Origin of the sequence: Arthrobacter silvisoli, assembly GCF_003369445.1 — a bacterium.
In the GTDB taxonomy this organism is placed as follows: Bacteria; Actinomycetota; Actinomycetes; order Actinomycetales; family Micrococcaceae; genus Arthrobacter; species Arthrobacter silvisoli.
The window spans coordinates 1-53,508 of sequence record NZ_QRCU01000072.1 but is presented as its reverse complement, the minus strand read 5'-3'; the positions used below and the strand labels follow the sequence as shown (position 1 = coordinate 53,508).

The window sequence follows — 53,508 nt, the reverse complement described above, 5'->3', positions numbered from 1 at the left end:
GCCTTGATCCACTCGGGCTTGCGTTCGACCGGAACCGCTTTGTTGCGCTGCTCAACACGCAGCAACTTACGGCCTTCAGGTGCCAGGGTCACTGGATAGCTCCTTCGGGGCTGAGGACGAGTGCTTCTTCGTGCTTGCGGAATTCTTCGACGAAGCGGTCGACGATGTCCGCCGGGTTGATGGTGCGGCCCGTCTCCAGGGACATGGTGGTGACCCCGGCGTCTGTGATGCCGCAGGCGATGATCTGCGCATAGGGTGCGAGGTCATTGCTGCAGTTGATGGCGACGCCGTGCATGGTCACGCCGTCGAGGACCCGGATGCCGATCGCGGCGATCTTCCGGTCCGGGCCCTTGTCGTCGGCCTTGATCCAGACCCCGGCGCGGCCCTTGATGCGTTCGGCCTTGATGCCGTAGTCCGCCATCACGGCGATCATGGTGGCTTCCAAGCGTTCAACGTAGTCGCGGATGCCGGCACGGTTCTTCAGTTTGATGATCGGATACGCGATCAACTGGCCAGGACCGTGCCAGGTGAGTTTGCCGCCGCGGTCGACGGGAACCACGGGGGTTCCGTCGAAGGGACGCTCGTGGTCTTCCGTCAGCTTGCCTGCCGTGTAGACGGCGGCGTGCTCCAGGAGCAAGACGGTATTGGGTCCCTCGCCGGCAACAACTTTGTTGTGGATTTCGCGCTGCACGTCCCAGCCGTGCATGTAATCAACGAAATCGGGGGCAAGACCCAGTTGTGAGAACTCAAGAGTCATGCGTTCAAGCTTAGACCCCGCGCGTGCCAGGCCATGATTTTGTGGCCAAGCTCTCAGTCATCACCGGTGATTTGGCTGCCTGTGGATAACTTCTGCGGGGTTTCCGGGTTTCAGGTAATTCTTGAAGCATGGAAATTCCCGATGCTCCGCTGATTCCCGGCCACGAGGCGGTCCGTGAGCTGGGCCGCGGCGCCAGCGCATCCGTGTGGCTTGCCACGGCCACGGGCGATGGCCGCCAAGTGGCCGTCAAATGCTTCATCGGCGCGGACGGGCTGTCTGACCCGCAGTCCATGGCCGGACTGCAGCGGGAGGTCAGGATCCTTTCCCGCCTGCAGCACGAACACCTGCTGGCGCTGCACGAGGTGGTGCGGCTCGGAGGTGGCTTCGAGGGCCTGCCCGGGTTGGTGATGGACTACGCCGCCGGTGGTTCCTTGGGACGGCTTGTCAGTACGCGGAAAAGGCTCAGCGTGGGCGAGACGGTCACGGTCATCACGCCCCTGGCACGCCTCCTGGCGTTCCTTCACCAGGAAGGCGTGGTGCACTCCGACGTGTCTCCGGGAAACGTGCTGTTCACCGCGCACGGCAAGCCGCTGCTGGCAGACCTCGGGACCGCGCGGATGCTCGGGGATCCCGGGGCGGCACCGGTCGAAGGGACACCCGGATTCAGCGACCCGGCTGCGGGTGGCGCGTCGGGTGTGCTCCGCCCCGAGCGGGACTGCTTTTCCCTGGCTGCCCTTACCTGGTACTGCCTCACCGGGACGCCTCCCGGGAGTGCATCGAGGCGCCCGCCGCTCACCCTGCTCGTACCCGAGGTGCCTCCGGCTTTGGCCGCCGCTATTGAGGCCGGGCTCCAGGAAGACGTTGCTGCCCGGCCGCCGGCGATGGCCTTCGGCGCTGCCGTCTACCGGAGCGCAGCGGCGGTACCGGTGGATCTCTCCGACGCAGTGGACAGCAGCGTTGTTCCGGAACTGTTGACCCGGCGCCGCCCTGCACCGGGCACGGCGCGCAAGGGTGCGCGCGCCCAGCGCCTGACGGGCAGGCTTGGCCGGTTTGCGCCCAGGCTTCCGGGCAGGGCCTCCGCAGCAGGGGCCGGGCAGCGGCCCTCGGCGATGAACTCGCGGAGGATCCGGGGTGGGGTTCTCGGCGCCCTGACCGCGGTGCTCCTGGTGGCGGGCGGAATCTGGTGGTCGGCAGCGCCCCCGGTGACCGGCACGGAAGCCCAGAGCGCCGGCACGTCGGGGCCCGTGGGTGTCCGGGAGCCCGGGACCGACCCCGGGACGTCCGCCGGAACTGCCACCGGTTCCGCGGCCGGTACCCAGCCGGGCGGCACAGATGAAGGCATCAGTGAAACGGTCCGCGCGCAATTGCGTTCAGAGCGGCCCGAAGAAGCCATCAAGGGCCTGTCTGCCCTCCGCGACTCCGCCCTGCGCACTGGAAAGCTCGAACTTCTCGCCGAGGTCAACGCCCGGAGTTCTCCAGCGGCTGCCGCCGACGCGAAGATCCGGGATCAAATGGAAAAGGCGGGCGTCGTCCTTGCGGGGTTCACCACTGTCCTGAAGGACATCCGGGTGTCCAGTCCTCCCCGCGACGGCGAAGCAGCCGTTACTGCCGTCGTCGAGACCTCCGGGTTCGAGGAGCGCGACGCGTCAGGGAAGCTGCTCCGCACCCGGGCGGCCGCGGCGCCGCAGAAACTGCGGCTGCTGCTGTCTAAGGCCGACGGCGGGTGGCGGATTGCGGACATCCTCGCCGGACGCACCTGAAGGGACTCCTGCGCCACGGCCCGCGCACCCCGCGCTGCGCGGGCACGGGCTGCAGGGCCGGAATCAGCGGAGCTCGGCCGCCAGCCATGCCGCGGCGTCGGAGAGGGCCGGGTGCTGCCAGTCGAAACCGGCGTCCAGCAGGCGGGCCGGTTCCATCCGCTGGCTCGCGAGGACCAGTTCATCCGCCAGCCGGCCGAGCGCCAAGCGCAACGCCGGGGCGGGAACCCTGAAAAATGCGGGCCTGTGGACGGCCCGGCCCAGGGCGGCCACCAAGGCGTTGACGTCCGCGCTTTCCGGCGCGCAGACATTCACCGGTCCTTCGAGCGCGGATCCGAGCAGGAACTCAAGGGCGGCAACCTCATCGGGCAGCGTGATCCACGGCCAGAACTGCCGCCCGTTGCCGAGGGGGCCGCCCAGGCCAAGCTTCAGCAGCGGGAGCAATGGACCGAGGGCCCCTCCTTTCGGGCTGAGGACTATTCCGGTCCGGGGCGTGACAACCCTGACGCCCGGCGGCGCCGTATGTGCGGCGGCTTCCCACTCGATGCACAGCCTGGACAGCACGCCTGAACCGGGGCCGGCATCCTCCCGGAGCACACCGGGGCGCGAGCCGTAGTACCCGGAAGCGGACTGGCTCAGGAACACCTGCGGCGGAACGTCCACCCGGGACATGGCCAACGTCAGGGTCTCCGTGGACTGCAGGCGCGACGCCGACAACTCCCGCAGCCGGGCTTTGGTCCAGCGCCGATCGCCGATGCCCGCGCCCGAAAGGTTGATCACGGCGCCCGCGCCGTCGAGGACCTTGGCGTCCAGGACCCGGGCCGCCGGATCCCAGGACCGTTCGTCGGCAGCGGCTGCCGGCCGCCGGACCAGCCGGACCACCTCATGGCCCTTGCTGCGAAGGCTTTCCGCCAGCGTGGTCCCGATCAAGCCCGATGCTCCGGAGATGACGATTCGCATGTCTTCATCACACCACGGCACACGGTTTTCAGGCGGCAATGACGGCGTCCGGAAGCGCCATGGCCGTTTGACTATGATCGAACAATGACCTCCTCGAGTTACTTCCGTTTTCCGCATCTGCACGGCGATCTGGTCACCTTCGTGGCCGAGGACGACGTCTGGATCGCTCCGCTCGCCGGCGGACGCGCCTGGCGGGTTTCGGCCCAGCAGTTGCCTTCCCGCAGCCCCCGCTTCTCGCCGGATGGAAAACGGCTTGTCTGGACCACGGTCGTCGGCACCGCACCTGAGGTGGTCACGGCCGACGTCGACGGCGGGAACTACCGCCAGCTGAGTTACTTCGGCCACAGCAGCACCCGGGTCCGGGGGTTCACCCCGGCGGGAGAGGTGCTGGTCACCAGCTCGTACCGGCAGTCCGAAAGCCGCCACAGCTATTCCTACGCGCTGCCGCTGGACGGCGGCTCCGCCGTCGAGCTCCCGTACGGGCCGGTGGAATCGGTGGCCTTCGGACCCGAAGTGGGGGACGAGCGGCCCGTGGTCCTGGCCACCGTGCTGTCCCGGGAGCCTGCCTGGTGGAAGCGGTACCGGGGCGGAACCGCGGGGAAGCTGTGGATTGACCGCGACGGCAACGGCGAGTTCGAACGGCTGGTGCCCGAACTCGACGGCAACCTCACCGACCCGCTGTGGATCGACGGGCGCATCGCCTTCCTCTCGGACCACGAGGGGCACGGCAACCTGTACTCGGTGCTTCCGGATGGCAGCGGACTGCGCCGGCACACCGACCACGAGGACTTCTACGTGCGCCACGCCGCGACGGACGGCACGCGCGTGGTGTTCGAGTCTGCCGGTGAGCTGTGGGTGCTGCCCGGGCTGTCGGAGGACGCAACGGCGGTGAAGCTGGACATCACCCTGGGTTCGGCCTCGCAGAACCGCCGCCCGGCCCCGCTGAAGGTCGGCGCGCACCTCGGCGAGGTCTTCCCCAACGAGGCCGGCACCGCCAGTGCCGTGGAAAGCCATGGCACCATCCACTGGCTCCGTCACAAGGACGGCCCGTCCCGGGTCATCGAAGCCACGCCCGGTGTGCGTGCCCGGCTGCCCCGCCCACTGGCCGGCGGAAGGATCGCCTACGTGGCGGACCACGGCGGCGTCGAGGCCATCTACATCAAGGACATAGCGGCTCCTCTTTCCGTGCAGGCGGGCTCCCGGCCGGAAACCGCCGGCGCCGCCCCTTCCACGCAGCCGGTGGCGCCGCTGCCCGATGCCCTGCCGCGGCCCGTGTCGGCGGCAGCCGTTACCGGGAACAGCAGTACCGGGAACACCGAGGCCGGTAGTGCGACGGTGCCTGGAGGTGCAGCCGTTCAGCCCGGGGACGCCGGGCAGCACCCGGACAGCGCCGACGGCGGAACCTCAGCCGCGGAGACGGTTACGGAGGCGGCCGAACCGGTCCGCCGCATCGACTTCCCGCGCCCGGCACGTCCCGGCGCGCTCGAGGCAAGCCCGGACGGCCGCTGGCTCGCCGTCGGCACCGCTTTCGGCGACGTTTTCCTGGCCGACACGCGCGACGGCACCCTGGAACCCCTGGTGACGATCGGGGACGGCAGCATCGACGCCCTCGCGTGGTCACCGGATTCGCAGTGGCTTGCCTGGTCCGAACCGGTCACGTCCTTCGGCTCGCGCAGCAAGCTCCGCATGACCAAGGTGGACGGCAGCAGCGGCATCATCGACATCACTGACGGACGCTTCTGCGACGAATCGCCGGTATTCACCCCGGATGGCAAGTTCCTCGCCTTCCTGTCCAACCGCAGCTTCGACCCCGTCTACGACGGACACGCCTTCGATCTTTCCTTTCCGAGCCCGATCAAGCCATACCTGCTGGCCCTCGCCGCGGACACGCCGTCGCCTTTCGGGCCCGCCGTTGAGTCCTTGGAGACGGACGCGGAACCGGCCGCATCCGGCACGGCTGTGCCCGAGGTGCGGGTCGACGTCGACGGCCTGCCGTTCCGCGTGATCGGCGTGCCTGTCCCGCAGGGCAACTACTCCGTGCTCTCAGCTGCCGACGGGGCCCTCCTGTGGCTCGACACACCGCTATCCGGCGTCACCGGGGATGGGCGGGGCAGCCTGCAGGACAAGGCACCCGCACCGTCGCTGGTCCGCTACGAGCTGGGCAAGCAGAAGCAGAGCACGCTGGTGCCGGCCCTGACGCGCTACCGGCTGTCCGCGGACGGCAAGAGGATCGTCTTTGTCCACGAGAAGCAGCTCAGCGCGGCACCCGCCACGGCCAAGGCCGATGAGGAATCCGGCGAGCTGGTGAAGGTCGACCTGCAGCGGATCCGCGTCCTCCTGGAACCGCTGGCGGTCTGGGGCCAGGCCTTCGACGAGGCGTGGCGTTTGCAGCGTGACTTCTTCTGGACCGAGGACATGGCCGGTCAGGATTGGGACGCCGTGCGCAGGCGCTACCGTCCGCTGGTGGAGCGGCTCGGCTCGCACGACGACCTCGTGGACCTGCTATGGGAACTGCACGGCGAACTGGGCACCTCGCACGCTTACGTGCGTCCGGCTGCCGTGAGTGAGCCCGGCAGCAACGGCCAGGGCCGGCTCGGCGCCGACTTCGAGTACCGGGAGGGCGGCTGGGAGATCATCCGGATCCTGTCCGGCGACTCCTCCGACCCGCTGGCCAACCCGCCGCTGAAGCGCCCCGGTGCCGACGCGAAGGAGGGTGACATCCTCCTGGCGATCGACGGCGTCGCGCTTTCTGCCGGGGTAACCCCGGCGAAGCAGCTGCTCGGCGCCGCCGGGCGGGCAGTGGAACTGACGCTGCGTAACGGCCCGGGCCACGGCGCCGCGGCCGGCCAGCAGCGGCGGATCGCCGTCGTCCCGCTCAAGGATGAGGAGCGGCTCCGCTACCAGGAATGGGTGCACGGCAACCGCCGCACGGTCCGCGAAGCATCCAACGGCACCTTCGGCTACCTGCACGTGCCGGACATGATGGCCAATGGCTGGGCCCAGCTGCACCGGGACTTGGACACCGAGACCGCGCTGGACGGCCTGATCGTGGACGTGCGCCGGAACCGCGGAGGCCACACCTCCCAGCTGGTGGCGGAGCTGATCGGCCGCAAGGTGACCGGCTGGAGCATGCCACGCGGCGAACGGCCCCGGACGTATCCGCACCACGCGCCCCGTGGCCCGGTGGTGATCCTCGCCGATGAGTTCGCAGGTTCCGACGGCGACATCATCACCCAGGTCTCGAAGCTGCGGGGGATCGGCCCGGTGATCGGCACCAGGACGTGGGGCGGGGTGGTCGGCATCGACAACCGCTTCACGCTGGCTGACGGTACCGGGGTCACCCAGCCGCGCTACGCCACCTGGTTCGGCGACGGCGTCGCCTGGGGCGTGGAGAACTTCGGCGTCGAACCGGACATCGAGGTACTCTTCCCGCCGCACGCCTACGCCGCCGGCATCGACCCGCAGCTGGAATACGGTATCGGTGCGCTCAAGGAGATGATCCAGGAGCTGCCCACGGACCGGCCGCCGCTGCGTGAGGGCTACCGCACGCTCCGTCCGGAACCGCTGCCGCCGCGGCCGTAAAAGGTCTGCGGACGACTGAGGCCCTGGCCCTCCTTCCGGAGGGGCCAGGGCCTCAGTGCTCAGCGGCTCCTGCCTTAGGCAGCGAGCGTGGCGTCCAGGGTGATCGGGGTGGCCTTCAGGGCCGCCGACACGGGGCAGTTGACCTTCGCGTCCTCGGCCAGCACCCGGAATTCCTCTTCGGAGATGCCGGAGATCTTCGCCACCAGGGTCAGGTGGATCCCGGTGATGCCTTCGCCCGGCTGGAAGGTGACATCGGCCTTGGTGTTGACCTCTTCGGGAGTGTGGCCGGCGCCGGCTGCAGCGTGGCTGAAGGCCATGGAGAAGCAGGCGGAGTGCGCGGCGGCGATCAACTCTTCGGGGCTGGTCTTGCCCTCCGCGGACTCGGCGCGGGCCTTCCAGGTGACATCGAAGTTGCCCAGGCCGGAGCTGTCCAGGGTGGTGTTGCCGGAGCCTTCGATCAGGCTGCCGTTCCAAACGGTATGTGCGGTGCGTGTAGTTGCCATGTCCACTCCTTGGCGTCGTCGCGATTCGGCACCCGGCATTCGCCGGATGCCACCAGGCTCAATCCTATGGATTCCCAGGCCGTGCCGCACGGGCTGTCCGCTGCGGGAGGAATGTGACCCCCGCTCCTTGGACCGTGCGCCATGGAGAACCCAATGGAACAGTCTCAGGGAATCACTGCCAGATGGTCGCGATGGCGATGTTGATCAGGGCCAGACCGCCCACGCCGTGGGCGAGCCCGGTGGAGACGGGTTCGCCCTTCTTGACCTTGCGCGAGCCGATGACGGCCAGGACCGCCACGGCAATGGCGATGGCGAACTTGATGCCCAGCTTGAAGTAGTTGGCGTGCATGTCCGGCATGAAGGGGATGAGCCCCATCATGGCGATGCCGGTGAGCAACTGGAGGAACGCACCGTCGCGCTGGCGCGGGTGGACGGTCGGTTCCTTGATGGTGGCGATCCAGTAGCCCACAATCATGGCCGCGCCGACAACGTGCAGGAAGACCAGAATGCTGAAGAGAATACTCATGGCTACAGCTTAGCGAGCCGTTTCTACGTCCCGTAGCAAAGCCACGGCGTGAATCGGGAATGGAAAAGCGGGCCGGTTCGGTGGTTTCCCACCGGAACCGGCCCGCTGTTATCCGGGACGTCGCCGCGGACGGACCTAGAGGCCCAGGTCCGCTTCGAAGGCGCCTTCCTCGAGGCGGGCCTTGAGGGTCTGCAGGAAGCGTCCTGCGTCGGCGCCGTCCACCAGGCGGTGGTCGTAGGTCAGCGACAAGTACATCATGGAGCGGATGGCGATCGAGTCGTCACCGTTTTCATCCGAAACCACCACGGCGCGCTTGACGATCGCGCCGGTGCCGAGGATGCCGACCTGCGGCTGGTTGATGATCGGGGTGTCGAACAGGGCGCCCACCGAACCGATGTTGGTGATGCTGAAGGTGCCGCCGGACAGTTCATCCGGGCCGATCTTGCCGTCGCGGGTGCGGCCGGCAACGTCGGCGATCTTGCTGGCAAGGCCGGCAAGGTTCAGCTGGCCGGCGTCGGAGATGACCGGAACCAGCAGGCCCTTGTCGGTGTCGACGGCGATCGCCAGGTGTTCGGCGTTGTGGTAGGTGATTTCCTGCTTGTCTTCGTCGTACGCAGCGTTGAGCTTCGGGTGCTGCTTGAGGGCCTCGGCAACAGCCTTGGCGATGAAGGGCAGGAAGGTCAGCTTGACGCCGTTCGCGGCCAGGAAGGAGTTCTTGGCCTTGAGGCGCAGCTTGGCGATCTTGGTCATGTCGACCTCGTGCACCTGCGTCAGCTGGGTGGATACTTCCAGGGATTCGCGCATACGGCGGGCAATGACCTGGCGGATGCGCGGGGCCTTCTCCACGGTGCCGCGCAGCGAGGAAGCCACGACGGGTGCGGCTGCCTTCGGAGCAGCTGCTGCGGCCGGGGCGGCAGCCGGAGCGGCGGCCTTCTTGGCTTCAGCGGCGGCGAGGACATCCTGCTTGCGGATACGGCCGCCGACGCCGGTGCCGGTCACCGTGGCGATGTCCACACCGTTCTGGTTCGCGAGCTTGCGCACCAGAGGGGTGACGTAGGAGGAGGATTCCGAGGAAGGGGCGGGAGCGGCGGCGGGTGCCGGAGCGGCTGCCGGAGCGGCTGCCGGGGCGGGAGCTGCCGGTGCCGGAGCGGGAGCTGCCGGAGCAGGAGCAGGAGCAGGAGCCGGGGCGGCAGCGGCGGCGGGTGCCGGGGCGGCAGCGGCGGCGGGTGCACCGGAGCCGACGACGGCCAGGACGGATCCGACCTCTGCGGTTTCGTCTTCGTTGACGCGGATCTCCAGCAGGGTGCCTGCAACCGGGGAGGGGATTTCGGTGTCGACCTTGTCGGTGGAGACCTCGAGCAGCGGCTCGTCCACCTCGATGGTGTCGCCGACGGCCTTGAGCCAGCGGGTGACGGTACCTTCGGTGACGCTTTCGCCCAGGGCCGGGAGGGTGACCTCGTGGCCTTCGGCAGCGGCCGGGGCCTCAGCGGCGGGGGCTTCTGCGGCAGGGGCAGCGGCCGGGGCTTCTTCAGCGGCGGGAGCTTCCGCGGCGGCCGGGGCGGGGGCTTCCTCGGCTGCGGGAGCAGGGGCAGCAGGAGCTTCAGCGGCCGGAGCGGCGCCGTTGCCGATACGGACCAGGGGAGCGCCGACCTCTGCGGTCTCGTCCTCAGCGACGAGGATTTCCTCGATGATGCCTGCGATCGGAGAAGGGATTTCGGTGTCTACCTTGTCGGTGGAGACCTCGAGCAAGGGCTCGTCGACTTCCACGCGATCACCGACCTGCTTGAGCCAGCGGGTGACGGTGCCTTCGGTGACGCTTTCACCGAGGGCGGGCAAGTTAACGGATTCAGACATGTCGTCCCCGTTCTCCTTATTGGTTTTTTGTGCGGATGGGTGTTGCCTGTGTTGCCCTGCGCCGGCAGTTCGTGCCGGCGCAGGGCGGCTGCCTGGTGGCTGCTAGCCGTGGAGCGGTTTGCCGGCGAGGGCCAGGTTCGCTTCGCCGAGGGTTTCGTTCTGGGTGGGGTGGGCGTGGATGAACTGGGCCACGTCCTCCGGGTAGGCCTCCCAGTTCACGATCAGCTGGGCTTCGCCGATCTGCTCACCCATGCGGGAACCGATCATGTGGATGCCGACGACGGGGCCGTCCTTCTGGCGGACCACCTTGACGATGCCGCCGGTGCCCAGGATGGAGCTCTTGCCGTTGCCGGCCAGGTTGTATTCCTGGGTCTGGACCTGGTCTTCGCCGAACTTCTCCTTGGCACCCTTTTCGGTGTAGCCGACGGTGGCGATTTCCGGTTCGCAGAAGGTCACCTTGGGGATGTTGATGTCTTCGACGACCACAGGGTTCAGGCCGGCGATTTCCTCGGCGACGAAGATGCCCTGCTGGTAGCCGCGGTGGGCGAGCTGGACGCCCGGGACGATGTCGCCGACGGCGTAGATGTTGCCGACACCGGTGTGCAGGCGTTCGTTGGTGATCACGAAGCCACGGTCGATGGTGACGCCGGCTTCTTCGTAGCCGAGGTTTGCGGTGACCGGGCCGCGGCCGACGGCCACGAGCAGCAGCTCCGCTTCGAAGGTCTGGCCGTCAACGAGGGTGACCTTGACGCCGTCTTCGTTCTGCTCCACGCCCTGGAAGAAGACGCCGGTGCTGAACTTGATGCCGCGCTTCTTGAAGGCGCGCTCAAGGGTCTTGACGATGGCGGTGTCTTCGTTCGGCACCAGGGAGGGCAGGCCCTCGACGATTGTGACGTCCACGCCGAAGGACTTCCAGACGGACGCGAACTCGACGCCGATCACGCCGCCGCCGAGGACGATGGCGCTCTTGGGGATGTAGTTCAGGGTCAGCGCCTCGTCGGAGGTGATGACGCGGCCGCCGATTTCCAGTCCCGGGAGGGAGCGCGAGTAGGAGCCGGTGGCCAGGACAATGTTCTTGCCCTTGTAGGCGGTGCCGTTCACCACGACGGTGTCGGTGCCCTGGAGCTTGCCTTCACCCTCGATGACGGTGATGCCCTTGGACTTGATGAGGCCCTGGAGGCCCTTGAACTTGCCTGCGACAATGCCGTCCTTGTAGGCGTTGACGGCGTCGATGTCGATGCTGTCCAGGGTGACGTTCACGCCATACTTGGCGGCATCGCGGGCGTGGTCGGCGAGTTCGGCGGAGTGCAGCAGGGCTTTGGTGGGGATACAGCCGTTGTGCAGGCAGGTACCGCCGAGCTTGGCCTTCTCAACGAGGCCGACGGTGAAGCCAAGCTGTACGGCACGCAGGGCCGTGGCGTAGCCGCCGCTGCCGCCACCGAGTACCAGGATGTCGAATTCTTGCGCAGTTGCCTGATCGGCCACTATGACGCTCCCTCGCGTGAACGATGGCACGAGATAACGGGCCATCTGGTCTTGGAACAAGTTCTGCCGCGATTATGCCAGCACGAAAAGTTCTCTTGCATTTGTGACTACCGTGGTTCACCTTAGCGAACCACCTATTCATGCTCCACCCTCCGAAGCCGTTTTGGGTGGTGCTTGTGGCCAGTCTCACGTTCGGCCGTGGGGCCGGTCATGGACCGGCCCCACGGGGGCTATGCCCCGGACCGGGAGAGCAGGTCTTCGGCGTAGGCGACGAGGGTGCGGACGGTGCATCCCGTACCCTGCTTCGGGGTGTAGCCGTAGGGGCTTCCGTTGTTGAAGGACGGGCCGGCGATATCGATGTGGGCCCACGGAATCTGTTCACCCTGGGCGTCCTTGCCGACGAACTCCTTGAGGAAGACGGCCGCGGTCATCATGCCGCCGTGCCGTTCGCCGATGTTGGCGATGTCGGCCACCTGGGAATCCAGGCTGGGGCGCAGTTCCTCCGGCAGCGGCATCGGCCAGACCAGTTCCCCGGCGCGGTCGGCGGCGGACTTGATGGCGCCGGTGACGTCGTCGGACCCCATGACCCCCGCGGTGCGGTTGCCGAGGGCTATCAACTGGGCGCCCGTGAGGGTGGCGACGTCGATGATCGCGTCCGGTTGTTCCAGGCTTGCGGCAACCAGCCCGTCGGCCATCACCAGGCGGCCTTCGGCGTCGGTGTTCAGCACCTCCACGGTCTTGCCGCCGTAGACGGTCAGGACATCGGCGGGGCGCTGCGCGGCGCCCGAAGGCATGTTCTCCGCGATGCAGAGCCAGGCCGTCGCCTTGATCGGCAGGCCGAGGCCGGCGATCGCAAGCACAGTATTAAGGACGACGGCGGCGCCGGCCATGTCGCTCTTCATGTCGCCCATGCCGAGGGCGGGCTTGATCGAGATTCCGCCGGTGTCGAAGGTGATGCCCTTGCCCACCAGCGCGATCTTCCGGGTGGCCTTCGCGGGGGCGTATTCGACCTTGACCAGGCGGGGCTGGCGCGTTGAGCCCTTGCCGACGCCCAGGATGCCGCCGAAGCCTTCCTTCTCCAGGCGTTTCTCGTCCCAGACCGTCACCTTGACCGGCAGGCCCTTGGCGAGTTCTTTGGCGGCGTCGGCGAAGGACTCCGGGTACAGGTGGCTGGGCGGCTGGTTGACCAGGGTGCGGGTGGCGTTGACGGCACGGCCCAGCAGCACGGCGCGGTCAAGCAACGGCCGGGCTTCCTTGGCGTCCACGGCGGTGTGGATCAGGACGGCGGGAACCGGGTCCTTCAGCCCGTTAAGGCTGGAGCGGTGCTCCGTATAGGAATAGGAACCGAGCGCCGCGCCTTCGGCGACGGCCGCGACGTCGGCGGCATCCGCCGTCGGGAACGCGAGCGTCACGCTGCCGAGTCCGGCAAGCTGGCGGACCGCGGATCCGGCAGCACGGCGCAGGCTCTCGCCCGTAGCGCGCCCGTTGCCGTCAGGCTTGCCGGTGCCGGCAAGCACCAGGACAGCGGAGCCGGTCTCGGGAAGGCCAGGCAGCCGGTGGACCTGGTCGGCGGCGCCGGTGACACCCAGGACGCCCAAGGAGCCGGCAAGGACTTCGGCGGCCTTGGCGCTCAAGGGGTTGTCGAGCAGCACGGGGCCGTCGGCTCCCTGCGCAACACCGATCACCAGTGCTTCACTGGGGGACTTCTTCAGGTCCTTGGCGATGATGCCAAGGGTGATGTCTGTAGTCTTCACCACGAGGATCTATCCTCATCTCTCTTTGCATGGCTTGGCCGGGCAGCATGTCAGGCGCCCGGTTCCGGTCGCCCCCGGGACCGTCTCTTGGACTGGTCCGGCAGGGCCTGGAGCCGCCGTTGCGGCAGTTTGATCGTAGCCGCTCCGGCGCGGCGGAAAGCAATCAGATGAGATCTGCGGCACACGCGCCGCAGGAATGCGCCGCCGGCCGCAGGTGTTGTACCGGAAGAAGTTGTATTGATCGAAAGGATCCCGCCGTGTTTGAAGGTATCTCCGGCTCATTCCTTGACCCTGAATCTCTCTACGCAGGCAACATCGGGCTCTTCCACAGCCCGGAGCTGAAGGGCCTGAACATGCTGGTGGGCTTCACCGGTTTCGCGGACGCCGGGCACGTGGTTCAGCAGGTCAACGCTGAACTGCTTGACGCGCTCGACGCCGAGGCGGTGGCCGTGTTCGACGCCGACCAGCTCATCGACTACCGCAGCCGACGGCCCCACATCACGTTCGTCAAGGACCACCTCGAGGACTACAAGGCCCCGGTCCTGGCCCTGTACCGCCTGCGCGACGGGCTCGGCCAGCCCTTCCTCCTGCTTGCGGGGTTCGAGCCGGACCTGCAGTGGGAGCGGTTCGCCCAGGCGGTCCTGGGCATCGTGGAAGCCCTGCAGGTCAAGCTCGTGACCTGGATCCACTCCATTCCGATGCCGGTGCCGCACACCCGGCCCCTCGGCGTCACCGTGCACGGCAACCGGCCCGAACTCGTGGAGGGCATCTCCACCTGGAGGCCGACCGTCGAGGTCCCCGCCGCCGTCGGGCATGTCCTCGAGTACCGGCTCAGCGAGGCCGGTCACGCGGTCGCGGGATACGTCATCCACGTCCCGCATTACCTGGCCGACGCCGAATACCCGCCGGCCGCGGTTGCAGGGCTGGAATACCTCGGTGCAGCTACCTCCCTCATGCTTCCCACTGACCGCCTCCGGGAAGCCGGGCGCGAGGTCGGGCGCCAGATCGCCGAACAGGTCGAGGCTTCCGAGGAGGTCAAGCAGGTGGTGGCCAATCTCGAGCGCCGCTACGACGACAAGGCCGAAGGGCAGGTCCGGCGCTCGCTGCTCGCGGACGAAAACGACGAACTGCCGGACGCCGACGAGCTCGGCGCCGCCGTCGAGGCCTACCTCGCCCGCAAGGACGTGCTGCCCTGAGTTTTCTTGAATCTTCGACTTTCTTAAATCTGCTTTCTGCCGCATTTTGGAGATAATCGAACGGTGAATGCACCCCGCGCCTGGCTGATCTGGTCGATCGGGGTGCTCGCCTATCTCGTAGCGGTGGCGCAGCGCACCTCCTTCGGCGTCTCCGGCCTGGAGGCCACCGAACGCTTCCACGCCGGAGCAGCCGCCGTCTCGTTCTTTACCGTGCTCCAACTCCTGGTGTACGCCTGCCTGCAGATTCCGGTGGGGATCCTCGTTGACCGCTTCGGCTCGCGGGTGATGATCGCCGGCGGCGCCGTCCTCATGGGCCTGGGCCAGCTGGAGCTCGCCTTCGCCGACTCCATCAGCTCGGGCGTCTTCGGCCGGGTTCTGGTCGGTGCCGGCGATGCCATGACCTTCATTTCCGTCATCAGGCTGATTCCCCTCTGGTTCGCCCCGCGCCGGGCGCCCCTGGTCACCCAGCTGACCGGGATGAGCGGCCAGCTGGGCCAGGTGATCAGTGTGGTGCCGTTCGCGCTGGTGCTGCACTCCGCCGGCTGGACCCCTGCCTACCTGATGCTGGCCTCCTTCTCAGCGCTCGCCGTCGTGCTGGTGCTTGCGATGCTGCGGGACACCCCGCCCGGCCACCCGCCGCGCGACGGCAGCCAGGGCCTGCGCGCCACGGGCGTCAGCCTGGCACGTGCCTGGCGCCAACCGGGCACCCGGCTGGGCCTGTGGAGCCACTTCACGGTGCAGTTCTGCGGCACGGTGTTTGCGATGTCCTGGGGATATCCCTTCCTGGTCTCGGCGCAAGGGACCGGAGCCGCCGTGGCGTCCTCCCTCATGGGGCTCTATGTGCTGGTGGGCATGGTCGCCGGGCCGTTCTTCGGCGGCTTCGTGGCCAAGCACCCCATGCGCCGCTCGGCGATGGTCCTGCTTATTTCCGCCGCGACGGCCTTGACCTGGGCCGCGGTCCTGGCGTGGCCCGGCAGGGCGCCGCTGTGGCTGCTGGCCCTGCTCGCCGCGGTGCTGGCTGTGGGCGGTCCGAGCTCAATGATCGGTTTCGACTTCGCCCGGACCTTCAACCCTTCCCACCGGATCGGCACGGCAACCGGGATCGTGAACGTGGGCGGCTTCGTCGCCGCGCTCCTGACGATTTACCTCGTGGGCCTCGTCCTGGACCTCCTCCACGCCTCGGGATTCTCCGGAGGGGAGCTCTACGGCCTGGACCCCTTCCGGATCGCCTTAAGTGTGCAATTCGTGTTCTTGCTGCTCGGCGGGGTGCTGATCGTGCTGGTGCGGCGCAAGGTGCGCCGTCAGATGGCGGAGCAGGGCGTCCACGTCCGGCCGCTTCCGAAGGTCATTGCCGAACGCTACCGGGAACGCCGGCGGCGTGGCGGGGACCTGGACGGAAAGCAGGACAGCGCCGTCGGCTGACGGTGATGACCGTTACCCGCCGTTCACGTGGCGGCGGGCGTGGCAGCACTCCTCCACAAGGGCCCGTTTTACGTGCCTTTCCACATACGCGGGTCCGCCCCTGCCCCGAACCGGGGCTGCTGCCGATGCTGGATCCATGGCAAACGAACGCATGACCGCCTCCCGCCCCGAGGACATTCTCGGCTACGTCCCCCATGCACTCGGCCTCTGGCCCGAGGAAAGCCTGGTTGCCCTGACCCTGCACGGGAAGACGCTCGGTGCGACGCTCCGCGTCGACCTGCCGCCGGACTCCGGGCCGCCGCGCCTCGCTGTCTTTGCCGAAAAGGTCGGTGAATATCTCGCCGCGGACCGGACCGCCGACGGCGTCCTGCTGGTTGTCTATTCGGGCTCCGGCTGGGATGACGGTACCGTCGCCGAACGGTGCCGGCCGCTGTTGCAGGCAGTGGGCGAAATGCTCGACGGCGGCGGGCTGGCCCTGCGGGACGCGTGGCTGGTGGGTCCCCGGCACTGGCGCAGTGCATTCTGCGACGACCCCGAATGCTGCCCGTGGCCCGGGCATCCCGTTGAACTGATCCGCGACAGCCGGCTCAATGCCGAAATGGTGTTCCGCGGAAGCAGCGTGCCCGCCGGCGCCGGGTCCGGCGGCGATGGCGCGTCCGGACCGTTTTCCGGGCAGGAGGAGCCGGGCCTCGCAGCGGAAGAGACGGCAGCTTTGGAACGGATCGGAGAGGTGTGGAGGTGCCGGGCGTCCTTGGAGGCAATGCTTGATGCCTGGTTCCGCGTCCTGGATGGCGGCAGCCAGTCGCCGGTGCCAGCAACCGCCCCTGCAGCCTTCCTGCGGGCCTGCCTTCGCATCCCGGCCTGGCGCGACGCCGTCGCGGTGGCCGCCGCCGCCGGACGGGACACAGCGTGCGCCGGTGCGGAAGCCTTCGGATTCTTCCGCGACAAGGCCCTGCCGAAGCTGCAGCTGCCCGTCGAATTGGCTGGATCCGCGGGCAGCGGAGCCCACGTGTCCAGCGGAGGGCCCGCCCCGGTGAAACGGCGGACATCCAAGGACCCTGCAGACCTGCTGCGCTACGGGGACGTACTGCTTGGCCTGCACCCGGCCGTCCCCGACTGGACGCGCCTCGATGCCCTGGACCGGCTGCTTGAGGACCTCGCCGCACGCGGTGGCGGGGAAGCCAGGGCCGCGGCACTCACCCTTCGTGGCTGGATCCAATGGTGCCGGGGGAGCGGCTCCCAGGCCGACGCCCTGCTGCGCCTGGCGGACGCGGAACAGCCCGGCTACCGGCTGGCCGCACTGCTCGCCGAACTCGTACACCGCGGAACGCTGTGCGGCTGGGCAGGGAACAAGGGGTCTGCGTGGCGCCGCTTTGGCGGGGCGGCGGCCTGAATGCCGCAACAGGCCGGCAATTCGACCTCTGACTGGAAAAGTCGACCTCTGACGGGGAAAAGCGTGAGACAATGTAGGCCGAGACCCGGTTGGGTCCGTGTTTCAAGTGCCCGATGCGTTCCCTTTACCGGGAACATTTCGGTGACGTCGGCAGTTTTACTAAGTGACTCTGCAGCCGCCGGTCGCACTTGATGTTGATCGCGGACTTGACAGGGTCATAGTGGTGTTGCCCCCATGGTGATTCCACAGACCGCCGCTAGAAAGGTTTTCTGTGACCCCGTCTCCCGCCGAGAAGGAACCCGCCGCCCAGGCCGAACTGACCGCCGAAGAAACGAAGGCGGCTGCAACTGCCACGAGTGCGGCAACACGTGCTGGCAAGGCTTCAGACGCAGAGAAGCCGGCCCCCAAGAAGCGCGGGCCCAAGCCCGGCGCCAAGGCAGCTGCCAAGTCTTCCGAGGAATCCGAGGATTCCGAGGAAGAGGTCGAAGAAGAGGACTTCGACCCCGCCGCTCCCGAAGCAGAGATCGGCGAGGAGGTGGAAGAAGACGAGAAGAAGCCCGCAGGCACCGGCTCCGGCTTTGTCTACTCGGACGCCGACGACGATGACGCCCCGGTCCAGCAGGTCATGTCCGCCGGCGCCACCGCCGACCCCGTCAAGGACTACCTGAAGCAGATCGGCAAGGTCGCACTGCTGAACGCCGAGCAGGAAGTGGACCTCGCGCTCCGCATCGAGGCCGGCCTGTTCGCCGAAGAGAAGATCAACGCCGACGACGGCTCGATGGACCCCAAGCTCAAGCGCGAGCTCGAGTTCATCATCCACGACGGCAAGCGCGCCAAGAACCACCTGCTCGAGGCCAACCTGCGCCTCGTCGTGTCGCTTGCCAAGCGCTACACCGGCCGCGGCATGCTCTTCCTCGACCTCATCCAGGAAGGCAACCTGGGCCTGATCCGTGCCGTCGAGAAGTTCGACTACACCAAGGGCTTCAAGTTCTCCACCTACGCCACCTGGTGGATCCGCCAGGCCATCACCCGTGCCATGGCCGACCAGGCACGCACCATCCGCATCCCGGTCCACATGGTGGAAGTCATCAACAAGCTGGCCCGTGTCCAGCGCCAGATGCTCCAGGACCTCGGCCGCGAACCCACGCCCGAAGAGCTCGCGCTGGAACTCGACATGACCCCGGAAAAGGTCGTCGAGGTCCAGAAGTACGGCCGCGAACCGATCTCCCTGCACACCCCGCTGGGTGAAGACGGTGACTCCGAGTTCGGTGACCTCATCGAGGACTCTGAAGCGGTCGTCCCCGCAGACGCGGTGAGCTTCACCCTGCTGCAGGAACAACTGCACTCCGTCCTGGACACCTTGTCCGAGCGGGAAGCCGGCGTTGTCGCCATGCGCTTCGGCCTGACCGACGGCCAGCCGAAGACTTTAGACGAAATCGGCAAGGTCTACGGTGTGACCCGCGAACGCATCCGCCAGATCGAATCGAAGACCATGTCCAAGCTGCGCCACCCGTCGCGCTCCCAGGTGCTGCGCGACTACCTGGACTAGGACACCCGCCGGGCCGGGACGCCCGGCGATAACACAGGCGTGGCCCCTCCGGAAGGAGGGGCCACAGCTGTTTTGTCTTGCTTATCCCGCGTGGGCCGCCTTGCGGCGGCCGGGATCCTGCAGTTTAGTCGACCGGAACGGGTTCCTTCTCGTGCAGGCGGGACGTCTCGTCGTGCCATTCAGAGGTCTTGGGACGGAGAGTCGCTTCCACTGCGCGTGCATGGTGCCCGCAGAAAAGCAGCTCGCCACCGGAGGTCTCGAGTACAACGCGGACGTACGCCTGGGCTCCGCAACGATCGCACCGGTCAGCAGCAGTAAGCGTGCGGTCTGCAACAGCTGTTGTCATGGTCGGCCTCCTTAGATAGTTCTGTAGGTCCATATAAGCAGCCGCGCAGGCCAAAACCCGGCAAGGAAGGGTCTCGTTCGCTGTGCGCGTATCACATGTGCGTAACACCACCGGTGAAGCCACGCGTCCCGGGTGTGGCAAGACGGCCTTGGCACGCGGAGGCGGCTAGCCTAGTAGGAGTCCTTTTGCCGCCCAGCCCAAACCGAAGGAGCGCCCCGCCCGTGGCCCCGAGTTCTGAATACACCGCCCGGCACCTCTCGGTCCTGGAAGGACTTGAAGCGGTCCGCAAGCGCCCGGGCATGTACATCGGTTCCACGGACTCCCGCGGCCTCATGCACTGCCTCTGGGAAATCATCGACAACTCCGTCGATGAGGCCCTCGCCGGGTTCGGCCACGACATCAGGGTCATCCTGCATGCGGACAACTCGGTGGAAATCCACGACGACGGCCGCGGCATCCCGGTGGACGTCGAACCCAAGACCGGGCTGAGTGGCGTCGAGGTCGTTTTCACGAAGCTGCATGCCGGCGGCAAGTTCGGCGGCGGCTCCTACACGGCCTCGGGCGGCCTGCACGGCGTGGGTGCGTCCGTGGTCAACGCACTCTCCAGCCGCCTCGACGTCCAGGTGGACCGCGGCGGCAAGACCTACCAGATGTCCTTCCGCCGCGGCGAGCCCGGACGCTTCAAGGACGCCGGCACCAAGCTCAACCCCGCCGCCGCCTTCGAACCGTTCGTCGACAACTCGGTGCTCGACGTCGTCGGGAAGGCAAAACGCGGCGTCACCGGCACGCGCATCCGCTACTGGGCCGACCGCCAGATCTTCACCCCCGACGCGAGGTTCTCGTACGAGGACCTGGCCGCCCGCGCCCGCCAGACTTCCTTCCTCATCCCGGGGCTGAAGCTGACAGTGCGCGACGAACGCGGCCTGCCCGGCACCCCTGGCGGGGACGGCCCGCACGAAGAGGTCTTCCACCACGACGGCGGCATCTCGGAGTTTGTCGACTTCCTTGCTGCCGACGCGGCCGTGACGGACATCTGGCGCCTCCACGGGGCGGGAAAGTTCAAGGAGACCGTGCCCGTCCTGGACGACAACGGCCACAGCACCATCGCCGAGGTCGAGCGCGACTGCGAAGTGGACGTCGCCCTGCGCTGGGGCATCGGCTACGACACTACGATGCGCAGCTTCGTGAACATCATTTCGACCCCCAAGGGCGGCACCCACCAGGCCGGCTTCGAGCAGGCCCTCGTAAAGACGTTCCGCAAGGCCGTCGAGTCCAATGCCCGCAAGCTCAAGGCGGGCAACGACAAGATCGAAAAGGACGACATCCTCGCCGGCCTCACCGCCGTGCTGACCGTACGCCTGGCCGAGCCGCAGTTCGAAGGCCAGACCAAGGAAATCCTCGGCACCTCGGCCGTCCGGTCCATCGTGGCCAAAGTCGTGGAGCAGGAGATCACGGCGCGGCTGAACTCCAGCAACCGCAACGACAAAGCCCAGTCCACGCTGCTGCTGGAAAAGATCGTCAGCGAGATGAAGTCGCGCATCTCCGCGCGCGTCCACAAGGAGACCCAGCGGCGCAAGAATGCCCTGGAAACCTCCTCGATGCCCACTAAGCTGGCAGACTGCCGCACGGACGACGTCGCACGCTCGGAGCTGTTCATCGTGGAAGGTGACTCGGCCCTCGGCACTGCCAAGCTCGCCCGCTCCTCGGACTTCCAGGCGCTGCTGCCGATCCGCGGCAAGATCCTGAACGTCCAGAAGGCGTCGGTGGGGGACATGCTCTCCAACGCCGAATGCGCCGCGCTCATCCAGGTGGTCGGGGCGGGGTCCGGGCGCAGCTTCGACATCGACGCCGCCCGGTACGGCAAGGTGATCCTGATGACCGATGCCGACGTCGACGGCGCCCACATCCGCACCCTGCTGCTCACCCTGTTCTTCCGGTACATGCGGCCCATGGTCGAGGCCGGGCGCGTGTTCGCCGCTGTGCCGCCGCTGCACCGGGTGGAGGTCATCAACCCCGGCCAGAAGGCCAACGAGATGATCTACACCTACTCCGAGGCGGAGCTGCACGCCCTGCTGGCCAAGCTCGCCAAGGAAGGCAAGCGCTACAAGGAACCGATCCAGCGCTACAAGGGCCTCGGCGAAATGGACGCGCAGCAGCTGGCCGAGACCACCATGGACCCGCGGCACCGCACCCTGCGCAAGGTCGGAATCGAACACCTGGAGCAGGCCGAGCACGTCTTCGATCTCCTGATGGGTTCGGACGTGGCCCCGCGCAAGGAGTTCATCATCGACGGCGCCGCCCGCCTGGACCGCGAACGCATCGACGCCTGATTTCCGGGCGGACATGTCCGGTCCCGTGAGCACGGAGTGGACATCGCCGGATGATGTCCACTGCCTGATCCGCCGGGTGGACATGTCCGGCGGGCGGGAATCAGCCGAGCAGGCCCGGCACGATGAGCACCGCCGTCGGGGCCGCCAGCAGCAGGGCCGACGCCGCCAGCACCAGGGTGCGGTAGGCAGGCTTGAGCGGCGGCTCGGGTGAGAGGAGGCGGCTGACGCGGGACGCCGTCGTCCGCGGTGAATCGGCCCCGCCCGTCGTACTGAAGCCCCCCGTGCTGAAGCTGCCGGTTTCGCCAAGGGTAGCCGCCGTGGGCCGTGCGGCCGCGGGACCCGCGCCGCCGGCTACGAGGGCGATGGCCTTGATCAGTGTCGCCTTGCTCTCGCTGCGCAGTGCAACGTCGTCGGCCAGCATTTCGATGAGTGAGTTCACCGCGAGCTGGGCGTAACGGGTGGTGGGAAACCAGGGAAGTGCCTGGCGCCAGGCGGCGAAGGCCCAGAGCAGGAGATCATGGCGCTGGCTCAGATGGGCGTTTTCGTGGATCAGCACGGCGCGCAGTTCGGCCGGCTCGAGGCGTGCCATGAGTCCGTCCGACAGCACCGTCACGGAGCGCGCGCCGCCGGGAAGGCAGTAGGCGACGGGCGAGTCGTGGTTGATGACCACGGTGCCGGGCCCGTCGTCGGAGGGTGAGGCCAGGAGGGCCAGCAGTTCGCGGTGCCGCCTGCGCTGGCGTTCGATCTTGACGTAGGTCAGCAGCAGGGTGAAGACGAGGTGGGCGCTGAGCAGGGCCGCGGCCGAGAGGGCGAACAGGTGCCAGAAGCCCAGGGCCGTGGTGGGCTCGTTGTTCAGGACCATGCCGGCCAAGGCGCGCAGCCCCGCGATCAGGTTGTCGCCGATCGGTTCGAGGCCATAGACCAGCATGGCGCCGATCATCGATAGGCCACCGGCCAGGGCGATGGCCTGCCAGAGGACCATCGCGGTGAAGGGTGCCCGGGCCGGCCAGGCGGCACGGGACAGGAGGACGGGTACCGGCCAGGCCAGTACGAGAGCAAGGACCGCCAGAAAGTATGAGGTCCAGAACATGGGGGCTAGTGTTCGCCGAGCAGTTTGCGCAGCGTGGCGGCTTCACTTTCGGTGACTGAACCGATGAAACGGGCAAGCACGGCTTCGCGGTCCGGGGCGGACCCCAGCACCTCGTGCATGAGCTCGGCAGTGTGGTCTTCCCTGCTGGAGACGGCCTGGTAGCGGTGCGGGCGGGTGCCGCGTTCGCGCTCCACGAGGCCCTTCTTTTCCAGGCGGGACAGGACGGTCAGGACGGTGGTGACTGCCAGGTCCTTGCCCTGGTGGCCGGCGCTTCCGCCTTCGGCCTCCGAATCGCGGGCCAGCAGGTCACGCAATGTGTTGGCGGTTGCCGCCTCCTGGCCTGCCCAGAGCAGGTCCATGACTGCCCGTTCGAGTTCGCCAAGACTTGCCATCGATACATCCCTGCTTTCCGCACCCAACAGCCGTTCCGGCCTTGCGGGGTGCGATGATCCAACATTCCAGTATCAAATCTAGCGCTTTTCGCTCCGCGATTCTACGTGAAGTAGAACATGCGGCGTGGCGAACCCTTGCGGGGCTCCGGTGCCGCTGGAAAAGTGTGAGCAGGGGACGCTGATTTGTTCTGCACAGATTTGTTCTACACTGTGTAGAACAATGGTTTTCTACGAAATGTAGAAGAAGTAGGCCGCACTGCGGGCAGCCGGACAAAGGACAGCCATGGACGCCTTGGAAATCGCACGTTGGCAATTCGGGATCACCACCGTCTACCACTTCATGATGGTTCCCCTGACGATCGGCCTCGGGCTCGTCGTCGCCATCATCCAGACCCTCTGGTACCGCACGGGCAAGCCCGAATACCTGCGGATGACCAAGTTCTGGGGCAAGCTCTTCCTGATCAACTTCATCATGGGTGTGGCCACCGGCATCGTCCAGGAATTCCAGTTCGGCATGGCCTGGAGCGAATACAGCCGCTTCGTGGGTGACGTCTTCGGCGCCCCGCTGGCCTTGGAAGCGTTGCTGGCGTTCTTCGTGGAGTCCACCTTCCTGGGCCTCTGGATCTTCGGCTGGAAGCAGCTCAAGCGCGGCGTGCACCTTGCCTGCCTGTGGATCGCCGTCATCGGCTCGCTCTTCTCCGCCTATTTCATCATCGTGGCCAACTCCTGGATGCAGCACCCGGTGGGCGTGGAGATGATCGACGGCCGGCCCGTGATGACCGATGCCTGGGCCGTCTTCACCAACAACACCGCCCTCGTGGCCGTCCCGCACACGCTCTTCGGCGCCCTTGGCGTGGCCGGAGCCTTCCTGCTGGGCATCGCCTGGTACCACCTGTGGCGCCGCCGGCACGACGGCATCGACACCGTGGGCAAGGACGGCCGGCTGGTTCCCGGCAGCGCCGCCATCCCCGGCCGGGACAAGGCCGACTACAACGTATGGATCCGTTCGCTGCGGATCGGCGCCGTCGTCGCGATGATCTCCTTCGCCGGCACCGCCATCACCGGCGACCTGCAGGGCAAGCTCATGTTCGAGCAGCAGCCCATGAAGATGGCCGCAGCCGAAGCCGCCTGCCACGACGGCACCGGTTTCTCCGTGCTCAGCGTCGGCAACATCGGCGGCAGGAGCTGCGACGACGTGGTGGCCGTGATCGAGGTTCCGGGCATTCTGTCCTTCCTGGCCAAGGGGGACTTCACCACCGAGGTCAAGGGCGTGAACAGCCTCATTCCCGAATACCAGGAGAAATATGGCACCCACCTGCCGGACAACCCGCTCTACGGTGACCGCGCCGGCAAGGAAATCCAGTACGTGCCCGTTATGGAGGTGACTTATTGGGGCTTCCGGATGATGATCGGCTTCGGCGGGCTCGCCGCCTTCGCCGCGCTGCTGGCGCTCTGGGTCACCCGCAGGGGCGCCGTGCCGCAGGCCCGCTGGTTGATGCGCCTGGCCGTGTTCGGCATCCTCGCGCCCTTCGGGGCCAACGCCGCCGGCTGGATCTTCACCGAGATGGGCCGCCAGCCCTTCGTCGTGGCTCCGAACCCGGATATGAACGGCATCGACCAGGTGTTCATGTTCACCGCCGCCGCCGTATCGCCAGGCGTCAGTGCGGGCGAAATCATGGCGTCCCTGGTGGTGCTGACTGCGATCTACGCCGTGCTGCTGGTGGTCGAGGTGCGGCTGCTGGTCAAGTACGTGCGCGGCGGCGTGGCCTCCGCAATGCCGGAACTCGCGCACGCCGCCACTGACGGCGCGGGCGCAAAGGACAAGGACACGAAGGGCGACGGCGGCACCCCGCCATCCGCGGGTGCCGACGACGTGCTGGCCTTCGCCTACTAGGAACTGCAGAGGACTTACGGACATGGAACTGTTGCCCACCATCTGGTTCATCGCGATCGCCGTCCTGTGGACCGGCTACCTCTTCCTGGAGGGCTTCGACCTCGGCGTCGGCATGCTCATGAAGCTGTTCGCCCGCAACGACGCCGAACGCCGGGTTCTGCTCAACACCATCGGGCCGGTCTGGGACGGCAACGAAGTCTGGCTGCTCACCGCCGGCGGCGCCACCTTCGCGGCCTTCCCGCTCTGGTATGCGTCCCTGTTCTCGGCCTTGTACCTGCCCCTGCTGCTGGTCCTGGTTGCCCTGATCTTCCGCGCCGTAGCCTTCGAATACCGCGGCAAGGTGGACTCCGGGCGCTGGCGGACCGGCTGGGACTGGGCCATCGCCCTGGGGTCCTTCTTCGCCGCCTTCGGCGTCGGCGCGGCGTTGGCCCTGACCACCACCGGACTGCCCCTGGACGCCAACGGCGACCGCGACGGCGGCCCTTTCGCCTGGTTCAACGGCTATGCCGTGCTCGGCGGACTCGCCGTCGTCGCCTTCGCCTTGGTGCACGCGCTCGCCTTCCTTGCACTGAAGAGCGACGGCGAGGTGCGGCACCGCGCACGCGGCACTTTCGTGCGCTGGGTTCCCCTCGCGGCACTGCCGATGCTCGCCTGGTCCGTGGCTGTCCAGTTCATCTCCGGCAAGCCGTGGACCTGGGCACTCACCGTACTCGCCTTGTGCGCCGCTGCCGCAGCCTGGTGGCTGGCGTCCAAGGGCCGCGAAGGCCGGCCGTTCATGGCCCTGGCGTTGTTCATCGCCGCGTCCGCGGCCTCGGTCTTCGGCGCGGCCTACCCGGTGGTGCTGCCGTCCACGCTGGACCCGGCCTTCGACCTGACCGTGGCCAACGCATCATCGTCGGACTATACGCTGGGGCTGATGAGCGTCGTAGCCGCCTTCGGCCTGCCGTTGGTGATCGCCTACCAGGCGTGGACCTACTGGGTCTTCCGCCGCCGGGTCAGCGTCGACGTCATCCCCGCCGCCCACGGCTTCCTTCCGGCCATCGCCGCCAAGGCGCTCGCCGGCGCAGACGGCAGCGGTGCAGACAGTACCGGCAAGGCCGGCCGGTAACGGATGAAGCCCGCACTGCCCTCCGGCCCGGCCACCCGCTCCGCGCTCTACCTGCTGGGCCTGCTCGCGGCGCTCAAGGCACTGTCCCTGGTGCTGCTGGCCCAGGCCGTCGCCTCGCTCCTCGCCGGCCTCGCCGGCGGGAGCGTGGACTGGCGTGAGCAGCTCATGTGGGGAGCCGCCGGCGCCGTACTGCGGGCCGCGGGCACGTGGGGGCAGGCCGTCGCCGCGCGCCGCGCCGCCCTCGGCGTCAAGGAGGAACTGCGGGCCCGGCTCCTGGAGCACGCCTTTCGCGGCGGGGGAGCAGGAGTGGCCACACCGTTGAGCCCTGCCGGTCCGCTCAGCGACGGCGGCCTGGCGATCCTTGCCACGCGCGGCTTGGATGCCCTGGACAACTACTACACCCAGTTCCTGCCCGCCCTGGTCAACTGTGCCGCCATTCCGTTGCTGCTGGGCGCCCGCATCCTGTTCGCGGACTGGCTGAGCGCGGTGGTGATCGTGCTGACCCTGCCGCTGGTTCCGCTGTTCATGGTGCTGATCGGCAGGCACACGGAAGACCGCGTCCGCGAGGCCCAGGCGACCCTGCGCCGCCTGTCCAACCACATCCTGGAACTGGCCAAGGGCTTGCCCGTTCTGGTCGGCCTGGGAAGGGCCACCGAACAGCGGGCCGCCCTCGAAGACCTCTCCGCGGAGTACCGCACCCGCACCATGGGAACGCTGCGCACGGCGTTCCTGTCCGCGCTGGCCCTGGAGCTCATCGCCACGATCTCCGTGGCCGTGGTGGCGGTGTTCATCGGCGTCCGGCTGGTGGCCGGTGACATGGGTCTCGAAGCGGGCCTGCTTGCCCTGATCCTCGCCCCGGACTGCTACTTGCCGTTGCGCGAACTGGGCACCGCGCACCACGCGAGCGAGGAAGGCCGCGACGCACTCGCCACCACCGGCGAGGCCCTGGGAACCCCTGCGGGACGCCGCTTCGGTTCTGAAACCGCAGGGACCGCGTATGGGTCCGCTGTCCAGGGGCTCACAGTCCGCGGCCTCACTGTCCGCTATGGCGGCCGCCGGCACGATGCCGTCGGGCCGCTCGACCTCGAGGCACCCGCCGGGCGTATCACCGCGCTCTCGGGTCCCAGCGGCAGCGGCAAGAGCACCGTTCTCGGCGTGCTGGCCGGGACGGTCCGGGACGGCGCGGCCGCCGCCGGGAGCGGCACCTCGGTGCGGGGCACCTTCAGCGGACCCGACGCCGGAAAGCTGGCGTGGGTGCCTCAGCACCCGGCGATGCTGGCCGACACCGTCCTGGCTGAGGTGCGACTGTATCTGGGAGGGAACGACGATCTGGGAGGGAGCGACGCCGGGGAGTCCGACGAGACGGCCCGGGACTGCCTGGCCCAGGTGGCCGCCGACTACCTCGCCGACAAGAACCCCGCCGAACTCAGCCCCGGCGAGCTGCGGCGCGTGGCGGTGGCCCGCGGCCTGGCCCGGCTCAAAGCGGGCGCGACGGTCCTCCTGCTCGACGAACCCACCGCGCACCTGGACGCCGTCACCGCCAGTGCCGTGCGCGCCGCGATCACCGGCCTGCGCGGCAAGGCAACCGTGATCCTCGTGGCCCACGACGCGGCGACCCGCGGCCTCGCGGACCACGTGGTGGAAATGCCGGCTTCGGGGGCGGACGCCGGGGCGCCGGAAAGTCCCGCGACAGCAGCCCCCGCAAGGGTGGCATCACCCGAGCCCGTTGCACCGGCCGACGTCGGACCCGGCGAGCCGGACGTGCCCGCCACCGACGGCTTTGGCCCTGTGAAGGCGCTCGCCCGGATCCTCGCCCCGCTGGGCTTCCGCTTCACCGGAGCCGTGCTGCTGGCTGCCCTCGCGGCGTTGTTCGCGGTGGCGCTCTCCGGCCTGTCCGGCTGGCTCATCATCCGCGCCAGCGAACAGCCGCCTATCCTGTACCTCCTGGGCGCGATTGTCGGGGTCAGGTTCTTCGGCATCGGCCGGGCCGTGCTGCGCTACAGTGAACGCCTCGTCGTCCACGACCTGGTTTTCGACGCCATGACCCGGCTGCGCGGCGCGCTCTGGGCCTCACTCAGCTCACGGGCGCTGTCCCTGCGGCGGCTCCTGCGGGGCGGCAACGTCCTCGGGACAGTGGTGGACGACGTCGACACCCTCCGAGACCTCATCCCGCGCGTCGTCCTTCCGCCGCTGTCAGCGCTGGCCGTTGCAGCCGCGGCAATCATCGCGACGGCGATCCTGCTCCCCGCGGCCCTGCCCGCCGTCGTCGTGGCTACAACGGCGGCCCTGCTGCTCGCCCCGCTCGCGGCACTCCTTGCCGACCGCAACGCGGCCCGCGCCGAACAGCAGTTGCGCTCCTTGGTGCTGCGCGACGTCGCCGCGGCGCTGGATGCCCGCGCCGAACTGGCCGCCAACGGGGTGGCCGGAACCGTGCTGGCCTCCCTCTCAGCACAGGACCGCGCCGCCACCGGCGCTGCCCGCCGTGCTGCCTGGGCCGAAGGGCTCGGGCAGGGAACCGTGGTGCTCGCATGCACCCTGGGCGCCCTCGCCGCCGGACTGGCCGGCGCCGGGCAGCTGCAGGCCGGAAGCGCCGGGGTCGCCGTGCTGGCTGTGATTGTCTTGATGCTGCTGGCACTGCCGGAGCCTTTCGGTGCCGTGGTCGCCGCAGTGCGCCAGGCGCCGGCGCTGGCCGCCGTGTTGCGGCGCATTGCGGCAACGGGGGCGCTGGAGGCGGGCACGGACGCCGGCCTCACGCATGTTCCGGAGCTGCCGGGCAAGCGTGCCGGCCTGGAACTGCGCGGACTGGAAGCCCGCTGGCCCGGCGGTTCGCCCGTGCTCAGCGGGGTCGACGCCGACGCCGCGCCCGGCCGCTGGCTCGCCGTGACCGGGCCGTCCGGGTCAGGCAAGTCCACCCTGCTGTCGGTGTTGCTCGGCTTCCTGCCGCCGTCGGCGGGCACGGTAAGGCTCGGCAGCAAGGCGGCGTGGTGCCCGCAGGAGGCCCATCTCTTCGACTCGACCATCCGCGGCAACCTGCTCCTGGCCCGGCCGGCCGGTAAGAAACCCGACGAAACGCAGATGCAGCAGGCCCTGGGCGCCGTCGGGCTGTCCGCGCTCGTGGCCGCTCTGCCGGACGGGCTCGACAGCCGGATCGGGCCGTCCGGTTCTTTCCTGAGCGGTGGCGAACGCCAGCGCCTGGCCATGGCACGAACCCTCCTCAGCGGCGCGGACGTGCTGCTGCTCGACGAGCCCACCGCCCACCTCGATGCCGGCACCGCCGCAGTGATGATGGCCGAACTGCGGGCCGGCCTGCAGGACCACACGGTGGTGCTGGTGACCCACAATCCCGCCGACATCGGCCCCGGCGACGACCGCCTGGAACTTGCTGCCGGGAGCATGCTGGTGAAGCCTGCTACCGCTCAGTAGCCTAGGGGGATGACCGAGCTTCCCGGACCCGTTCCCGACACTGTTCCCCTGCCCGATCCGCAGGCCACAGGCCTACGGTGGCGCGCCGCCGGAACCGCCGACATTGAAGCCTGGGCCGCCCTCATCGCCCGCACCGCGGCGGTGGAACAGCCCGTCTGGTACGAAAAGGCTGCCGACCTGGACCACGTCCTGCAGTCGAGCAAGAACGACCCCGCAGTGGATACCCTGCTGGGCTTCGATACCGACGGCGTGGCCCGCGCCTACGGCCGGGTGGACAAGAATCCCGACGGCGGGAAGGCCTTCGGTTTCGCCTGCGTGGATCCGGCGTGGCAGCACAGGGGGATCGGCACCGCGATCCTCGCCTGGCAGGAAGGGCGCACCCGGCGCCGGTTCGCCGACGATGCCGGGCAGCACGGCACGGCCGAGGAGCCACCCGTGCCGCGGCTGCGCCTGTTCATGGAAGAAAAGATGCTGCACCAGTCCGCGTTGTTCGAGGCCCGGGGCTTCGATGTGGTGCGCTGGTACAACGAGATGCACCGTCCCCTCGACGGCAGCCTCCCGGACGTTTCGCTGGCGCCCGGTCTTGAGCTGCTCACCCTCGAGCCCGGCCTGCACGAGGGCGCGCGGCTGGCCCACAACGACGCCTTCCGGGACCATTGGGGCAGCGAGCCGCGCGACGAGGAAGCCTGGCGCTTCATCATGGAGGGCCCGCTGCACCGGGAGGACCTCAGCACCGTGGTCCGCGATACCGCCAGCGGGGAGATCGCCGGCTACCAGATCGCCCTCTTCGACCCCGATGCCGCAGCGGCCCGCGGCTACAAGGAGGGCTACACCGAACTGCTGGGCGTGCGCCGGCAGTACCGCGGCCGTGGCGTGGCGAGCAGCCTCCTTGCCGATGCGATGCATCGTTTCGTGGCCGCGGGCATGGACGTTGCCTCACTCGACGTGGACTCGGAGAACCCCACCGGCGCCCTGGCCCTGTATGTGAAGATGGGCTACGCCGCGGTCAACCGCAGCATGGCCTGGGACAAGGTGCTATAGCCGGTCAGCGTCCTCCGAGCCGCCCGAGCACCTCATCGGCCCCCGCGATGATCCGCTCCACGAGGCGGCCGGCGTCGTACTCTCCGGCAGCGCCGATCAAGGGACCCGCCTGGCCGGCCCACAGCGACATCAGCCCTGTGTTGCCGAGCTTGCCGGCCTCCGGCCGGAACTTCCCGGTCAGCCAGTTCTGCACCGGGAAGGGCGCATGGGCGGCCGGGTCCGGCAGCTCCCTGATGATGCGGTTGGGAATGCCGCGGGCGAGCCTGCCGCTCAGGGCCCGGGTGAGGACGGTGTGCTTGGTGTCCGGGCCGCGGAGCACCTCGCGGTAGGCGGGCACAGCAGCGGACTGCTCCGTGGCAAGGAAAGCCGAACCGATCTGCACGGCATCCGCGCCGAGGCACAGAGCGGCGGCCAGGCCACGGCCGTCGGCGATCCCGCCGGCGGCGATGACCGGAACCGGGACGGCGTCGGCCACCTGCGGGACCAAGGCCATTGTCCCCACCAGGGATTCCTCGGCGGGACGCAGGAACGACACCCGGTGCCCGCCCGCTTCCATGCCGGTGGCCACCACCGCGTCCACCCCGCCGTCGGCCAACGCCACCGCCTCTTCTGCCGTGGTGGCGGTCCCGACGACGGCGACTCCGTTGCGGTGGGCGGCCTCCACGACCTCGGGCGAGGGCACGCCGAAGACGAAGCTGAGCACCGCAGGCTTCGTTTCAATGGCCGCGGCGATCTGCTCCTCCACGTCGGGCAGCCATGAGGTGGGCATCTCCGGAAGCCCGAGTCCGAGCTCGTCGAAATACGGGCGCAGCACCTCGCGCCAGGCCGCGAACTGTGCGGCATCCGGCCGGGGTTCCTCCTCGCCGGGAACCGGGAGCCACAGGTTCAAGGCGAAAGGCCCCGGCGTGGCCGCCCTCAGGGCCTCGGCCGTGGCCCTGATGCGGTGGGGCTCGTAGCCGTACAGACCGAAGGAGCCAAGCCCCCCGGCGTTGCTGACGGTGGCGGCGAGCTCCACCGAGGAGACGCCGCCGAACGGTCCCAGCACGATCGGCAACCGGGTACCGAACAGCCGGGTGGCGGGGGTGTCTGTCCAGCTTCCCGACTCGCTGCGGGCCATGCCGCTCAGCCCTTCACGTCGTGCAGGTGATGGACGACGTCGTGCATGAAATAGCGCGAGAAGGTGAGCACCGTGAACCCGGAACCGTTGCTGCGGGTCCCCGTGCGGGCCCATTGCCCTTCCGTGACGCCGGCGAAGGATGCCGCCACACGCCGGCCCTCGACCTCGAGTTCCCCGACTACCGTGCCCGGGTCTGCAGTGGCATAGCCGCCGTCGATGGCTGCCTGGTCCTGGTCCCAGTTGGCGAAACGGGCACCGTCCTGGTCCAGCATGAGGTGCAACCGCTGGTCGAAGAGGCTGAAGACGTCCCGCACGTGGCAGGCGTACTCCAACGGGGACCAGGTGCTGTCATCCGGGCGGACCGCCGCATCGGAGCGCTCGAGCACGGTCCGCCAGCGTGGCAGCATGTCCAGCACCTCGCCGGACACCGTTGCGGGGTTCACCGTGGCGGGCTCGAAACCGCACTCCGGGCAGGGCTTGTGGAGGACCCAGGTCCAGTCTTTGTCATCGGGAATGATCGGCATCCGGCCAGTCTAAGGCCCTGCGCGGAACACCGGCGGTCAGCTCCCGGAAGGCCCGGCAGAAGGGCCCCGGAAGCCCCTTCCATCCGGCCGCGCCAGGAGTAGAGTGGCCCCCGGGGGTGGGCTTGGAAAGGAATTGCCATGCTAAAGAATCTCAGCGTCGCGGCCGTGCTTCCCGCCAGCGACATCAACCGGGCCCGTGAGTTCTACCGGGACAAGCTCGGACTCGAACCGGACAACCCGGACGCCAGCGACAACCTGATGTACAGGTGCGGCAACGGCACCGGCTTCCTGCTGTACCAGACACCCAACGCCGGCACCGCGAAGAACACCCAGATGGGTTGGGTCACCGACGACCTCGACGCCGAAATGGACGATCTGCGGTCCCGCGGCGTGGTCTTCGAGGACTACGACCTGCCCGGGTTGAAGACCGAGAACGGAGTCGCCACGATGCCTGACGGCGAACGCGGCGGCTGGTTCCTTGATACGGAAGGAAACATCCTCAGCATCAATTCGATGCCAACCATGGGCACTTAACCTGCGCTTGCGGTTGGTTCTCCTGCCCATGCCATGCTGGCGCCGATTGCGTCCACTGGTTGGGACAGGGGGACGCCGGAGCCGTCGCGCCTGCCGTGTTCCTGCGGCAGGGCGCGCGCCACGCCGGCGGCGGAGGACGCCTTCGCGGGGCCATGACCGGCCCAGGCGAGCAGCAAGGTGTCCTCGCCCTTGAGGAAGCGGTGGGCGCGGACGCCGCCGGTGGCGCGGCCCTTCGCCGGATACTCCTCGAACGCGGTCACCTTCGCAGTTCCCGGGGCCGTGCCCGGCAGGGCGCCGTTGCTTCCGGCGATCGTGACGACGACGGCGGCGGGATCGTCTGCGCGGACCGTGCCGAAGTGGATCACTTCGTCGCCCGCGGCCAGCTTGATGCCGGCCATGCCGCCGGCGGTGCGGCCTTGCGGGCGCACCGTGGAAGCAGCGAAGCGCAGGAGCTGGGCCTGCCGGGTCAGGAAGACCAGTTCGGTGGTGTCCTCGGCTGCGGCCTCGGCAGCGATCACGCGGTCCTTGTCCTTGAGCGCGATGATGTCGAAGTCCTCGCGGTTCAGCGGGTAGTCCGGCTGGACGCGCTTCACCACGCCCTGGGCGGTACCGAGGGCCAGCACGGCGTCCAGCGGAACGAACGCCACCAGGGTTTCGCCCTTGAGCAGGGTGATGAAGTCCTTGGCTGGCACGCCGCCGGCAAGGTTCGGCAGCCCGGCCACCGGGGGCAGCGCCGGCATGTCCATGACCTGGACGCGCAGCATCCGGCCCTGCGAGGTGACCGCGCCGATTTCCCCGCGGGCCGTGGTCTTCACGACGGAACGGAACACGTCGTGCCTGGTGCGCGGGCCGGCCTCGGCCAGCGGGTCCTGGTTTACGGTGCGGGCGACCTGCCCGGACGCCGTCAGGATCGCCCAGCAGGGGTCGTCCGGGATTTCCAGTGGCAGGGCCGCGGCCTTGCCCTTGGGCCCGGGAGCAGCGGCAGCAAGGGCGGCCGCAACAGTGGGTGAGACAGCTTCGGATTCGAGCAGCACCGTGCGGCGCGGGGTGCCGTACTTGGCGGCGATCTCGGCGAGCTCACCGGAGACGAGTTCGCGCAGCAGGGTGTCCGAACCGAGGATCGCTTCGAGCTCGGCGATCTCACGCCGGAGTTCTTCCTGTTCCTTTTCCAGTTCGATCCGGGAGTACTTGGTGAGCTGGCGCAGGCGCAGTTCCAGGATGTAGTTCGCCTGGATCTCGGAGAGGTCGTAGATGGACATCAGCCGGTCGCGGGCGGCGGCGGCTTCGTCCGAGGAGCGGATGATCTGGATGACCTCGTCGATGTCCACGATCGCGATGAGGAGGCCCTCCACCAGGTGCAGGCGGTCTTTCTTCTTGCCTAGCCGGAAAGCGGTGCGGCGGCGCACCACGGAGAGCCGGTGGTCCACGTAGACCTGCAGCAGCGGCAGCAGGCCGAGGGTCTGCGGCTGGCCCTCCACCAGTGCCACGTTGTTGATGCCGAAGGAGTCTTCCATCGGGGTGAAACGGTAGAGCTGCTGGAGGACGGCGTTCGGGTTGAAGCCGTTCTTGAGCTCGATCACCAGGCGCAGGCCATGCTGGCGGTCGGTGAGGTCGACGACGTCGCTGATGCCGGTGAGCTTCTTGCCGTTGACGGCGTCCTTGATCTTTTCGATGACCTTTTCGGGACCCACCATGTACGGCAGCTCGGTCACCACCAGGCCGGTGCGGCGGGCAGTCAGCTGTTCGATCTCCACCTTGGCGCGGGTCTTGAAGGTGCCGCGGCCCGTCGCATAGGCGTCGCGGATGCCGTCCAGGCCCACGATCCGCCCGCCGGTGGGCAGGTCAGGTCCGGGGACGAACTGCATGATGTCCTCGAGCGTGGCCTCCGGGTTGGCGATGAGGTGCCGGGCGGCTGCGATCACTTCCACGAGGTTGTGCGGGGCCATGTTGGTGGCCATGCCGACGGCGATGCCGGTGGTGCCGTTGACCAGCAGGTTGGGGAACGCTGCCGGCAGGACATCCGGCTGGGTCAGCTGGTTGTCGTAGTTGGGGATGAAGTCCACCACGTCTTCATCGAGGTGGTCGGTCATGGTCAGGGCCGCCGCGGCGAGCCTGGCCTCGGTGTAACGGGGGGCGGCCGGGCCGTCGTCGAGCGAGCCGAAGTTGCCGTGCCCGTCGATCAGCGGCAGGCGCAGCGAGAAGTCCTGGGCCATGCGCACCATGGCGTCGTAGATGGCGGCATCGCCGTGTGGGTGCAGCTTGCCCATTACCTCGCCCACCACGCGGGCGCTCTTGACGTGGCCGCGGTCCGGCCGCAGGCCCATGTCGCTCATCATGTAGAGGATGCGGCGCTGGACGGGCTTGAGGCCGTCCCGGGCGTCGGGCAGGGCCCGGGAATAGATCACCGAGTAGGCGTACTCCAGGAAGGAGCCTTCCATTTCGGACGTCACGTCGATGTCGATGATGTTTTCGGTGTAGTCACCGCTGTCCGCAGCTGCTGCTGCTTTGGCGCGGGAAGGACTTTGGCTGCGTGCCATGGAGCGGGCGGATCCTTAAAGGGTGTACTGCGGGAGATTAGCTACGCTAAGCCTATGGTGGATGAGCCCGGCACCGGCGTATATCCGGAATATTGGGAGGCCGATGTCGTCCTGCGCGACGGCGGGATCGCGCACCTGAGGCCCATTTCTCCCGCCGATGCGGACGCCGTCCAGGCTTTCCACGCCGGCCAGTCCCAGGCCTCCATCTACCTGCGCTTCTTCAGCTACAAGGCCAGGCTCTCCAGCAAGGAACTGCGCCGCTTCACCGAAGTGGACCACGTGAACCGGGTGGCCTTCGTGATCACCATCGGCGGCACGATCGTCGGGATCGGCCGCTACGACCGCCTCGATGATCCGGCTGAGGCGGAGGTCGCATTCAACATCGCGGATTCGCAGCAGGGCAGGGGGATCGGCTCGATCCTGCTCGAACACCTGGCCGCCGCGGCCCGCGAAAACGGGATCCACCGCTTCACCGCCGAGGTCCTGCCGGAGAACAGCAAGATGCTGCGCGTCTTCGCCGACGCCGGGTACCGGCTGTCCCGGCACTTCGACGACGGCGTCGTGAGCGTCGCGTTCAACATCGACCCCACGCGCGAATCCCTCGCCGTGATGGAGTCACGCGAGCACCGCGCCGAGGCGCGCAGCGTGCGGGACCTGCTGGCGCCGTCGTCGATTGCTGTCCTCGGGGCCAGCCGCAAGTGGGGGAGCCTCGGCTACCAATTGCTCGAACACATCATCGAGGGGGGTTTCAGCGGGCCCGTGTACGCGGTGAACCCGGAAGCCTTCGAACTCGCCGGCATGAAGTCCTACGCCCGGATCGCCGAGCTGCCCGGGCCCGTGCAACTGGCCGTCATTGCCGTTCCGGTCGAGGAAGTGCCGAAGGTGGTGGACGAATGCGCGGCCGCCGGTGTCACCGGACTGGTGGTGGCCACCGCCGGATATGCCGACGACGGCGACCGCGGCCTGCAGCGCCAGCAGGCACTCGTGCGCCAGGCCCGCTCGCACGGGATGCGGGTGATCGGGCCTGAGTCCCTCGGCATCATCAACACGCACCCGGCGGTGTCGCTGAACGCTTCGATGGCGCCGGCGATGCCGCGGCCCGGCCGGCTCGGCCTGTTCACCCAGTCGGCGGCGATCGGGGTGTCGGTCTACGCCTCCGCCGTCCGCCGGGGCCTGGGCCTGTCCTCGTTCCTCTCCGCAGGCAACCGCGCGGACGTCTCCGGCAACGACATGATGCAGTTCTGGGAGGACGATCCCGGCACCGCCGCCGTCGGCCTCTACCTGGAATCCATGGGCAACCCGCGCAAGTTTTCCCGGCTGGCCCGCCGCCTGGCCCGCGGCAAGGCCGTGATCGTGGCCAAGTCGGACCTCACCGGGCTCAGCCTGCCGCCGGGGCACGTCGGCCGGACCACCATGGCCCCGCCCTCCGCCCTCGATGCCATGATGCGCCAGTCCGGGGTCATCTCCGTGGAGACCGTCGAACAGCTCATGGATGTGGCCCAGATCGTGTCCAGCCAGCCCCTCCCGCAAGGCCCCGGGCTCGCGGTGGTCAGCAACTCCGCCGCACTGGGCAAGGTGGTGGCCGACTCCGCCGGCCACCACGGGCTCCGCGTGGAACGGCTCCTGAGCGGCGTGGACCTGGACTCCGGGGCTTCCGTTTCGCTGGACCGCCTGCGCCGGCAACTCCAGGAGACCCTCGCCGACGACGCCGTCCACTCCCTCATGGTTGCGATGATCCCGGCGCGCAGCGCCTCCACCGAGGACATCGCGAAAGTGCTGGCCGAATGCGCCGCCGGGGCGGGCAAGCCCGTGGTCGCAGCGTTCGGCGGGGTGCTGGATCCGGCCGCGCGGCTGGACGGGCTGCTGCCCGCGGACGCGGCCGACGCCGGCGTGCCATGCTATTCCAGCCCCGGCAACGCGGTGGCGGCGCTGTCCGCCGTCGTCGGCTATTCCGCCTGGCTCGGCAGGGACCAGGGCCTCCTGGTCGAACCGGAGGGCTGCGATCCGGACGGCACCCGGGAGGACCTGGAACGCCTGCTCGCCCCGGTCCACGGCGAGCAGCTGCTCCGCCTGGACGCGGACGACGCCGCCTCGCTGCTGGCCCGCTACGGCCTGGCGGTGGAACCGTCCGCGGTCTTCGAGCACGATGACGACGCCGTCGCCGCCGCCGGGCGGCTGGGCTGGCCAGTGGTGCTCAAGACCACGGAGCCGGCGCTCCGCCATCGCATCGACCTCGGCGGGGTCCGGCTGGACATCGAGGACGCCGACTCGCTGCGCCGCAACATCGCCCAGATGCGGCGGGCCCTGGCACCGTTCGGGTCACCGGCCCTGGAAGTCCAGGCAATGGCCCCGGTGGGTCAGGCGTGCACCTTCCGAGCCATCGAGGATCCCCTGCTCGGCCCGGTGGTCTCCTTCGGCCTGGCCGGGGACGCCGTGAACCTCCTCGACGACTGGGCCCACCGGGTGCCGCCGCTTTCCGCCACGGACGTCCACGACTTCATCCGCTCGCCGCGCGCCTCCCTGAAGCTGTTCGGCTACCAGGGGCTGCCCGCCGTCGACGTCGCCGGCCTGGAAGACCTCGCCGCCCGGCTGGCGCTGCTGAAGGACAAGCACCCGGAGATCGCCCTGGTGGAGTTCAACCCGGTCCTCGCCGGCCCGGAGGGTGCCCGGATCCTGGCGGCCGAAGTGTGGATCGGCAACGCCGGGCAGCGTACCGACAGCGCCCGCCGGGCGATGCGCCGCTGAACGGCGTGGTTAGGCAGCCCGCAGGGGATCTGTGAAAATGGGGTCATGAGCTCGAAGTCCCCGATGTCCTCTTCCGGCCCGGCCGCGGCCGGGCATAACGCGGCACATAACCACAGCACGCAGGGGCAAAGCCTTGAACAGGCCCTCCAGCGGGCCGGTTTCTACCCGGTGCTGGTTGCCGATGTCGTGGATGACGCGTTGGACGGCCGCGACTGCCTGGCCCATCTTGTCCACTTGGAGACCCACTTCGACCGGGCTGAGGTCCGGCGGCACATCACGGTGCTGGTCCTCACCGAGGACATGCTGGTCATCACCCATGTGGACGACCAGCAGCTTGACGACGCCGGCGAACAGATCGTCGCCCAGATTTCCACCGAATCGGTCCCCGTAGCGCAGATCCGCTCGGTGGTGCTGAGCTACATGTACGCCCAGCCCCAGAACTACAAGCCCAGCGATCCCGTGCGCGAGCTCACCCTGTCCATCGCCTGGTCCGGCGGACAGCGGCTCGACGTCGGCCCCGCCAGCTGCGGCGACCCGCAATGCGAGGCCGACCACGGCTACACGGGCACGATCAGCCAGGAAGACATCGTCCTGCGGATCAGCTCCGAAGCCGACGGCCCCCGCGCCGTGCATGACGCCAAGGTGTTCGCCCGGGCACTGCGGGCCGTCAACACCGGAACCCCCGCCCCGCAGGCCCACGCCCCCATCCCGGCGCCCCGGACCCGTTCGGGCGTGTTCGGCAACCGCCTGAGCCGCGGACACCAGCGCTGAACATGGAGTTCCCAGTGCAGCCGGCCGGGTCCGGACATTCCGCGGTGCCCGTCGCTTCGATCGAACAGACCCTTTCGCCGGACGACCTCCCGGCAGCGCCGTTGTACGGCAGGCAGTCCATCGCCGAGGTCTTCACCAGCGCCGCCGCGAGCCTCGGCCTGCCCGGCTTCGAGAACACCCTGCACCTGCCGCCGGCGCAGCGCGTCTGCGTGGTCCTCGCCGACGGCCTGGGCCGCAACCTGTTGAAGAAGAAGGCAGCACACACCCCGTTCCTGCGCTCCGCAGCAGCGGCAGGCCAGGGCCGCGTCCCGGTGTGGCTCGACGCCGCGTTCCCGTCCACCACGGCCTCCTCCCTGGCCAGCCTCGGCACCGGGCGGACTCCGGGTGAACACGGGATGGTCGGCTACGACGTCCTGGACCCCGCGCAGGACAAGGTGGTGAACCTGCTGGGCAACTGGGACGCCAAGGTGGATCCGCTGCAATGGCAGCCGTTCCCGTCGGTGTTCGAACGGGCCGCCGGCGAGCTGGACGTCGTCACCGTCAGCCTCCCGCAGTTCGGGCAGTCGCCCATGACCAGGGCGGCCCTGCGCGGCAGCCGCTTCCTGGGCGGCAACTCCCTGCACGCCCGCACTGCGCTCGCCGCCGAGGCGATGGCCACCGGAACCCGTTCACTGATGTACTTCTATGTCAACGAACTGGACAAGGCGGGCCACCGCTACGGCTGTGCCTCCGAACGCTGGGAGCACCAGCTTGAGGAGCTCGACTCCACGGTCAAACGGCTCTCCGCTTCCCTGCCGGCCGGAACCACCATCCTCCTCACCGGTGACCACGGCATGGTGGACGTACCCGAATCCCAGCGCCTCGACTATTCGGCCGAGCCCGCGCTGGTGGCAGGCGTGCGGCACACGGCGGGCGAGCCGCGCATGGTGCACCTGTACCTCGAACCCGATGCCGGAGAAGGGGCCCGTGATGCGCTCCTGGATGCCTGGCGCCGCCGCTTCGGCGAACGGATCTGGGCATTCACGCGCGAGCAGGGACTCGCCGCCGGGCTGTTCGGCAGCCTCCGCCCCGACGTGGCGCCGCGGATCGGCGATGTGATGATCGCCGCCCGCGACACCCTGGCCCTCTACGACACCCGCAGGGTCCGCCCGCAGGCACTGGAAGTGGTGGGGCAGCATGGTTCCCTGACCAAACCCGAACGCGAAGTGCCGCTGCTCTGCTTCCCGGCAGCCGGATCGAAGCGCCGGCGTGGCTGAACTGGTCTTCTTCTCCGGAACCATGGACTGTGGCAAGTCCACCCTCGCCCTGCAGATGGACTACAACCACCGGGCCCGCGGCCGCGGCGGGATCCGCTTCAGCCGTAACGACCGCGCGGGGGAGTCGGTCATCTCGAGCCGCCTCGGCTTGCGCAGCGACGCCGTCGAAGTCACCGATGGAACCGACTTCTGGGAGGAGACCGCACGACGCCGGACCGGTGGACTGCGTGTCGACTACCTGATCTGCGACGAGGCACAGTTCTACTCACCGGGTCAGGTGGAGCAGCTGGCCCGCCTGGTGGACGAAATGGAGGTGGACGTCTTCGCCTTCGGCATCACGACGGACTTCCGGGCCCGGCTCTTCCCGGGCTCGCAGCGCCTGGTGGAATTGGCGGACAGGATCGAGGTCCTGCAGGTCCAGGCCCTGTGCTGGTGCGGCCGGCGTGCGACCCACAACGCCCGGACGGTGGACGGCATCATGGTGGTCACTGGCGAGCAGGTGGTGGTGGGCGACGTCGCCCCCGACGGCGGGAACCCGGACGCAAGCGCCGGACAACACGGGAGCGGAAACCCGGTGGTCGGCTATGAAACCCTGTGCCGCCGCCACTACATGCGCAGGGTCACCGCGCATGCGGCCGACCTCATGGCAGGACGCGAGGAATCACTGCCGTTCGAGCTGGACGCGTGCCTCTGGCAGGGATCCAGCGGGCAGGGAAGCCAAGGGTAGGGCCCTAGTCGCCGCGGGTGCCGAAGACGATGTCGTCCCAGCTCGGCACGCTTGAACGCTTCGGCCGGCTGTGCTGCCGCTCTGCTGGCTGGGCGTCTTTTTCTTCGTCCTTGGCCGCCGCGTTGTCAGCTTTGTTGCTGGCGGCGTCCGGGGAGGCCTGGCGGTTCCACGGGCTCAGCGGGGCCCGGCGGCGCCGGGGTTCCTCGCTCTGCCGCCGGGACGCGCCGCCCAGCAGCTCATCGAGCCCGGCACGGTGCCTGCTCTCGCTCCGCTCCTCCCCGGCAAGCTCGTCGGTTCCCTCGGCGGCTGCTTCGGCGACGTCGGAGGCGTCTGCCGCATCGTCGTCCTTGGCCGTCCCCCGGGTGTTCCCGAGTGCCCGCAACTGGGCCGGAACGACGGTGATCTCGCGGGTATCGGTGCTGACGCCGTCGTGCAGGTGGAGGGGACCATCGTCCGCCTGCTCGGGCCGGTCCGCGTCGGCCGGTTTCGGGGATGCCGGATTGAGGGATGCCGGATTGAGGGATGCAAGGCTCAGCCGGGCCACGGGGCGGCCAGTGTCCGCCTCGTCGGACGACGCGTCGTCGGTGTCGGCGGTGTCCGGTTCTTCGGCCCGCGGGTGCGCGGCCGGAACGCCGCCGCTCAACAGCAGGGCCAGGGCGTCGTCGCCGTCCTCATCAATGCCCAGGCGCTGGCCGCGGCGCAAGCGCAGCATGTCCAGCAGGCCGTCGGCATCCGGGCCGGACGAGCCGGCGCTTTCGTCCGCGTCCGCCTCGAAGTCGAAGGGCCGGTCCGCGACGGCGGAGAGGCGGCGGGTGGGAAGCGGGCCGTCCAGCGGCTCAAGTTCGCTGAGCTGCTGCGCCCAGCGGTTGGCGTTCTGCAGGGTCTTGCGGCCCGGCGTGAAGGTCCACATCGCCGGGGGTTCCTCGCCGATGCTGGCGGGCGCACCGGGGTTGGGCTCGAAACGGGCCACCACCGTCCACGTCCCGTCGGTGCGGCGCCAGGAGTCCCATTCAACGGTCGAGGGGTCGATGCCGTGGGCGGAGAGGCGGTGCGACACCATGTCGTCCAGGCTCGCCGGAGCGTCGCCGAACGCGGCCCGGTAGGGATCGTGGCCGGGGGAAGGGGAAGCGACTTCCACTTTGCGGGCCTGCTGGGCGATGTATTCGCGCTCGGCCAGCACCGGTCCTTCGTACCGCTGGACATTGGCCAGGGGAAGCCCGGAGAGTTCGGCTATCTCGGCGGCGCTCGCTCCGGAGCGGATGCGGGCCTGGATGTCGCGCGGAGACATGGCAATGGGGGCGATGGAGGCGCGGGCAGCCACCTGGGCGGGGGTGCGGCTGGCAGCTGCGCGCAGGGCCTCGTCGATGGGCAGCCGGAACGTTTCGCCGCCGCTTCCGCTCAGCAGGAGATGTCCGCCGTCGTCATGGACGCCAACAAGCCGTAGTTCCCGCATCAAATCCTCCACCATGGCCTTTTCCGACAGTCGAAACTCTGCCACCAGCATGGGGCAATTCCTACTAGGGCAAAGGGCGCGCCGCGAATTTCCGTGATTTCCGCACCCCGGCGGGACGGCGGGCACAAAAGCACACGCCGCTGCGTTACATATCTAGGCCAGGGGAGCGGCCCCCGGCCGGACGCGCTAGGCAGCAAAGAAGGGACCATGGCAACGGATTACGATGCCCCTCGGAAGGTCGACGACGAAGCGGGCGAGGACTCCATCGAAGAGCTCAAGACCCGTCGGACGGAGAAGTCATCGTCCGCGGCGGTCGACCTTGACGAAAGCGATCTGGCCGACGCTTTCGAACTACCCGGCGCCGATCTGTCGAACGAGGAACTGCAGGTCCAGGTCCTCCCCGCCCAGGCCGACGAGTTCACCTGCGCCAATTGTTTCCTCGTGAAGCACCGTTCCCAGATTGCCCGGGAAAGGGACGGAAAGCTGTACTGCCTGGAGTGCGAAAGCTGAGGGACGGGCCCGGACGAGCAAACCCGGCCCGGGAACCCGGATCAGGACGACAAGGCCTTCAGCAGTTCCTCCGGGCGACGGGTCGAGGTCAGCCAGTAGGGGGTGCGGTCCTGCGGGTCGGTCACGGGAATCCGCACCACCGGATCGATCCAGCCGCGGATGCACAGGAACGCCAGGCCGTTGAGCCGGGTGCCGCGTTCGGCCGTGGCCTCTTCCTTCCGGAAAGCCTCCGCCGGGCCCAGCAGGCTGCGCGGGATGCTCGCCCGGCCTACCTGCAGGGTGTCCGTGCGGACCACGATGCTCGGCGTGGACAGCAGCAGCAGGACCACCATGATTGCGGCCAGCACCACCGCGGCGATGATTCCCGCCAGGATGCTGATTGGAGCAAGGACCAGGATGCCGGCGCCGGACAGCCCGAGGACGATCAGCCAGATCCACACCGAGGGCCACAGCTTTTCCGTGAACAGGACATCCGCTCCGTTCTGGGGGCGGCCGGGCACGGGGGAGGACGGAGTCGCTTCAGGCATGGCTCCAGCTTATCCCTCCGTCCACGCACCGCCGGACTCCACATACCGCCGGACCCGGGCGCGGGAGGCCAGCCGCGGAGGCTAGAATGAGGCATTGTGAGCCAGGAGTCCGCAGTCATCAGCCCAGCAGAAGCCCCCGCCGAATACGGCGCCCCGACCCTCCGGGTCGAGCTGAAAATGCTCGACGCCGGGCTGGAGGTACCGTCGTACGCGCACCCGGGGGACGCCGGGGCGGACCTGCGGGCCCGCGAAGACGTCACCCTGGCACCCGGGGAACGGAAGCTGGTGCCCACCGGTGTCTCCATCGGCTTGCCGAACGGTTATGTCGCGCTGATCCACCCGCGGTCCGGGCTTGCCACCAAGCACGGACTCACCGTCGTCAACGCCCCCGGGACCGTCGACGCCGGGTACCGCGGTGAAATCGCCGTGACCCTGCTGAATACGGATCTGGTGCATCCGATCGAACTCAAACGCGGCGACAGGATCGCCCAGATGGTGATCCAGCGCGTCGAATACGCCGGCTTCGTCCAGGTGGACGAGCTTTCCGAAACCGTGCGCGGCGAGGGCGGCTTCGGTTCCACCGGCGGCTTCTCGACCGCACAAGCCTGACAAGCTGCAAGCCTGGAGCCGTTCCGCCGCATCCGGCAGCCCCGGGTGATCCGGACCAGGACATCCCGCGTCCATCCGGGCGGTTTACCGGGGGATAGACCACAACAAAGGAGAGAACCCAATGTTTTTTGGGCGCGGTAAGAAGTCCAAGGCCGTCCAGCCGGAGACTGCGGAGCAGGACACGGTTGACGCCGGGCCGGCCGACGGCGACGCCGCAGAAGGTGTCAGGTCGAAAGGCGATTTCCGTGTGGCCAAGGGACCCTGGGATGCCGCCGAAATCGACAGCCAGGATGGCTACCTCGATCTTGGCGCCCTGCTGATCCAGCCCGTCGAGGGACTCCAGCTCCGGCTGGAGGTCGAAGAGGCAAGCCAGCGGGTGGTCGCCGTGACCATGGACCTGGAAGGTTCCAGCCTGCAGCTGCAGGCGTTTGCCGCTCCGCGCTCCGAGGGCCTGTGGGACGAGATCCGTGAACAGATCGCCGAATCCGTTGCCAGCCAGGGCGGGGAGACCGAGGAGATTCCCGGCACCTTCGGTCCTGAACTCGTCGCGAAGCTGCCCAGCGAAACCGCACAGGGCCCGCAGGGTTTCCGTGCCGCCCGCTTCATGGGCGTGGATGGTCCGCGTTGGTTCCTCCGCGGCGTCATCGGCGGGCCCGCCGCACTCGAGCGCGAGTCCGCCGCCGGGCTCGAGGACCTCTTCCGGCGGGTCGTCGTCGTCCGTGGCGAGAACCCCATGCCGCCGCGTGAACTGCTGCAGCTCCGCCTGCCCAAGGATGCCGCCGTCGCCGGCCAGAACGGTGCGCCCGCGCCCGGGCTGGCCCGGCCCGAACGCGGCCCGGAGATCACAGAGATTGGTTGACGGGCAGGTCCGGGGCAGCCTCCCCGGCGAACCGCACGAGATCAGCGACCTTCCGGCCCGGGGGCGCGTCAGCTGCACCGGATTCATCGAATCGGTAACGTACCCGCCCGCCAGCGAGAGGGCCCAGTTCTCGGCGATCGTGGTCGAAAACATCACCCACGGCGGGGTTGCCGCCTCGCCCGCCCGCCTGCGGGTGGTCTGGCTCGGCCGCCGCAAGGTGCCGGGGCTGGAGCCGGGCGCCAAGCTCCACTTTGAAGGCATGGTCACGGAGCGCGACGGACTGCCCACCATGTTCAACCCCCGCTACGAAATCCTTACCCGGCAGGAGCGCTGATGACCGCCGCCAACGGTACCGAACCGGACAAGAACGGTTCCCCCGAAGCCGCAACCGACCCGGAACCCGCAACCGGCACGGACGACGTGCACGGGAAGGACGCGGGGCCGGGCATTGCCGCCCTGGCCGCGGGTTACGCGGAGAAGGCCGGACTGCAGCGGAACAAGCACGGCCACATCGATCTGCTCAAGTCCGCCGGCGGCATCCAGGGCATCGCCGAAAGCATCTTCCCCGGCCTGGTCTTCCTGGTGGCTTTCACCATCACCCGCGATCTCACGGTCTCGCTGGTCGCTGCCCTTGCCTCCGCCGCGATCTTCACGGTGGTCCGGCTGGTGCAGAAGCGCCCCCTGACGCAGGCGCTGGCCGGAATTGCCGGTGTCGCGATTTCCGCCTGGCTGGCCAACACCAGCGGGAAGGCGGAGGACTTCTACGTCCTGGGCTTCTACACCAACGTCGCCTACATCGCCGGCATGCTGCTGTCGATCGTGCTGAAGTGGCCTATCGCCGGGCTGCTGTTCGGCCTGGTGCGGAGCGAGGGCCTGGAATGGCGCAAGGACCCTGAACGGCTGCGCGCCTACAGCATCGGAACCTGGGTGGTGATCGGCGTGCTGGTGCTCCGGCTGGTAGTCCAGGTGCCGCTCTACCTGCAGGGTGAACCGGGCTTGGCGGCGCTGGCCACGATGCGCCTCATCATGGGCGCGCCGCTGTACATCCTTGGCCTGTGGGTGGCCTGGCTGCTGAGCCGGCCCGCGGGAAGCCGGCCGGCCCGGTAACTGGCTTTTTCTTAGCCGTCGAAGCCGTCGTCGTCCGCCTGGTCCGGAAGCTCTTCTTCGGGCGTTTCGTCGCCTTCGGCGGACGGCGACAGGAGAGCCCGCAGCCCGTCTTCCGCGGCGATGGTGGTGACGAAGAAGAGCTCGTCGCCGCCGTCGATCACATCATCCCGGCTCGGGGTGATGGGGGCGTGGTCGCGCAGGATCGCCACCAGCGTGGAATCCTCCGGCCAGTCGGTGCCGCCCACCGTGCTGCCAATGATGTGCGAATCGTGCGGCACGGTGAATTCGACCAGCGAGGACACGCCGGTCTGCAGGGTCAGCAACCGCACCAGGTCGCCGATTTCCACGGCCTCTTCCACGAGCGCGGTCATGAGCTGCGGGGTGTTCACTGCAACGTCCACTCCCCATGAATCGTTGAACATCCAGTCGTTCTTGGGGTTGTTGACCCGGCCCACGGTGCGTCCGACGCCGAACTCGGTCTTCGCCAGCAGGGAAACCACCAGGTTGACCTTGTCGTCACCGCTGGCGGAAACCACGACGTCGGCCTCCTCCAGTTTCGCCTCCTGCAGGGTGCTCAGTTCGCAGGCGTCGCCCACGAGCCAGCGCGCCCCGCGCAGGCCGCTGCGCCCGATGACCTCGGGCTTGAGGTCGATCAGCAGGATTTCGTGGTTGTGGGCCAGCAGTTCGCGGGCGATGGACGATCCCACGCTGCCTGCGCCGACAATGACGACTTTCACTCGGACTCCTTCGCGGGAACGCTGGCCAGGATGCGCTGCACTTCGTCGCTGCGCCCGATTTCGAGCATCACGTGCACGGTGTCGCCTTCCTGGTACGAAGTGCCCGGGCCGGGCAGGATGCCTTCGCCGAAGCGGGTCAGGAAAGCCACACGGGTGCCGGAGGCGGCTTCGATGGCGCCGACCGGGTGCCCGATCCATTGCTCGTGCAGGTCGACTTCGGCCAGGACCAGGCGCCCCGAAGGCTCCCGGTAGTCCCCGGCGAGGTGCTGTTCGGGGAGGATGCGGCGCAGCACCTGGTCCGCGCTCCAGCGCACGGCAGCCACAGTGGGAATGCCGAGGCGCTGGTAGATCTCGGCCCGGCCGGGATCGTAGATACGGGCAACGACGTGGGCCACATGGAACGTCTCGCGGGCCACGCGGGTGGCCAGGATGTTCGAGTTGTCACCGCTGGAAACAGCGGCGAAAGCGTAGGCCTCATCGCAGCCAGCCTGCTTCAGGGTGTCCCGGTCGAAGCCCACACCGGTGACCTTCCGGCCGGTGAAACCGCTGCGGAGGCGCCGGAACGCCCGGTCGTCCTGGTCGATGATGGCCACCGAGTGGCCGGAGTCCTCAAGGGTGTGGGCCAAGGTGGCGCCGACCCTCCCGCAACCCATGATCACGAAGTGAGCCACGCTCTCTCCTTCAACTTGTGCCTGTCGCTGCGTAAGACTCTACCGGGGCAGATGTCGTGTGCCATGACATCGCCCCTGATTGCGAGTAACGTGGCCGGGTGCTGACTATTTTCAACGCGGTGAAACGGGTTCTGGTGGGGCGGCCCTTCCGGAACGACCGCTTGTCCCACACCCTGTTGCCGAAGCGCATCGCGCTGCCGATCTTCGCCTCCGATGCGTTGTCCTCCGTGGCCTACGCGCCGGACGAAATCCTCCTCACCCTGGCCCTGGCCGGGGTGAGCGCGGTATCCATCTCACCGCTCGTCGGCCTGGCCGTCATGGTGGTGTTGCTCACAGTCGTGGCGTCCTACCGGCAGAACGTGCATGCCTATCCGTCCGGCGGCGGCGACTACGAGATCGCCAACGTCAACCTCGGCAAATACGCCGGACTGACCGTCGCCTCGGCGCTGCTGGTGGACTATGTCCTCACCGTGGCGGTGTCGATGTCCTCGGCGGCGACCTACCTGACGACGGCAGTGCCGTCCATGCACGGCCAGCAGGCGCTGATCGCCACGGTCGGCGTCATCATCCTGGCGCTGGTCAACCTGCGTGGCATCAAGGAAGCAGGAACGGTCTTCGCGGTCCCCACCTACATCTTCATGTTCTCGATCCTGGGCATGACCGCCGTCGGCATCTTCCAGGCGGTGACCGGGCAGCTCGGGCAGGCGCCGTCCGCGGCGTTCACCATCGTCCCGGAGCCCGGTTTCGACGAAGGCCTCGTCGGCCTGGCCGGCGCCTTCCTGCTGCTGCGGGCCTTCTCCTCGGGCGCCGCGGCCCTCACCGGTGTCGAAGCCATCAGCAACGGCGTGCCCAACTTCCGGAAGCCCAAGAGCAAGAACGCCGCCACTACCTTGCTGATGCTCGGCGTCATCGCCTCCGCCATGCTCGCCGGCATCATCTACCTGGCCAACGCCACCAAGGTGCACATCGTCCTGGACCCGGCCACGGAGTTCCTGCTGAACGGGCTGCCCCTCCCGGACGACTACATCCAGAACCCTGCGATCAGCCAGATCGCCCAGACCATCTTCGGTCCGGGCTCCATTCCCTTCTATATCGTGGTGGCCGCCACCGGCATCATCCTCGTGTTCGCCTCCAACACGGCGTTCAACGGCTTCCCCGTGCTCGGCTCCATCCTGGCCCAGGACGGCTACCTGCCGCGCCAGCTCCGCACCAGGGGTGACCGCCTCGCGTACAGCAACGGCGTGCTCGCCCTGGCCGCCGGGGCGCTCGTGCTCATCCTGTCCTTCAATGCCGACGTCACGCGCCTGATCCAGCTCTACATCGTGGGGGTGTTCATCTCATTCACGATGAGCCAGCTGGGCATGATCCGGCACTGGGGCCGGGAACTGAAGCTCGCGCGCGACAAGGCCGTGCGGCGCCGCGTGCTCAAGTCACGCACCATCAACATGGTGGGCTTCGGCATGACCGCCCTGGTGTTGACGATCGTGCTCATCACCAAGTTCGAACAGGGCGCCTGGTTGGCCCTGCTGGCGATGTTCGTGCTGTTCCTGATTATGTGGAGCATCCGCGCCCACTACGACAACGTGGCCAAGGAACTGGCTGTGGACGAGGACTCCTCGCCGCGCGCCCTGCCCACCCGGGTGCACGCGATCCTGCTGGTCTCGCATGTCCGCAAACCCGTGCTCCGCGCGCTGGCCTACGCCCGGGCCTCCCGGCCGTCACGGCTCGACGCCATCATCGTGGACATCGACCCGGACGAGACCGCGCACACCGTGGCCGACTGGGACAAGCTGGACATCCCGGTGCCGTTGACGGTGCTCGCGAGCCCGTACCGCGAAACCGTGACGCCCATCCTGTCCTACGTCAAGAACATGCGCCGGGATTCCCCGCGGGACCTGATCGTGGTCTACATCCCCGAATACGTGGTGGGCAAATGGTGGGAACAGTTGGTGCACAACCAGACGGCCCTGCGCATCAAGGCGCGGCTCCACTTTGAACCCGGCGTCATGGTGGCCAGCGTCCCGTGGCAGCTCAAATCCTCCGAAGAAGCAAAGGCACTGCAGGACACCCTATGACGCAACACCAGCTTTCCCGTCCAGGCCGCCCAAGCGACGCGGCCCCGCGCGAACTGGTGCTCGACGTCGGGCCGGTCGCCCACGGCGGGCATTTTGTCGCCCGCCACGAAGGGCGGGTGGTCTTCGTCCGGCACGGCATCCCGGGTGAGAAGGTCCGGGTGCGGCTCACCGAGGCCGAGGACGGTTCGCGTTTCTGGCGTGCCGACGTCGTCGAGGTCCTGGAAGCCTCTGACGACCGGCGGCGGCATTTCTGGCAGCAGGCTGATTCCGCCGCTGCCTGGCGCAAGGGTGGTCCGCCGGTGGGCGGCGCCGAGTTCGGGCATATCAGCCTGGAACGCCAGCGGCAGCTGAAGTCCGCGGTCCTGACCGAGCAGCTGAAGCGCCTCGCCGGCCTGGACCTTCAGGTCGAGGTGGAGGCCGCCGGCCAGGTCCCGGCCGGCAACAGCGAAGAGCACGACGGCGGCGGGCTGGCCTGGCGCACCCGTGCCGGCTTTGCCGTGACCCCCGACGGCCGGCTCGGCATGCACGCCCACCGCTCCGACGTCGTGGTCCCCGTCCGCGAGATGCCGCTCGCCGTCCAGGCGATCAACGACCTCAAACTGTGGGAGCTCGACCTGCGCGGCATCACCCGTATCGAGGTCGCGGCCCCGGCCAACGGCTCCCGCCCCCTGGTGCTGCTCGCACCCGGAGACGACGACGACCCCAAGCGGCTGGGCAGGATCCTCGCCCGGTTGCCGCAGGACGTCTCGGTGGCGCGTTTTGATCCGGCCAAGGGTGACGTGCTGCAGTTGCGCGGACGCACCTGGGTCCAGGAGACCGCCGCCGGGCACGAGTACCGGGTCACCGGCGAAGGCTTCTGGCAAATCCACAAGGACGCCCCGGATACCTTGGTGGACGCCGTCCGCGGTTTCCTGCACGACGGCGGCTACCTCCTTCCCGGCTCGGCCGTCGCCGACCTCTACGCCGGGGCGGGGCTGTTCACCGCCCCGCTGGCGGACGCCGTCGGAATCACCGGATCGGTGCTGTCCGTGGAAGGCTCCCCGGGCACCAGCAGGGACGCCCGCAAGAACCTGCACGGCGAAGGCCATGTCGAGATCGTGCAGGGGCGGGTGGAACGCGTGCTGCGGAACCGTCCGCGTCGTTTCGACGCGCTCGTCATCGACCCGCCGCGGGCCGGCGCGGGCAAGGCCGTGGTCCGGCAGCTCATGGATTCGGGCCCCCGGGCCATCGCGTACGTGTCGTGCGATCCGGCCTCGTTTGCCCGGGACCTGGGCTACTTCCACGCGGGCGGCTGGAAACTCGGGGGCCTGCGGGCCTTCGACCTGTACCCGCACACCCACCACCTGGAAACGGTGGCATTGCTGGTGCCCGACGCCTAGCCGACACTACGATGGGGCCATAGTCGTCCCATGTCGCGTCCTTGGCCATGGCAGGCCTCGATGCCCGGCGCTTGAATTAGGTTTACCTAACTAGATAGCGCTGACCCGCGCGACAAAGATGAAAGCTGTTGCGAGAGGAGTCCTGCCATGAGCACTGTGGACAGCTTCGGTTCCAAAGGCGTACTGAATGTAGCCGGCACCGATTATGAAATTTTCCGGTTGAACTCCGTTGAAGGCGCAGACAGCCTTCCGTTCAGCCTCAAGGTATTGCTTGAAAACCTCCTGCGGACCGAGGATGGCGCCAATATTACGGCCGACCACGTCCGCGCCCTGGCCGGCTGGGACCCCAACGCGGAGCCCGACACCGAGATCCAGTTCACCCCCGCCCGTGTCATCATGCAGGACTTCACCGGCGTCCCCTGTGTCGTGGACCTGGCCACCATGCGTGAAGCCGTCAAGGACCTCGGCGGCGACCCCAAGCGCGTGAACCCGCTGGCACCGGCCGAAATGGTCATCGACCACTCCGTCCAGATCGACGTCTTCGGCAACGCCGGCGCCCTCGAGCGCAACATGGAAATCGAATACCAGCGCAACGGTGAGCGCTACCAGTTCCTGCGCTGGGGCCAGACCGCATTCGACGACTTCAAAGTCGTACCGCCGGGAACCGGCATCGTGCACCAGGTCAACATCGAATACCTGGCCCGCACCATCATGACCCGCGAAGTGGACGGCGTCCTGCGCGCCTACCCCGACACCTGCGTCGGTACCGACTCGCACACCACCATGGTCAACGGCCTGGGCGTGCTGGGTTGGGGCGTCGGCGGCATCGAAGCCGAAGCCGCAATGCTCGGCCAGCCGGTCTCCATGCTCATCCCGCGCGTCGTGGGCTTCAAGCTCAACGGCAGCATCCCGGCCGGTGCCACCGCCACCGACGTCGTCCTGACCATCACCGAAATGCTGCGCAAGCACGGAGTGGTGGGCAAGTTCGTCGAGTTCTACGGCGAAGGCGTTGCCGCCGTGCCGCTGGCAAACCGCGCCACCATCGGCAACATGAGCCCGGAATTCGGTTCCACCGCCGCCATGTTCCCGATCGACGACGTCACCCTGGACTACCTGCGCCTCACCGGCCGCTCCGAGGAAAACGTCGCCCTGGTGGAGGCATACACCAAGGAGCAGGGCCTCTGGCACGATCCTTCCCGCGAACTGCGCTTCTCCGAATACCTCGAGCTGGACCTCTCCACCGTGGTCCCGTCCATCTCCGGCCCGAAGCGTCCCCAGGACCGCATCGAGCTTTCGGACGCCAAGGAGCAGTTCCGCAAGGACATCCACAACTACGTCAACATCGCCGACGGCAGCGTGGACGAGTCGCTGGCCGAGTCCTTCCCGGCTTCGGACGCACCGTCGTTCACGCACGCTGACGCCCACACCACGGAAACCGCCCGTGTGGAGTCCGCTGCCAACGGTTCCCACGGCCGCCCGTCCTCGCCGGTGCACGTGAAGACCGCTGACGGCCGCGAGTTCGAACTGGACCATGGTGCGGTGTCGATCGCCTCGATCACCTCCTGCACCAACACCTCCAACCCCTCGGTGATGCTCGCCGCAGCGCTGCTGGCCCGCAACGCCGTGAACAAGGGCCTTGCCGCCAAGCCGTGGGTCAAGACCTCCGTGGCCCCGGGCTCGAAGGTCGTCACCGACTACTACGAGAAGTCCGGCCTCACCCCGTACCTGGAGAAGCTCGGCTTCTACATCGTGGGCTACGGCTGCGCCACCTGCATCGGCAACTCCGGCCCGCTGGAGCCGGAAATCTCCGAGGCCGTCCAAGCCAACGACCTCTCGGTCACGGCTGTCCTCTCGGGCAACCGCAACTTCGAAGGCCGCATCAACCCGGACGTCAAGATGAACTACCTGGCCTCCCCGCCGCTGGTCATCGCCTACGCCCTGGCCGGTACCATGGACTTCGACTTCGAGACCGACGCCCTGGGCACCGACTCCGAAGGCAACAAGGTCTTCCTCAAGGACATCTGGCCGAACCCCACCGAGGTCCAGGAAGTCATCGACTCCTCGATCGACGAGGGCATGTTCGCCAAGGGCTACGAAGGCGTCTTCGACGGTGACGAGCGCTGGAAGGCACTCGACACCCCGGCCGGCGACACCTTCGCCTGGGCCGAGGACTCCACCTACGTCCGCAAGCCCCCGTACTTTGAGGGCATGAAGGCGCAGCCGGACCCCGTCCAGGACATCCAGGGCGCCCGCGTTCTGCTGAAGCTGGGCGACTCGGTCACCACCGACCACATCTCCCCGGCCGGTTCCTTCAAGTCGGACACCCCGGCCGGCCAGTACCTGCTGGCCAACGGCGTGGAGCGCAAGGACTTCAACTCCTACGGTTCCCGCCGCGGCAACCACGAAGTCATGATCCGCGGCACCTTCGCGAACATCCGCATCAAGAACCAGCTGCTCGACGGCGTCGAGGGCGGGTTCACGAAGGACTTCACCCAGGAAGGCGCCCCCCAGGCCTACGTCTACGACGCCGCCCAGAACTACCAGGCAGCCGGCACTCCGCTGGTGATCCTGGCAGGCAAGGAATACGGCTCCGGCTCCTCCCGTGACTGGGCTGCCAAGGGCACCGCGCTGCTGGGCGTCAAGGCTGTCATCGCCGAAAGCTACGAGCGCATCCACCGCTCCAACCTGATCGGCATGGGCGTCCTGCCGCTGCAGTTCCCGGCCGGCGAATCCGCTGGAACCCTGGGCCTGACCGGCAACGAGACCTTCTCCGTTGCTGGTGTCACCGAGCTGAACAACGGCACCACGCCCAAGACGCTCAAGGTGACCGCCACGGCCGAGGACGGCAGCTCCAAGTCCTTTGACGCCGTGCTGCGCATCGACACCCCCGGCGAAGCGGACTACTACCGCAACGGCGGCATCCTGCAGTACGTGCTGCGGCAAATCTCGGCGAACTAGTACGAAAAGCACGACGACGGCGGCCCTGGCCGGTCTTCTGACCGGCCAGG

General features: G+C 68.3%; 41 protein-coding genes. 24 read left to right on the top strand and 17 right to left on the bottom strand.

Going from position 1 to position 53,508, the window contains the following annotated elements; genetic code table 11:
- Positions 1-88: 88 nt before the first annotated feature.
- On the bottom strand, positions 89-787 hold the full coding sequence (gene lipB, locus DWV11_RS16275) for a lipoyl(octanoyl) transferase LipB (RefSeq protein WP_281269629.1): 699 nt from the start codon (positions 785-787) through the stop codon (positions 89-91).
- A 98-nt stretch (positions 788-885) separates the two neighbouring features.
- On the opposite strand from lipB, the gene DWV11_RS16270 reads away from it, so the two are divergent.
- Positions 886-2,517, top strand: a complete 1,632-nt coding sequence (locus tag DWV11_RS16270; RefSeq protein WP_115789965.1) for a serine/threonine-protein kinase — start codon at positions 886-888, stop codon at positions 2,515-2,517.
- 63 nt (positions 2,518-2,580) lie between these two features.
- Here the strand turns inward: DWV11_RS16270 and DWV11_RS16265 are convergent, their stop codons facing one another.
- Positions 2,581-3,474 carry a TIGR01777 family oxidoreductase gene (locus tag DWV11_RS16265; RefSeq protein ID WP_115789964.1) on the bottom strand — a complete coding sequence of 298 codons (894 nt, stop codon included), beginning with the start codon at positions 3,472-3,474 and terminating at the stop codon, positions 2,581-2,583.
- An 84-nt stretch (positions 3,475-3,558) separates the two neighbouring features.
- Here DWV11_RS16265 and DWV11_RS16260 point away from each other — a divergent pair, with 84 nt between their 5' ends.
- Entirely contained in the window at positions 3,559-7,056 is a 3,498-nt protein-coding gene (locus DWV11_RS16260; RefSeq protein ID WP_115789963.1) for a S41 family peptidase, read from the top strand.
- A 74-nt stretch (positions 7,057-7,130) separates the two neighbouring features.
- On the opposite strand, the gene DWV11_RS16255 is transcribed toward DWV11_RS16260, so the two are convergent.
- From DWV11_RS16255 to DWV11_RS16235, 5 genes are all read right to left on the bottom strand, one after another.
- The gene (locus tag DWV11_RS16255) at positions 7,131-7,559 is read right to left on the bottom strand and encodes an OsmC family protein (protein WP_115789962.1); all 429 of its coding nucleotides are present in this window, start codon (positions 7,557-7,559) and stop codon (positions 7,131-7,133) included.
- Between the two features lie 172 nt (positions 7,560-7,731).
- Positions 7,732-8,085, bottom strand: a complete 354-nt coding sequence (locus DWV11_RS16250; protein WP_115789961.1) for a hypothetical protein — start codon at positions 8,083-8,085, stop codon at positions 7,732-7,734.
- 135 nt (positions 8,086-8,220) lie between these two features.
- Entirely contained in the window at positions 8,221-9,939 is a 1,719-nt protein-coding gene (sucB, locus tag DWV11_RS16245; RefSeq protein ID WP_115789960.1) for a 2-oxoglutarate dehydrogenase, E2 component, dihydrolipoamide succinyltransferase, read from the bottom strand.
- A 102-nt stretch (positions 9,940-10,041) separates the two neighbouring features.
- Positions 10,042-11,424, bottom strand: coding sequence for a dihydrolipoyl dehydrogenase (gene lpdA, locus DWV11_RS16240; protein WP_115789959.1), 1,383 nt, complete (start codon positions 11,422-11,424; stop codon positions 10,042-10,044).
- A 230-nt stretch (positions 11,425-11,654) separates the two neighbouring features.
- The gene (locus tag DWV11_RS16235) at positions 11,655-13,181 is read right to left on the bottom strand and encodes a leucyl aminopeptidase (RefSeq protein ID WP_115789958.1); all 1,527 of its coding nucleotides are present in this window, start codon (positions 13,179-13,181) and stop codon (positions 11,655-11,657) included.
- 254 nt (positions 13,182-13,435) lie between these two features.
- Between DWV11_RS16235 and DWV11_RS16230 the strand changes: the two genes are divergently transcribed.
- The 4 genes from DWV11_RS16230 to DWV11_RS16215 all read left to right on the top strand — a co-directional run bounded on the left by DWV11_RS16230 (position 13,436) and on the right by DWV11_RS16215 (position 18,738).
- Positions 13,436-14,374, top strand: a complete 939-nt coding sequence (locus DWV11_RS16230; RefSeq protein WP_115789957.1) for a proteasome assembly chaperone family protein — start codon at positions 13,436-13,438, stop codon at positions 14,372-14,374.
- A 63-nt stretch (positions 14,375-14,437) separates the two neighbouring features.
- Complete coding sequence (locus tag DWV11_RS16225) at positions 14,438-15,796, top strand: MFS transporter (RefSeq protein ID WP_115789956.1); 1,359 nt, start codon at positions 14,438-14,440, stop codon at positions 15,794-15,796.
- A gap of 136 nt (positions 15,797-15,932) precedes the next feature.
- A complete protein-coding gene (locus DWV11_RS16220) occupies positions 15,933-17,189 on the top strand; it encodes a DUF4192 domain-containing protein (RefSeq protein WP_115789955.1) in 1,257 nt (418 codons plus the stop codon).
- Between the two features lie 271 nt (positions 17,190-17,460).
- Positions 17,461-18,738, top strand: a complete 1,278-nt coding sequence (locus DWV11_RS16215) for an RNA polymerase sigma factor (protein ID WP_115789954.1) — start codon at positions 17,461-17,463, stop codon at positions 18,736-18,738.
- A gap of 124 nt (positions 18,739-18,862) precedes the next feature.
- On the opposite strand, the gene DWV11_RS16210 is transcribed toward DWV11_RS16215, so the two are convergent.
- On the bottom strand, positions 18,863-19,084 hold the full coding sequence (locus DWV11_RS16210) for a DUF7455 domain-containing protein (RefSeq protein ID WP_115789953.1): 222 nt from the start codon (positions 19,082-19,084) through the stop codon (positions 18,863-18,865).
- Between the two features lie 221 nt (positions 19,085-19,305).
- On the opposite strand from DWV11_RS16210, the gene DWV11_RS16205 reads away from it, so the two are divergent.
- On the top strand, positions 19,306-21,414 hold the full coding sequence (locus DWV11_RS16205; protein ID WP_115789952.1) for a DNA gyrase/topoisomerase IV subunit B: 2,109 nt from the start codon (positions 19,306-19,308) through the stop codon (positions 21,412-21,414).
- 100 nt (positions 21,415-21,514) lie between these two features.
- Here DWV11_RS16205 and DWV11_RS16200 read toward each other — a convergent pair whose 3' ends face one another.
- Both DWV11_RS16200 and DWV11_RS16195 read right to left on the bottom strand, forming a co-directional pair.
- Positions 21,515-22,504, bottom strand: coding sequence for a M56 family metallopeptidase (locus DWV11_RS16200; RefSeq protein WP_115789951.1), 990 nt, complete (start codon positions 22,502-22,504; stop codon positions 21,515-21,517).
- Between the two features lie 5 nt (positions 22,505-22,509).
- Positions 22,510-22,896: a BlaI/MecI/CopY family transcriptional regulator gene (locus DWV11_RS16195; RefSeq protein WP_115789950.1), complete on the bottom strand. Its 387-nt coding sequence runs from the start codon at positions 22,894-22,896 to the stop codon at positions 22,510-22,512.
- A gap of 283 nt (positions 22,897-23,179) precedes the next feature.
- Between DWV11_RS16195 and DWV11_RS16190 the strand changes: the two genes are divergently transcribed.
- The 4 genes from DWV11_RS16190 to DWV11_RS16175 are packed head-to-tail and all read left to right on the top strand — an operon-like array spanning position 23,180 to position 30,362.
- Positions 23,180-24,790 (top strand): cytochrome ubiquinol oxidase subunit I, encoded by a 1,611-nt coding sequence (locus DWV11_RS16190; RefSeq protein WP_115789949.1) that lies wholly within the window; start codon positions 23,180-23,182, stop codon positions 24,788-24,790.
- Between the two features lie 22 nt (positions 24,791-24,812).
- On the top strand, positions 24,813-25,898 hold the full coding sequence (gene cydB / locus DWV11_RS16185; RefSeq protein ID WP_115789948.1) for a cytochrome d ubiquinol oxidase subunit II: 1,086 nt from the start codon (positions 24,813-24,815) through the stop codon (positions 25,896-25,898).
- Between the two features lie 3 nt (positions 25,899-25,901).
- Entirely contained in the window at positions 25,902-29,321 is a 3,420-nt protein-coding gene (gene cydD / locus DWV11_RS16180; protein ID WP_115789947.1) for a thiol reductant ABC exporter subunit CydD, read from the top strand.
- Positions 29,322-29,330: 9 nt separating this feature from the next.
- The gene (locus tag DWV11_RS16175; RefSeq protein WP_115789946.1) at positions 29,331-30,362 is read left to right on the top strand and encodes a GNAT family N-acetyltransferase; all 1,032 of its coding nucleotides are present in this window, start codon (positions 29,331-29,333) and stop codon (positions 30,360-30,362) included.
- Between the two features lie 4 nt (positions 30,363-30,366).
- On the opposite strand, the gene DWV11_RS16170 is transcribed toward DWV11_RS16175, so the two are convergent.
- Both DWV11_RS16170 and DWV11_RS16165 read right to left on the bottom strand, forming a co-directional pair.
- Positions 30,367-31,479 (bottom strand): NAD(P)H-dependent flavin oxidoreductase, encoded by a 1,113-nt coding sequence (locus tag DWV11_RS16170; RefSeq protein WP_115789945.1) that lies wholly within the window; start codon positions 31,477-31,479, stop codon positions 30,367-30,369.
- Positions 31,480-31,484: 5 nt separating this feature from the next.
- Complete coding sequence (locus DWV11_RS16165; protein WP_115789944.1) at positions 31,485-32,003, bottom strand: DinB family protein; 519 nt, start codon at positions 32,001-32,003, stop codon at positions 31,485-31,487.
- 138 nt (positions 32,004-32,141) lie between these two features.
- Here DWV11_RS16165 and DWV11_RS16160 point away from each other — a divergent pair, with 138 nt between their 5' ends.
- Positions 32,142-32,537, top strand: a complete 396-nt coding sequence (locus DWV11_RS16160; RefSeq protein ID WP_115789943.1) for a VOC family protein — start codon at positions 32,142-32,144, stop codon at positions 32,535-32,537.
- On the opposite strand, the gene DWV11_RS16155 is transcribed toward DWV11_RS16160, so the two are convergent.
- Positions 32,534-35,074, bottom strand: a complete 2,541-nt coding sequence (locus DWV11_RS16155) for a DNA gyrase/topoisomerase IV subunit A (RefSeq protein WP_115789942.1) — start codon at positions 35,072-35,074, stop codon at positions 32,534-32,536. The two genes, DWV11_RS16160 and DWV11_RS16155, sit on opposite strands and share 4 nt — an antisense overlap.
- 54 nt (positions 35,075-35,128) lie before the next feature.
- Here DWV11_RS16155 and DWV11_RS16150 point away from each other — a divergent pair, with 54 nt between their 5' ends.
- From DWV11_RS16150 to DWV11_RS16135, 4 genes are read left to right on the top strand one after another with little or no spacing between them, the layout of a single operon-like run.
- Positions 35,129-37,819, top strand: coding sequence for a bifunctional acetate--CoA ligase family protein/GNAT family N-acetyltransferase (locus DWV11_RS16150; protein WP_115789941.1), 2,691 nt, complete (start codon positions 35,129-35,131; stop codon positions 37,817-37,819).
- Positions 37,820-37,864: 45 nt separating this feature from the next.
- Complete coding sequence (locus DWV11_RS16145) at positions 37,865-38,590, top strand: DUF5998 family protein (RefSeq protein WP_115789940.1); 726 nt, start codon at positions 37,865-37,867, stop codon at positions 38,588-38,590.
- A 2-nt stretch (positions 38,591-38,592) separates the two neighbouring features.
- Complete coding sequence (locus tag DWV11_RS16140; RefSeq protein ID WP_115789939.1) at positions 38,593-39,846, top strand: alkaline phosphatase family protein; 1,254 nt, start codon at positions 38,593-38,595, stop codon at positions 39,844-39,846.
- Entirely contained in the window at positions 39,839-40,573 is a 735-nt protein-coding gene (locus DWV11_RS16135; protein WP_115789938.1) for a thymidine kinase, read from the top strand. Before DWV11_RS16140 ends, DWV11_RS16135 begins: the two co-directional genes overlap by 8 nt.
- A 4-nt stretch (positions 40,574-40,577) precedes the next feature.
- Here DWV11_RS16135 and sepH read toward each other — a convergent pair whose 3' ends face one another.
- On the bottom strand, positions 40,578-42,077 hold the full coding sequence (gene sepH / locus DWV11_RS16130) for a septation protein SepH (protein WP_342767753.1): 1,500 nt from the start codon (positions 42,075-42,077) through the stop codon (positions 40,578-40,580).
- A 156-nt stretch (positions 42,078-42,233) separates the two neighbouring features.
- Here sepH and DWV11_RS16125 point away from each other — a divergent pair, with 156 nt between their 5' ends.
- Positions 42,234-42,536 (top strand): DUF4193 domain-containing protein, encoded by a 303-nt coding sequence (locus DWV11_RS16125; protein WP_115789937.1) that lies wholly within the window; start codon positions 42,234-42,236, stop codon positions 42,534-42,536.
- Positions 42,537-42,577: 41 nt separating this feature from the next.
- On the opposite strand, the gene DWV11_RS16120 is transcribed toward DWV11_RS16125, so the two are convergent.
- Positions 42,578-43,063, bottom strand: a complete 486-nt coding sequence (locus DWV11_RS16120) for a DUF3093 domain-containing protein (protein ID WP_115789936.1) — start codon at positions 43,061-43,063, stop codon at positions 42,578-42,580.
- Positions 43,064-43,159: 96 nt separating this feature from the next.
- Here DWV11_RS16120 and dut point away from each other — a divergent pair, with 96 nt between their 5' ends.
- From dut to DWV11_RS16100, 4 genes are all read left to right on the top strand, one after another.
- A complete protein-coding gene (dut, locus tag DWV11_RS16115; protein ID WP_115789935.1) occupies positions 43,160-43,672 on the top strand; it encodes a dUTP diphosphatase in 513 nt (170 codons plus the stop codon).
- A 121-nt stretch (positions 43,673-43,793) separates the two neighbouring features.
- Entirely contained in the window at positions 43,794-44,531 is a 738-nt protein-coding gene (locus tag DWV11_RS16110) for a DUF3710 domain-containing protein (protein ID WP_115789934.1), read from the top strand.
- Positions 44,524-44,865 (top strand): hypothetical protein, encoded by a 342-nt coding sequence (locus tag DWV11_RS16105; RefSeq protein ID WP_245953730.1) that lies wholly within the window; start codon positions 44,524-44,526, stop codon positions 44,863-44,865. The genes DWV11_RS16110 and DWV11_RS16105 overlap by 8 nt, the downstream gene beginning before the upstream one ends.
- Positions 44,865-45,638 (top strand): DUF3159 domain-containing protein, encoded by a 774-nt coding sequence (locus tag DWV11_RS16100; protein WP_115789933.1) that lies wholly within the window; start codon positions 44,865-44,867, stop codon positions 45,636-45,638. The genes DWV11_RS16105 and DWV11_RS16100 overlap by 1 nt, the downstream gene beginning before the upstream one ends.
- Before the next feature lie 11 nt (positions 45,639-45,649).
- On the opposite strand, the gene DWV11_RS16095 is transcribed toward DWV11_RS16100, so the two are convergent.
- Both DWV11_RS16095 and DWV11_RS16090 read right to left on the bottom strand, forming a co-directional pair.
- Complete coding sequence (locus tag DWV11_RS16095) at positions 45,650-46,375, bottom strand: potassium channel family protein (RefSeq protein WP_115789932.1); 726 nt, start codon at positions 46,373-46,375, stop codon at positions 45,650-45,652.
- The gene (locus DWV11_RS16090) at positions 46,372-47,046 is read right to left on the bottom strand and encodes a potassium channel family protein (protein ID WP_115789931.1); all 675 of its coding nucleotides are present in this window, start codon (positions 47,044-47,046) and stop codon (positions 46,372-46,374) included. The genes DWV11_RS16095 and DWV11_RS16090 overlap by 4 nt, the downstream gene beginning before the upstream one ends.
- Before the next feature lie 98 nt (positions 47,047-47,144).
- On the opposite strand from DWV11_RS16090, the gene DWV11_RS16085 reads away from it, so the two are divergent.
- The 3 genes from DWV11_RS16085 (at position 47,145) to acnA (ending at position 53,458) form a co-directional block, all read left to right on the top strand.
- Positions 47,145-49,121 carry an APC family permease gene (locus DWV11_RS16085; protein WP_115789930.1) on the top strand — a complete coding sequence of 659 codons (1,977 nt, stop codon included), beginning with the start codon at positions 47,145-47,147 and terminating at the stop codon, positions 49,119-49,121.
- On the top strand, positions 49,118-50,500 hold the full coding sequence (locus DWV11_RS16080) for a class I SAM-dependent RNA methyltransferase (RefSeq protein ID WP_115789929.1): 1,383 nt from the start codon (positions 49,118-49,120) through the stop codon (positions 50,498-50,500). Before DWV11_RS16085 ends, DWV11_RS16080 begins: the two co-directional genes overlap by 4 nt.
- A 147-nt stretch (positions 50,501-50,647) precedes the next feature.
- A complete protein-coding gene (gene acnA, locus DWV11_RS16075; protein ID WP_115789928.1) occupies positions 50,648-53,458 on the top strand; it encodes an aconitate hydratase AcnA in 2,811 nt (936 codons plus the stop codon).
- Positions 53,459-53,508: the final 50 nt, after the last annotated feature.

Excerpts from the sequence above, each read along its gene's own strand:
- DWV11_RS16170 (WP_115789945.1), bottom strand. The coding sequence starts at position 31,479 with ATGGCCCGCAGCGAGTCGGGAAGCTGGACAGACACCCCCGCCACCCGG.
- DWV11_RS16120 (WP_115789936.1), bottom strand. The coding sequence starts at position 43,063 with ATGCCTGAAGCGACTCCGTCCTCCCCCGTGCCCGGCCGCCCCCAGAAC.
- DWV11_RS16080 (WP_115789929.1), top strand. The coding sequence starts at position 49,118 with ATGACGCAACACCAGCTTTCCCGTCCAGGCCGCCCAAGCGACGCGGCC.
- DWV11_RS16190 (WP_115789949.1), top strand. The coding sequence starts at position 23,180 with ATGGACGCCTTGGAAATCGCACGTTGGCAATTCGGGATCACCACCGTC.
- DWV11_RS16140 (WP_115789939.1), top strand. The coding sequence starts at position 38,593 with ATGGAGTTCCCAGTGCAGCCGGCCGGGTCCGGACATTCCGCGGTGCCC.
- DWV11_RS16175 (WP_115789946.1), top strand. The coding sequence starts at position 29,331 with ATGACCGAGCTTCCCGGACCCGTTCCCGACACTGTTCCCCTGCCCGAT.
- DWV11_RS16270 (WP_115789965.1), top strand. The coding sequence starts at position 886 with ATGGAAATTCCCGATGCTCCGCTGATTCCCGGCCACGAGGCGGTCCGT.
- cydD (WP_115789947.1), top strand. The coding sequence starts at position 25,902 with ATGAAGCCCGCACTGCCCTCCGGCCCGGCCACCCGCTCCGCGCTCTAC.
- DWV11_RS16255 (WP_115789962.1), bottom strand. The coding sequence starts at position 7,559 with ATGGCAACTACACGCACCGCACATACCGTTTGGAACGGCAGCCTGATC.
- sepH (WP_342767753.1), bottom strand. The coding sequence starts at position 42,077 with ATGCTGGTGGCAGAGTTTCGACTGTCGGAAAAGGCCATGGTGGAGGAT.
- DWV11_RS16260 (WP_115789963.1), top strand. The coding sequence starts at position 3,559 with ATGACCTCCTCGAGTTACTTCCGTTTTCCGCATCTGCACGGCGATCTG.
- DWV11_RS16100 (WP_115789933.1), top strand. The coding sequence starts at position 44,865 with ATGACCGCCGCCAACGGTACCGAACCGGACAAGAACGGTTCCCCCGAA.
- sucB (WP_115789960.1), bottom strand. The coding sequence starts at position 9,939 with ATGTCTGAATCCGTTAACTTGCCCGCCCTCGGTGAAAGCGTCACCGAA.
- DWV11_RS16250 (WP_115789961.1), bottom strand. The coding sequence starts at position 8,085 with ATGAGTATTCTCTTCAGCATTCTGGTCTTCCTGCACGTTGTCGGCGCG.
- DWV11_RS16160 (WP_115789943.1), top strand. The coding sequence starts at position 32,142 with ATGCTAAAGAATCTCAGCGTCGCGGCCGTGCTTCCCGCCAGCGACATC.
- DWV11_RS16125 (WP_115789937.1), top strand. The coding sequence starts at position 42,234 with ATGGCAACGGATTACGATGCCCCTCGGAAGGTCGACGACGAAGCGGGC.
- DWV11_RS16110 (WP_115789934.1), top strand. The coding sequence starts at position 43,794 with ATGTTTTTTGGGCGCGGTAAGAAGTCCAAGGCCGTCCAGCCGGAGACT.
- DWV11_RS16165 (WP_115789944.1), bottom strand. The coding sequence starts at position 32,003 with ATGCCGATCATTCCCGATGACAAAGACTGGACCTGGGTCCTCCACAAG.
- DWV11_RS16210 (WP_115789953.1), bottom strand. The coding sequence starts at position 19,084 with ATGACAACAGCTGTTGCAGACCGCACGCTTACTGCTGCTGACCGGTGC.
- DWV11_RS16150 (WP_115789941.1), top strand. The coding sequence starts at position 35,129 with ATGGTGGATGAGCCCGGCACCGGCGTATATCCGGAATATTGGGAGGCC.
- DWV11_RS16200 (WP_115789951.1), bottom strand. The coding sequence starts at position 22,504 with ATGTTCTGGACCTCATACTTTCTGGCGGTCCTTGCTCTCGTACTGGCC.
- DWV11_RS16195 (WP_115789950.1), bottom strand. The coding sequence starts at position 22,896 with ATGGCAAGTCTTGGCGAACTCGAACGGGCAGTCATGGACCTGCTCTGG.
- DWV11_RS16155 (WP_115789942.1), bottom strand. The coding sequence starts at position 35,074 with ATGGCACGCAGCCAAAGTCCTTCCCGCGCCAAAGCAGCAGCAGCTGCG.
- acnA (WP_115789928.1), top strand. The coding sequence starts at position 50,648 with ATGAGCACTGTGGACAGCTTCGGTTCCAAAGGCGTACTGAATGTAGCC.
- cydB (WP_115789948.1), top strand. The coding sequence starts at position 24,813 with ATGGAACTGTTGCCCACCATCTGGTTCATCGCGATCGCCGTCCTGTGG.
- DWV11_RS16145 (WP_115789940.1), top strand. The coding sequence starts at position 37,865 with ATGAGCTCGAAGTCCCCGATGTCCTCTTCCGGCCCGGCCGCGGCCGGG.
- DWV11_RS16265 (WP_115789964.1), bottom strand. The coding sequence starts at position 3,474 with ATGCGAATCGTCATCTCCGGAGCATCGGGCTTGATCGGGACCACGCTG.
- DWV11_RS16220 (WP_115789955.1), top strand. The coding sequence starts at position 15,933 with ATGGCAAACGAACGCATGACCGCCTCCCGCCCCGAGGACATTCTCGGC.